Origin of the sequence: Nocardia sp. NBC_01329 (assembly GCF_035956715.1) — a bacterium.
Lineage (GTDB): Bacteria > Actinomycetota > Actinomycetes > Mycobacteriales > Mycobacteriaceae > Nocardia.
The window spans coordinates 5,585,237-5,642,907 of sequence record NZ_CP108381.1 but is presented as its reverse complement, the minus strand read 5'-3'; the positions used below and the strand labels follow the sequence as shown (position 1 = coordinate 5,642,907).

General features: G+C 66.6%; 50 protein-coding genes, 2 tRNA genes and 1 pseudogene (1 of these 53 cut by a window edge). 18 read left to right on the top strand and 35 right to left on the bottom strand.

Going from position 1 to position 57,671, the window contains the following annotated elements; all coding sequences use genetic code 11:
• Window positions 1-78: 78 nt before the first annotated feature.
• Both OG405_RS25630 and OG405_RS25625 read left to right on the top strand, forming a co-directional pair.
• Window positions 79-151, top strand: a tRNA-Ala gene (locus OG405_RS25630).
• 160 nt (window positions 152-311) lie between these two features.
• Window positions 312-518: a helix-turn-helix domain-containing protein gene (locus OG405_RS25625; RefSeq protein WP_327152520.1), complete on the top strand. Its 207-nt coding sequence runs from the start codon at window positions 312-314 to the stop codon at window positions 516-518.
• Here the strand turns inward: OG405_RS25625 and OG405_RS25620 are convergent.
• Window positions 478-873 carry a winged helix-turn-helix transcriptional regulator gene (locus OG405_RS25620; protein ID WP_327148967.1) on the bottom strand — a complete coding sequence of 132 codons (396 nt, stop codon included), beginning with the start codon at window positions 871-873 and terminating at the stop codon, window positions 478-480. The two genes, OG405_RS25625 and OG405_RS25620, sit on opposite strands and share 41 nt — an antisense overlap.
• 138 nt (window positions 874-1,011) lie before the next feature.
• Here OG405_RS25620 and OG405_RS25615 point away from each other — a divergent pair, with 138 nt between their 5' ends.
• Complete coding sequence (locus OG405_RS25615; RefSeq protein WP_327148966.1) at window positions 1,012-1,890, top strand: NAD(P)-dependent oxidoreductase; 879 nt, start codon at window positions 1,012-1,014, stop codon at window positions 1,888-1,890.
• A gap of 33 nt (window positions 1,891-1,923) precedes the next feature.
• On the opposite strand, the gene OG405_RS25610 is transcribed toward OG405_RS25615, so the two are convergent.
• The gene (locus OG405_RS25610) at window positions 1,924-2,451 is read right to left on the bottom strand and encodes a helix-turn-helix domain-containing protein (protein ID WP_327148965.1); all 528 of its coding nucleotides are present in this window, start codon (window positions 2,449-2,451) and stop codon (window positions 1,924-1,926) included.
• Between the two features lie 464 nt (window positions 2,452-2,915).
• Between OG405_RS25610 and OG405_RS25605 the strand changes: the two genes are divergently transcribed.
• The gene (locus OG405_RS25605; protein WP_327148964.1) at window positions 2,916-3,215 is read left to right on the top strand and encodes a cold-shock protein; all 300 of its coding nucleotides are present in this window, start codon (window positions 2,916-2,918) and stop codon (window positions 3,213-3,215) included.
• Here OG405_RS25605 and OG405_RS25600 read toward each other — a convergent pair.
• Together OG405_RS25600 and OG405_RS25595 are read right to left on the bottom strand one after the other, a co-directional pair.
• Window positions 3,212-3,721, bottom strand: a complete 510-nt coding sequence (locus OG405_RS25600) for a thioesterase family protein (RefSeq protein WP_327148963.1) — start codon at window positions 3,719-3,721, stop codon at window positions 3,212-3,214. The two genes, OG405_RS25605 and OG405_RS25600, sit on opposite strands and share 4 nt — an antisense overlap.
• Window positions 3,722-3,803: 82 nt before the next feature.
• Window positions 3,804-4,709 (bottom strand): oxygenase MpaB family protein, encoded by a 906-nt coding sequence (locus OG405_RS25595; protein ID WP_327148962.1) that lies wholly within the window; start codon window positions 4,707-4,709, stop codon window positions 3,804-3,806.
• Window positions 4,710-5,596: 887 nt separating this feature from the next.
• Between OG405_RS25595 and OG405_RS25590 the strand changes: the two are divergent.
• Both OG405_RS25590 and OG405_RS25585 read left to right on the top strand, forming a co-directional pair.
• A pseudogene (locus OG405_RS25590) lies at window positions 5,597-6,556 on the top strand (ATP-binding cassette domain-containing protein); the annotation flags it as partial.
• Window positions 6,557-6,774: 218 nt separating this feature from the next.
• On the top strand, window positions 6,775-7,569 hold the full coding sequence (locus tag OG405_RS25585; RefSeq protein ID WP_327152519.1) for an ABC transporter permease: 795 nt from the start codon (window positions 6,775-6,777) through the stop codon (window positions 7,567-7,569).
• Window positions 7,570-7,575: 6 nt separating this feature from the next.
• Here OG405_RS25585 and OG405_RS25580 read toward each other — a convergent pair whose 3' ends face one another.
• Window positions 7,576-7,782 carry a hypothetical protein gene (locus OG405_RS25580; RefSeq protein ID WP_327148961.1) on the bottom strand — a complete coding sequence of 69 codons (207 nt, stop codon included), beginning with the start codon at window positions 7,780-7,782 and terminating at the stop codon, window positions 7,576-7,578.
• A 190-nt stretch (window positions 7,783-7,972) separates the two neighbouring features.
• Here OG405_RS25580 and OG405_RS25575 point away from each other — a divergent pair, with 190 nt between their 5' ends.
• Complete coding sequence (locus OG405_RS25575; RefSeq protein ID WP_327152518.1) at window positions 7,973-8,845, top strand: rhomboid family intramembrane serine protease; 873 nt, start codon at window positions 7,973-7,975, stop codon at window positions 8,843-8,845.
• 116 nt (window positions 8,846-8,961) lie between these two features.
• On the opposite strand, the gene OG405_RS25570 is transcribed toward OG405_RS25575, so the two are convergent.
• Together OG405_RS25570 and crgA are read right to left on the bottom strand one after the other, a co-directional pair.
• Complete coding sequence (locus OG405_RS25570) at window positions 8,962-9,423, bottom strand: PH domain-containing protein (RefSeq protein ID WP_327148960.1); 462 nt, start codon at window positions 9,421-9,423, stop codon at window positions 8,962-8,964.
• A 92-nt stretch (window positions 9,424-9,515) separates the two neighbouring features.
• Window positions 9,516-9,782, bottom strand: coding sequence for a cell division protein CrgA (crgA, locus tag OG405_RS25565; RefSeq protein WP_063125759.1), 267 nt, complete (start codon window positions 9,780-9,782; stop codon window positions 9,516-9,518).
• Window positions 9,783-10,030: 248 nt separating this feature from the next.
• Between crgA and OG405_RS25560 the strand changes: the two genes are divergently transcribed.
• Window positions 10,031-10,672, top strand: a complete 642-nt coding sequence (locus OG405_RS25560; RefSeq protein WP_327148959.1) for an aminodeoxychorismate/anthranilate synthase component II — start codon at window positions 10,031-10,033, stop codon at window positions 10,670-10,672.
• A gap of 71 nt (window positions 10,673-10,743) precedes the next feature.
• Here the strand turns inward: OG405_RS25560 and pknB are convergent, their stop codons facing one another.
• The 7 genes from pknB to OG405_RS25525 form a co-directional block, all read right to left on the bottom strand.
• A complete protein-coding gene (pknB, locus tag OG405_RS25555; RefSeq protein ID WP_327148958.1) occupies window positions 10,744-12,651 on the bottom strand; it encodes a Stk1 family PASTA domain-containing Ser/Thr kinase in 1,908 nt (635 codons plus the stop codon).
• Window positions 12,648-14,144, bottom strand: a complete 1,497-nt coding sequence (locus tag OG405_RS25550) for a serine/threonine-protein kinase (protein WP_327148957.1) — start codon at window positions 14,142-14,144, stop codon at window positions 12,648-12,650. The genes pknB and OG405_RS25550 overlap by 4 nt, the downstream gene beginning before the upstream one ends.
• Before the next feature lie 37 nt (window positions 14,145-14,181).
• A complete protein-coding gene (locus tag OG405_RS25545) occupies window positions 14,182-15,648 on the bottom strand; it encodes a peptidoglycan D,D-transpeptidase FtsI family protein (RefSeq protein WP_327148956.1) in 1,467 nt (488 codons plus the stop codon).
• The gene (locus OG405_RS25540) at window positions 15,645-17,123 is read right to left on the bottom strand and encodes an FtsW/RodA/SpoVE family cell cycle protein (RefSeq protein WP_327148955.1); all 1,479 of its coding nucleotides are present in this window, start codon (window positions 17,121-17,123) and stop codon (window positions 15,645-15,647) included. The genes OG405_RS25545 and OG405_RS25540 overlap by 4 nt, the downstream gene beginning before the upstream one ends.
• On the bottom strand, window positions 17,123-18,610 hold the full coding sequence (locus tag OG405_RS25535; protein ID WP_327148954.1) for a PP2C family protein-serine/threonine phosphatase: 1,488 nt from the start codon (window positions 18,608-18,610) through the stop codon (window positions 17,123-17,125). The genes OG405_RS25540 and OG405_RS25535 overlap by 1 nt, the downstream gene beginning before the upstream one ends.
• Window positions 18,607-19,074, bottom strand: coding sequence for an FHA domain-containing protein FhaB/FipA (locus OG405_RS25530; protein ID WP_327148953.1), 468 nt, complete (start codon window positions 19,072-19,074; stop codon window positions 18,607-18,609). Before OG405_RS25530 ends, OG405_RS25535 begins: the two co-directional genes overlap by 4 nt.
• Before the next feature lie 202 nt (window positions 19,075-19,276).
• A complete protein-coding gene (locus OG405_RS25525; RefSeq protein WP_327148952.1) occupies window positions 19,277-20,683 on the bottom strand; it encodes an FhaA domain-containing protein in 1,407 nt (468 codons plus the stop codon).
• 249 nt (window positions 20,684-20,932) lie between these two features.
• Here OG405_RS25525 and OG405_RS25520 point away from each other — a divergent pair.
• Both OG405_RS25520 and OG405_RS25515 read left to right on the top strand, forming a co-directional pair.
• Window positions 20,933-21,015, top strand: a tRNA-Leu gene (locus OG405_RS25520).
• Window positions 21,016-21,227: 212 nt separating this feature from the next.
• Window positions 21,228-21,995 (top strand): SDR family NAD(P)-dependent oxidoreductase, encoded by a 768-nt coding sequence (locus tag OG405_RS25515; protein WP_327148951.1) that lies wholly within the window; start codon window positions 21,228-21,230, stop codon window positions 21,993-21,995.
• An 866-nt stretch (window positions 21,996-22,861) separates the two neighbouring features.
• Here the strand turns inward: OG405_RS25515 and OG405_RS25510 are convergent.
• A complete protein-coding gene (locus OG405_RS25510; protein WP_327148950.1) occupies window positions 22,862-23,851 on the bottom strand; it encodes a stage II sporulation protein M in 990 nt (329 codons plus the stop codon).
• A gap of 179 nt (window positions 23,852-24,030) precedes the next feature.
• Between OG405_RS25510 and OG405_RS25505 the strand changes: the two genes are divergently transcribed.
• Window positions 24,031-24,831, top strand: coding sequence for an RDD family protein (locus OG405_RS25505; protein ID WP_327148949.1), 801 nt, complete (start codon window positions 24,031-24,033; stop codon window positions 24,829-24,831).
• A gap of 17 nt (window positions 24,832-24,848) precedes the next feature.
• On the opposite strand, the gene OG405_RS25500 is transcribed toward OG405_RS25505, so the two are convergent.
• From OG405_RS25500 to OG405_RS25480, 5 genes are all read right to left on the bottom strand, one after another.
• On the bottom strand, window positions 24,849-26,144 hold the full coding sequence (locus OG405_RS25500; RefSeq protein WP_327148948.1) for a DUF58 domain-containing protein: 1,296 nt from the start codon (window positions 26,142-26,144) through the stop codon (window positions 24,849-24,851).
• A gap of 3 nt (window positions 26,145-26,147) precedes the next feature.
• Complete coding sequence (locus OG405_RS25495) at window positions 26,148-27,152, bottom strand: AAA family ATPase (protein ID WP_327148947.1); 1,005 nt, start codon at window positions 27,150-27,152, stop codon at window positions 26,148-26,150.
• Window positions 27,149-28,180, bottom strand: coding sequence for a DUF4129 domain-containing protein (locus tag OG405_RS25490; protein WP_327148946.1), 1,032 nt, complete (start codon window positions 28,178-28,180; stop codon window positions 27,149-27,151). Before OG405_RS25490 ends, OG405_RS25495 begins: the two co-directional genes overlap by 4 nt.
• Entirely contained in the window at window positions 28,177-29,091 is a 915-nt protein-coding gene (locus tag OG405_RS25485) for a hypothetical protein (RefSeq protein ID WP_327148945.1), read from the bottom strand. The genes OG405_RS25490 and OG405_RS25485 overlap by 4 nt, the downstream gene beginning before the upstream one ends.
• A gap of 135 nt (window positions 29,092-29,226) precedes the next feature.
• Window positions 29,227-30,900, bottom strand: coding sequence for a DUF4407 domain-containing protein (locus OG405_RS25480; protein WP_327148944.1), 1,674 nt, complete (start codon window positions 30,898-30,900; stop codon window positions 29,227-29,229).
• Between the two features lie 914 nt (window positions 30,901-31,814).
• On the opposite strand from OG405_RS25480, the gene gltB reads away from it, so the two are divergent.
• The 3 genes from gltB to OG405_RS25465 all read left to right on the top strand — a co-directional run bounded on the left by gltB (window position 31,815) and on the right by OG405_RS25465 (window position 39,235).
• A complete protein-coding gene (gene gltB, locus OG405_RS25475; protein ID WP_327148943.1) occupies window positions 31,815-36,467 on the top strand; it encodes a glutamate synthase large subunit in 4,653 nt (1,550 codons plus the stop codon).
• Window positions 36,460-37,929, top strand: coding sequence for a glutamate synthase subunit beta (locus OG405_RS25470; protein ID WP_327148942.1), 1,470 nt, complete (start codon window positions 36,460-36,462; stop codon window positions 37,927-37,929). Before gltB ends, OG405_RS25470 begins: the two co-directional genes overlap by 8 nt.
• Window positions 37,930-38,332: 403 nt before the next feature.
• On the top strand, window positions 38,333-39,235 hold the full coding sequence (locus tag OG405_RS25465) for a cutinase family protein (RefSeq protein WP_327148941.1): 903 nt from the start codon (window positions 38,333-38,335) through the stop codon (window positions 39,233-39,235).
• Here OG405_RS25465 and OG405_RS25460 read toward each other — a convergent pair whose 3' ends face one another.
• The 3 genes from OG405_RS25460 to lysX form a co-directional block, all read right to left on the bottom strand.
• Window positions 39,236-39,847, bottom strand: coding sequence for a histidine phosphatase family protein (locus OG405_RS25460; protein ID WP_327148940.1), 612 nt, complete (start codon window positions 39,845-39,847; stop codon window positions 39,236-39,238).
• A 133-nt stretch (window positions 39,848-39,980) separates the two neighbouring features.
• Complete coding sequence (locus OG405_RS25455) at window positions 39,981-40,445, bottom strand: hypothetical protein (protein WP_327148939.1); 465 nt, start codon at window positions 40,443-40,445, stop codon at window positions 39,981-39,983.
• Between the two features lie 133 nt (window positions 40,446-40,578).
• Window positions 40,579-43,899, bottom strand: a complete 3,321-nt coding sequence (lysX, locus tag OG405_RS25450; protein ID WP_327148938.1) for a bifunctional lysylphosphatidylglycerol synthetase/lysine--tRNA ligase LysX — start codon at window positions 43,897-43,899, stop codon at window positions 40,579-40,581.
• 249 nt (window positions 43,900-44,148) lie between these two features.
• Between lysX and OG405_RS25445 the strand changes: the two genes are divergently transcribed.
• Complete coding sequence (locus tag OG405_RS25445; protein WP_327148937.1) at window positions 44,149-44,370, top strand: RNA-binding S4 domain-containing protein; 222 nt, start codon at window positions 44,149-44,151, stop codon at window positions 44,368-44,370.
• Between the two features lie 37 nt (window positions 44,371-44,407).
• On the opposite strand, the gene rraA is transcribed toward OG405_RS25445, so the two are convergent.
• The 8 genes from rraA to OG405_RS25405 all read right to left on the bottom strand — a co-directional run bounded on the left by rraA (window position 44,408) and on the right by OG405_RS25405 (window position 49,276).
• Window positions 44,408-44,896 (bottom strand): ribonuclease E activity regulator RraA, encoded by a 489-nt coding sequence (gene rraA / locus OG405_RS25440; protein WP_327148936.1) that lies wholly within the window; start codon window positions 44,894-44,896, stop codon window positions 44,408-44,410.
• Window positions 44,897-44,977: 81 nt separating this feature from the next.
• Entirely contained in the window at window positions 44,978-45,340 is a 363-nt protein-coding gene (locus OG405_RS25435) for a DUF5313 family protein (RefSeq protein ID WP_327148935.1), read from the bottom strand.
• 56 nt (window positions 45,341-45,396) lie between these two features.
• Complete coding sequence (locus OG405_RS25430) at window positions 45,397-45,774, bottom strand: DUF5313 family protein (RefSeq protein WP_327148934.1); 378 nt, start codon at window positions 45,772-45,774, stop codon at window positions 45,397-45,399.
• Window positions 45,775-45,783: 9 nt separating this feature from the next.
• Window positions 45,784-46,710: a CopD family protein gene (locus OG405_RS25425; RefSeq protein WP_327148933.1), complete on the bottom strand. Its 927-nt coding sequence runs from the start codon at window positions 46,708-46,710 to the stop codon at window positions 45,784-45,786.
• Complete coding sequence (locus OG405_RS25420) at window positions 46,707-47,258, bottom strand: copper resistance CopC family protein (RefSeq protein ID WP_442790609.1); 552 nt, start codon at window positions 47,256-47,258, stop codon at window positions 46,707-46,709. The genes OG405_RS25425 and OG405_RS25420 overlap by 4 nt, the downstream gene beginning before the upstream one ends.
• Window positions 47,255-47,899 (bottom strand): YcnI family copper-binding membrane protein, encoded by a 645-nt coding sequence (locus OG405_RS25415; protein ID WP_327148932.1) that lies wholly within the window; start codon window positions 47,897-47,899, stop codon window positions 47,255-47,257. The genes OG405_RS25420 and OG405_RS25415 overlap by 4 nt, the downstream gene beginning before the upstream one ends.
• Window positions 47,860-48,489 (bottom strand): hypothetical protein, encoded by a 630-nt coding sequence (locus OG405_RS25410; RefSeq protein ID WP_327148931.1) that lies wholly within the window; start codon window positions 48,487-48,489, stop codon window positions 47,860-47,862. The genes OG405_RS25415 and OG405_RS25410 overlap by 40 nt, the downstream gene beginning before the upstream one ends.
• 148 nt (window positions 48,490-48,637) lie before the next feature.
• A complete protein-coding gene (locus tag OG405_RS25405; RefSeq protein WP_327148930.1) occupies window positions 48,638-49,276 on the bottom strand; it encodes a DUF6474 family protein in 639 nt (212 codons plus the stop codon).
• A 264-nt stretch (window positions 49,277-49,540) separates the two neighbouring features.
• Here OG405_RS25405 and OG405_RS25400 point away from each other — a divergent pair, with 264 nt between their 5' ends.
• The 3 genes from OG405_RS25400 (at window position 49,541) to OG405_RS25390 (ending at window position 54,243) form a co-directional block, all read left to right on the top strand.
• Entirely contained in the window at window positions 49,541-51,253 is a 1,713-nt protein-coding gene (locus OG405_RS25400) for a TM0106 family RecB-like putative nuclease (protein WP_327152516.1), read from the top strand.
• The gene (gene htpG, locus OG405_RS25395; RefSeq protein WP_327148929.1) at window positions 51,246-53,204 is read left to right on the top strand and encodes a molecular chaperone HtpG; all 1,959 of its coding nucleotides are present in this window, start codon (window positions 51,246-51,248) and stop codon (window positions 53,202-53,204) included. Before OG405_RS25400 ends, htpG begins: the two co-directional genes overlap by 8 nt.
• A gap of 313 nt (window positions 53,205-53,517) precedes the next feature.
• Window positions 53,518-54,243 (top strand): hypothetical protein, encoded by a 726-nt coding sequence (locus OG405_RS25390; RefSeq protein WP_327148928.1) that lies wholly within the window; start codon window positions 53,518-53,520, stop codon window positions 54,241-54,243.
• 96 nt (window positions 54,244-54,339) lie between these two features.
• Here OG405_RS25390 and OG405_RS25385 read toward each other — a convergent pair whose 3' ends face one another.
• The 4 genes from OG405_RS25385 to OG405_RS25370 all read right to left on the bottom strand — a co-directional run.
• Window positions 54,340-55,107, bottom strand: coding sequence for an SDR family NAD(P)-dependent oxidoreductase (locus OG405_RS25385; protein ID WP_327148927.1), 768 nt, complete (start codon window positions 55,105-55,107; stop codon window positions 54,340-54,342).
• Between the two features lie 112 nt (window positions 55,108-55,219).
• Complete coding sequence (locus OG405_RS25380) at window positions 55,220-55,960, bottom strand: TMEM165/GDT1 family protein (RefSeq protein ID WP_327148926.1); 741 nt, start codon at window positions 55,958-55,960, stop codon at window positions 55,220-55,222.
• 465 nt (window positions 55,961-56,425) lie between these two features.
• The gene (locus OG405_RS25375; RefSeq protein WP_327148925.1) at window positions 56,426-56,953 is read right to left on the bottom strand and encodes a peptidase; all 528 of its coding nucleotides are present in this window, start codon (window positions 56,951-56,953) and stop codon (window positions 56,426-56,428) included.
• A 185-nt stretch (window positions 56,954-57,138) separates the two neighbouring features.
• Window positions 57,139-57,671: the 3' portion of a superoxide dismutase gene (locus OG405_RS25370; protein WP_327148924.1), read on the bottom strand. 91 nt of this gene lie beyond the right edge of the window; 533 of the gene's 624 nt are visible here — the last part of the coding sequence; its start codon lies off the right edge, out of view — the gene reads right to left on this strand; it ends in the stop codon at window positions 57,139-57,141.

Sequence of the window (57,671 nt, the reverse complement as noted above, 5' to 3'; positions counted from 1 at the left end):
ACGGGTAGTCTTGTTTGACGGTGTACGTGCCGGAACGCTACTGTTTCGCAGGCGACTCGCGGCACGGTCCGCATGTCCGGGGCCTTAGCTCAATTGGCAGAGCACTGCCTTTGCAAGGCAGGGGTTAGGGGTTCGATTCCCCTAGGCTCCACTCCGAACGCCTCCGCCTTGTGCTTACAGGGCGGAGGCGTTCGTTCTTCCTCAGATCAGCGTCAGTGCGGCGACCGAGCCGACCACCACCCCGTAGAGGTCGGAGATCGCCGCCGGCGCGCTGTGGTGCAGGGTGTGTGCCGGGACCCGGCGATTGCCGAATGAGTTCGGAAGCTGGCGGAAAACCCGAGCGGCCAGAGCCAGTTCGCGTCGAGGTCGCCCGAAACCGGCTGGAAAGCCCCGATGACACCCTGGAGCGGGTCGCCGCGAAGAGCGGTTTCAACAGTGTCGACACACTCACTCGTGCTTTCCGCCGGACGCTGCGTATTACGCCGACCGACTACCGGAATCGATTTCGGACTGCTTGATCCGCGTGGTTGCGCAGGCTGCGGCGTCGAGCTGGTCGCGGTTCCGGTCGCCCCATTCTTCCAGTGGCCGCAGTGCGGTGGCCAGGTCTTCACCGAGCGGAGTCAACGAGTACTCCACCCGAGGCGGGATCTCCGGGTATATCTCGCGGCGCACGACGCCACTGGTCTCCAGCTGGCGCAGATTCTCGGTGAGTACCTTCTCGCTGACACCCGTCAACGTTCGGCGGATCTGCCCGAAGCGCTGTGGCCCCTCGCCGAGGACCCACATCAGATGCATCTTCCATTTGCCACCGACTACATCGATGGCCAGAGACATGCCACAGACGTCGTGATCCGTATCACTGGTACTGGTCACTGTGTCCTCCCGACCTCACTACGGACCTCGCGGTAAGCAACCACACCCGCAAGTGCGTTCTTCCCGACTCTACCTGCGCCGACGAGTATCGGTACCGGCGCCGAAACCATCCGAATCATTATCGAAAGGGGCATCGGTATGTCTCAGCAGGGCAGCCGCTCGGTCAGCATCATCGGATTGGGTCCGATGGGTCGGGCGATGGTCCGGGCCTTGTTGGCCGCGGGCACGGAGGTCACCGTATGGAACCGCAGCAGCGAGAAAGCGGACGAAATGGTCGCGCTGGGGGCGAAACGGGCGGCGACGGTCGCTGAGGCGCTCGACGCGAACAAGGTGATCGTGCTGAGTCTGACCCACTATGCCGCGATGTACGAGGTGCTCGGTCAGGCCGTCGACCGGTTGCCGGGAAAGGTGATCGCCAACCTGTCCTCGGATTCGCCGGTCAAGGCACGTGAGGGCGCCGCCTGGGTGCGGTCCCACGGTGCCGAATTCCTCTCCGGCGGCTTCATGTCCGCGGGTGACAACATCACCCATCCGGCCTCGTATGTCTTCTACAGTGGGCCCCGGGCGGTTTTCGAGGAACATGCCGAATTGCTGCGGCCGCTCAGTCCGCAGGAGTATCTCGGCGAGGACGACGGCGTGGCACAGACTTTCTATCAGGCGCTGTTGGTCACCTTCCATCCCTGGATGCTCGCGTTCGACCAGGCGCTGGCGGTGATCGAACGCTCCGGCCACGATATCGACCAGTTCCTGCCGTACGCCCAGCGTTTCGCCGAGGCCTACCCGTTCTTCATGGCCGAATACAGCGCGGCCGCGAAGAGCGGCGGGTGGGGTGATATCGCGGCATTCGCGATGATGGACGCCGGTGCCCAGCACATCATCGATGCCAGCGACGAGGTCGGGGTGGACGCCACCCTTTCCCGTGTCGCGCAGGAGTGGTGGCGCCGGGCTCGCGCAGCCAGCGAAGAGGCCGGCCGTCCGGTTTCGATCTTCGAGCTGATGCGGTCCGGAGCTTCCTGACCGCGCGGCGGTCCGCCGGCGCGGGTACCCGCGCTACGCGCGTCGGCCGGTATCGGGATTCGACAGTCGAGCCCGCCCGGCGATCTCCTCCGCGTACTCCTGGTGGCCGACGCCCGGGAGTTTGTCCAGGGTCAGGCTCTCGATATCCCAGCGGGGCCGGGCGTCGGCGATGAACCGGATGGCATCGCGAACGTTTCGTTCTCCGGCCGGTTTCCCGATATGCGCCGAGGGGGTGTGCAATCGGAGCCAGCCCAGCAGATCGGCAGCGGTGCCCTCGATACAGGTGGCGGTGACGATATCGTCGGCCCCGGTGGAGTCAGGGAGCAGCAGACTGGTCGGGGAGACGCCGAGGGCGACAGCGAGCGCCATCAGATCGTCGATATCGACGCGACGTTCGCCCCGCTCGATCCGCGACAGACCGAGCACCGGGATCGGCCGGCCCAGGGCCTCCAGTCGTCGCGCGAGGTCGGCATAGCCGAGGTTCATCCGGTTGCGATACCGAAGGACATTTGCGCGAACAGTATCGCCGGAGGGGCCCAGCGGGTTCTTCTTGATCACCACCTGAACAGGGTGGACTATCGAAATGATCGCGTCAATTCTCGTTTCGATGCGTGCAGTGGAGGCGTGAATCGCCGGGTCTGGAGCCTCGGTCGATCACCTTGATATCTATCGAATGAATAGTGGAGAACATCATTTTGATAGATAAGTATGGATCTATCAACTCGAGCGCGCCACTGCCACCGTCGCCTAGGACAGATCGATTCCGTGCGCCCGAGTTACGTGCACCCGAGTTCCGTGCGCCGCCAGGAACCCGGCGACGCGGCCCGGTCCGAGCCGATATCGGTGACAATCCCGCTGTCCCCACGGACTCGGCGAACGCGGTGAGTACCGCACGGTCCCAGAACCTGTCACAGCGAGCGCCAGTAGTATCCCGGTACGAAAGCGACGCGACCGTGACGTTCGCGGTGCCGGAGCGTAGCTTTGGTGGTGTCGACCCTGACGGAACGAGCGGAGAAGACCTGGCAATGCCTGCTTCGGAATACGGCGGGCCCGGGATCGACGGATCGGACTGGAGACGCGGGCGAGTTTTCTGGTTCGACTCGGAGAAGGGCTTCGGCTACATCAAACCCGACGACGGAACCGATCAGGTGTTCGTCGAGTACCGGTGCATAGAGACCGACGGTTATCGCACCCTGCACGCGGGCCAGCCGGTGCTGTTCGTCAGCACTTCCCGGCCCCGCGGTCACGAGGCGGTGACGGTTCGCCCCGAGGTGGGTGCCGCGCTACCCGAGACGGCCTCGGACGGCGACCAGGTCAAGCGTTAGCGCCGGATACCCATCGCGCCGCAGACCGGCGCCGGCCAGCTCACGGCCGCAGGCGCCAGTTCGCGATCGATCGCGGCCGCGGTATCGGCGGCGAACGCCGCGGCCCGTCGGCTGCGCAGATCGACGTGGATCGCGGTGACCTCGAGGGTGCAGCTGAGTCGCCTGGTGGTGTCGTTCACCAGTAGTGCCATGATGTGTACGACCTTGTCGGAGCGATCGACTCCGCGTACATACACCGAGATCTCTTCGCCGATCCGGGTTTCGGCGTGGTACCTAATATGGTGTTCACCGGTGAAGAATCCCGCACCCCGGGTGGCTCGGTACTCGTCGGTGATGCCGACCCGGTCGAAAACCCGCGCGGTCGCCGCCACACACAGATCGAAGTAATGCGCGATGTTCATATGGTCGTTCTCGTCGCGGTAGGACTCCGGCACGGTGAGCGGGCCCAGCTCGCGGGACAGCGCCACGACCTCGTCGTAGCTGGGAATCGCAATCGTCCCGGTCATGATCGTCTCCTCTCGGCCCCGCCAGAGTGTATCGACGCACCGAGAGGCACCGGATCTCAGGGATCCGGGGCCGGCCATCTGTTCAGAGCGGTCGCACGTCGATTACCTTGCGCAGCCGGGCCTTGTCGCGTTCCAGCCTGCGAGCCTCGTAGGCGATGGGGAAGTAGCGCACTCGTTCCGGCAGCAGCGGCACCAGGCGTGCGAGGAACCAGCCGAGGGTCCGCAGTTTGCGTTCGTCGGACTCGCTCCAGGTGAGACCCAGCTTCTTTCGCGCGGACTCCGGGGTGGTACCTACGGTGACGAAATACTGCATGCGCCCGAACGGATCGGTCGCGGCCCGCCACACTGGGCGCAGGACTCGCGGCAGCGGAGCGGGCGGGGCGATGGTCCGGATGACCTTCAGGTAGTCCTTCGAGGTCTGCGTGGCCTCCAAGTGGTTCTCCACCTGATCGGCGAAGAACTTCTCGAAGTCGGCGTAGGTGGCCGGCAGTTCCTTGGGCGGCACCGAGAAGTTGCGCATCAGCTGCAGGGCTTCGCGGTAATAGTCCTCTTTCTCGGCGACGGTGAGCGGCCGCTTCGAGAAGTATTCGGCGTTCTCGGAGAACGCGAACGTACCGGTGTGCAGCACCCAGGCCCACGGACCGCTGGAAAGCGCGGTGTGCCGGACGCCTTCGGCGTCGGTGGTGTTGAGGGTGGCGTGCATCTTGCGTAGCCGGTCGGTCTCGCCCAGGGACTCCTCGCCGCCGTAGGTCCACATCATCACCGCCGACAGGCTGCGCACCGCGCGGCCGATCGGGTCGGTGCGGAAGGTGGAGTGGGCGTCGACCACCGCGGAGATGGTGGGTTCCATGGTCTGCAGGAGGAAGGCCGAACCCGCAGTGAGGGAGAAGGTGATGAGGCCGGTTTCTTCCCAGGTCCGGGTGCCGGGACCGAATGGACGACGCTCCGCCGGAGCGTGCGTGTCGATGGCTGCGGCGGACGCGGTCATGCGGATCTCCCTTGATCTACTGCATCGATTTGATGAGACGATGATACTCCTGATCTCTCATCATTGCGTCAAATGGTTCAGTTGGACGGTGTGCATCCATGAGAGGTTGAGCGCGCGCGAGCTGTCGGATCCGGGTAATCGCGGAGCGGAACAGCGGGGTGGATTACGGAGGCGGGGCCGGCTCTGCAGAGGTGGCGGATCCCGGATATGAGAGCGGGCCTCGGCGAAGGGGGGGAGTTAGCCGAGGCCCGCGTAAGGTCGGCCCGGGGGGGGAGGGGCCGACGAAAACGATCCTACGCGATATCGCGAATTTGCGCGCTCGAGGGACCCAAGAGTTTCGAACTTTTTTCGGTGTCGATCACAGTCTCGTGAACGAGCCCGTCAACCGTCTGCGAGTTGATTCAAATATTATGTTGCACAACCGAATTAACAAATCGGACGAGTGTATTCCGCCTAGCGGAACAGGGCTGCGCGCGGGTCCTTCCGAGAGACATTCCGGCGTGCGGACGCCGCCGATATGTCGGACCCCACTGTCACTATGCCGCTGTGCAATGTGAGCGTGCGCACGGCCACCCCGACTGTCGTGTTACAGCGCCGGATCGACTAACGGTGGACACCGAATCGAGTAGTGCGCTAATCGCGATTCGGCGACCGACCACAGTGAATATGGAGGCTGTCGCACCTCGAACCGACTACCCAGAGCACAGTCGATCCAGGGTGCGACCCGCTATCGCGCGGGGAGGTAACCGGATAAATCGGATGAAAACGTCGGAGACCGCGACGATACTGCACAGTGTCGGCTCGGTTGCCGAAGCGCCTGAGGTCGGTGGCCGCTCCGCCGCCGGCGATATACGACTCGTCCTCGCCACACTCGAATCAGGAGAATCATGCCCGACGCAGTAGTCGCCGAGGGTCTCGTCAAGCATTACGGTCGCCGGGTACGTGCACTCGACGGGCTCGACCTGACCGTGCCCGAAGGTACGGTCACCGCTCTGCTGGGACCCAACGGAGCCGGTAAGACCACCACCGTGCGAGTGCTCACCACGCTGCTGGTGCCCGATGCCGGTCGGGCGACCGTCGCAGGGATCGATGTACTCGCCCGCCCGCGCGCGCTGCGGTCCCTGATCGGTACCTCGGGCCAGTACGCAGCGGTCGACGAATATCTGACCGGTTTCGAGAACCTCGAGATGGTCGGGCGGCTCTATCACCTGGGTACTCGGCGAAGCAAGGAACGAGCGCGCGAGCTACTGGACAGGTTCCGCCTCAGCGATGCCGCCGATCGTCCGGTACGCGGTTATTCGGGCGGTATGCGCCGCCGGCTCGACCTGGCCGGGGCGTTGGTGGCCAATCCGCCGGTGCTGTTCCTCGACGAACCCACCACCGGCCTGGATCCTCGGGCCCGGCTCGATCTCTGGGACGTCATCGAAGAACTCGTCGCCGGAGGCACCACCCTGCTGCTGACAACGCAGTACATGGAGGAGGCCGATCGCCTGGCGGATGCCATCGCCGTGATCGACCGGGGACAGGTGATCGCCCGCGGCACCGCCGACGAGCTCAAGAGCACGGTCGGCGGAGACCGGATCGAGTTGACCGTCGATCACATCGACAATCTCGCTGTGGCGCAGCAGGTGCTGGCGCCGCTGGCCGACGGCGATATCCATCTCGAGCCCGGGCTGCGCCGACTGGTGGTCCCGGTGAGCGACGGTTCCCAGGCGCTCGTCGCCGCTATCGGCAAGCTGACCGACGAGGGAGTGAAGATCCAGGACGTAGGGCTGCGCCGCCCCTCGCTCGACGATGTTTTCCTCACTCTCACCGGGCACGAAGCCGAAGAGTCGGCCGACAGCGCCGGTGCGCACGAGGGACACGGACGATCCGGCACCGGCCGGCGAGCCCAGGGCCCGGACGGAGCCGAAACGGGCGACGGAGCCGGTACGACGCGCGCGATGGAGGCAATCGAGGCTGAGGCTGCCCAGGCTGCCCAGGCTATGGAAGGAAAGATCAGATGACCGCGCTGGCAACCGTCGGCGATATCGGGGAGAACCTCACCCTGGGCCGACGACTATCCATGGTGATCAGCGACAGTCTGACCGTCACCAAGCGCAATGTGATCAAGATAAAGCGAGTACCCGATGTGCTGATCTTCAGCACGCTCTCGCCGATCATGTTCGTGCTGTTGTTCGCCTATATCTTCGGTACCGCCATCAAGGTGCCCGGAATGGAGGGCGGTTATCGCGAATTCCTGGTCGCCGGCATCTTCGTGCAAACAGTGGTGTTCGGCTCCACGTTCACCGGGCTCAGCCTGGCCGAGGATATGCAGAAGGGCATCATCGACCGTTTCCGTTCGTTGCCGATGGCCCCGTCCTCGGTGCTGATCGGGCGCACCGTCAGCGATGTGGTGATCAACGTTGTCAGCCTGGTGGTCATGTCGCTGACCGGACTGGTGGTCGGCTGGCGGATCCGCGGGTCGGTACTCGACGCGATCCTCGCCTACATCCTGCTCCTGCTGTTCGCCTACGCGATCTCCTGGATCATGGCGGTGGTCGGACTGATCGTGCGTACCCCCGAGGTGTTCAACAATGCCAGTTTCATGGTGATCTTCCCGCTCACCTTCGTAGCCAACACCTTCGTGCCGATGACCGACCTGCCGACACCGTTGCGTGTGTTCGCGGAATGGAACCCGGTCTCCGCGGTTGCGGAGGCCACTCGTCAGTTGTTCGGGAACACCGGCCCGGTTTCCACCCCATCGAACGCATGGTCGATGCAGCATCCGGTGGCGACCACGCTGGCCTGGGTGGTCGTCATCCTGGCTGTATTCGTACCGCTCGCACTGCGGCAGTACCGCAGAACCGTCAGTCGCTGAGAACGGTCAGTCCTCGGTGGCCGAGGCACCTTCCGGAGCCACCGAGGCACCGTTGCGGGTGTAACCGATGCGGGGCGGTGCGGGGGCCGGCTCGGGCGGCTGCGGACGTTTACTGCGCACCAGCCACGCGGTACCGCCGGCCGCCGCCACGGCAGCGGCGGCCAACAGCCGATAACGCGAACGACCTGATGGACGCAGTGGCCTCGAGCTCATGGCTCAACTCTGGCACAGCCCGGGAGATAACGCAGACCAGCAGGTCAGGAGATCGGCATCGGGCCCGATCCCCTTACCGGCGACCGACGGACCGCGGGGGCGCGTGGCACGATGGGCGGGTGAGTACGACACGCCCGGCCAGGTCGGGAGCGCGCTGCGAGACCGATCCGACGACGAAGCGGAGCCTGCGGTGAACCCCCAGCAGCCACCGGTCCAGGTCTGTGCCCGGCACACCGACCGGCCGACCGGACTGGCCTGCACCCGGTGCGGCCGTCCGGCCTGCCCGGAATGCCTGCGGCCGGCCTCGGTCGGGCAGCATTGTGTCGATTGCCTGCGTGCCGATCAGCGCAGTACCCCGCCGGTGCGGACCGTATCGGGTTCGGTCGCGGCGCGGAGTTCGGCGCCGTTCGTCACCTATACCTTGATCGCGCTCAATATCGTCGTCTACGCCGTTACCGCGGCGCAGTCCCGCAGCCTGATGGGCAACGAACGCGGGTCGGCGCTTTTCGTGGACTGGGTGATGTATCCGCCGGCGGTTGCCGGAGGTGAATGGTTCAGGGTGATCGGCTCGGGATTCTTGCACTACGGGCTGATCCATCTGCTGCTGAACATGTTCGCGCTCTATATCGTCGGTCGCGATATCGAACTGGCACTGGGCCGCGCCCGCTATCTGGCCGTGTATCTGATCTCGCTGCTCGGCGGCTCGGCCGCGGTGATGCTGCTGGCCCAGAACAGTCTCACCGCCGGAGCCTCCGGTGCGGTCTACGGATTGTTCGGCGCGATCACGGTCATCCTGATCCGGCTGCGGCAGAACCCGAACAACATGCTGATCCTGATCGCGATCAATGTCTTTATCAGCTTCTCGTTACCCGGTATCTCGCTGTGGGGTCACCTCGGCGGTCTGGCCGCGGGCACACTGGCGACGCTCGGGATCATGTTCCTGCCCGCCTGGGTGCGAGCCCGGACGCCGGAGCGGGCCCGGCTGGTCGGTGTGGTAGCGCTTGTGGCGTTGACGGTCGCAGCCCTGGTGGTGATAGTGCTGGCGGCAGCCTCGTTGCGCTGAGTGGCAGCGGGGGCCGAGGCCCAAGCTTTCTCGCAACCATTCGCGGTTCAGCCCCACCGGAAACATGTTTTACGTGAAACATGCCGGCGCGGAGCCGGAGCCCGGGCCCGGATCGCTCAGCGCGCGGAGCTTCCGCGCAACCGCAGTTGGGTGCGGAGGGTGTCATAGACGTCTTCGGGGCTCGATCCGAGATCCCAGCGGCCGAAGATCAGCAGTCGTTCGGACCCGAGATGATCCACGTCGATCTCCAGCATCGGCGATTTCCGGCCGAGCCGGCGATAGCCCACCACCCGGGCACGTAGGATCTGATCACGGGTGTACTCGGTGACACCGGTGAGTGTGCGCAGTACCAGCAGCGGGTTCTCGCCGGGCACCACCGACAGCCGCGGGCGCTGCCGCAATCCGAGCGCAGCGAGCCCGACGAGCACCACGGCGGCCACCCCGAGCAGGAATTTACCGGGCACCTCGGTCGTCAGCACCGCCCCTACTGCCAGGACCACACCACCCCCGGCCGCCGCGAGCAACGCGGGTAAGGGGGTTGTCCAGGCAAGACGCGGTTCAGTGCGCTCGGACTGCACGCGGTGTCCTCCCATTCCGTATCGAGAGTTATCCACAGCTTTATCCACAGGTGTGCATTAATTACACCGGTGTAATCCCGGGCGGGATGCTGTCAGCGCCACCGCATGGTCATGATCAAACCGACCACCATCAGCCCGAATCCGATCAGGAAGTTCCAGGCATTGAGGTTGCTCATCCAGCTGATCTGGTCGGCCGCGAGGTAGTAGACCAGCAGCCATACCAGGCCCGCGAGCATGAAGCCGAGCATGATGGTGACGTACCAGACAGGCGATGGACCGACTGCTTTCACCTTCACCGGCGTACGGCTGGCGGGGTTGATCGTGTAGTCGGTCTTCTTCCGGACCTTCGACTTGGGCATGATGTCCTCGTGTTCAGCGTGCAGGTCGTGTTCCAAGGCTATCCCACCAGGTAATCGGACTGCTGCCCAGCGGCCGAACCGCACGGACCGGGCAGGTGGGCGCCCGTATTCGCGCGTGGCGAGCGAGGTGGCGCGACGGGCTCGGCAGATCCGGGCAGAGCTGGAGTACGGGTGCCCGGCTCACCGGACACAGCGCAATCGCAGGCCGGGCCTGGGTGTTCCGGCGGGTGAGCACGTAATCTTTGGGCATGCGTGTACTGGTCGTCGACAACTACGACAGCTTCGTGTTCAACCTGGTCCAATATCTGGGCCAGCTGGGCGTCGAGGCAGTGGTCTGGCGCAACGACGACCAGGAGTTGGCGGACCCCTCGGCAGTGGCGGGCGATTTCGACGGAATCCTGATCAGCCCCGGCCCCGGCACCCCGGAACGGGCGGGCGCCAGTATCGACCTGGTACGCGCCTGCGCCGACCGCACCACTCCGCTGCTGGGCGTATGCCTCGGGCACCAGGCCATCGGCGCGGCCTTCGGCGCCACGGTGACCCGGGCACCGGAGCTCCTACACGGTAAGACCAGCTCGGTGTTCCATATCGGCACCGGAGTACTGGCCGGGCTGCCCGATCCGTTCACTGCGACCCGCTACCACTCGCTGACCGTGGTGGAGAAGACGTTGCCACCCGAATTCGACGTCATCGGTCGCACCGAGAGCGGGATCGTCATGGCTCTGCGCCACCACGAGCTACCCATCCACGGTGTGCAGTTCCATCCGGAATCGGTGCTCACCCAGGGCGGCCACCGGATGCTGGCCAACTGGCTGGAGGTCTGCGGCGAGCGCCCCGAAGAGGGGCTGGTGCAGATGCTGGAGGCAGAGGTCGCGTCCCTGGCCGTCTGATGAAACGAGACCGGGCGGCCGATTCACGGCCGCCCGGTTGTTTCAGCTCGCCGGGCAGACCCGGCGATGGATCAGGGCGGTCCCAGCGGAAGTACGCCGGTATTCACCGTCACTGTCGCCGAAGACGGCACCGTTGTTCCGGCGGAGGGCTGCTGGCTGAGCACCTTGCCGGACTGGTCGGAGTTCAGGGTGATCTGCGTGATCTGCCGGACCTGGTTCGCGCTGCCCTGCCAGCCGCTTTCCCGCAGCTTGTCCACGACCTCGGCGGCAGTCAGGCCCACCAGATTCGGCATCGAGATCCGATCGCTCTGCGCCACCTGGACTGTGACCGTCGACCCCTCATCGGCGGTCGAACCACCGGCGGGGCTGGTGGACAGCACCTCGCCGCGCGGTCGTGCGGACTGAACCTGCTCGACCACGATCTTGAACCCGGCACCTTCGAGATTCGGCTGCGCCACATCGATCAGCTGACCGACCACATCCGAGACCCGGATCTGCTTGGGGCCGGTGCCGATGGTCAGGGTGATCTGGCTGCCGGCGTCCATCTCGATACCGGGCGAAGGGTCCTGGCCGATCACCTTGTCTTTGTCCTGCGTGCTGGACGGCTCCCGTTTGACGGCGGAGTCGACCTGTAGACCGGCGTTGTTGAGTTCCTGTTCGGCGTCCTGCTGGGACAAGCCGGTGAGCCGGGGCACCGGCACCTGCTGCGGTCCGGTGGAGACCTGCACGGTGATGGTGCTGCCCTCGTCGGCCCGCGAGCCGCCCAGCGGCTGGGTGGCGATCACATTGCCGGCACCGATCTTGCCGTCGGGTTTCTCCTGGACGGCGATATCGAAGCCGAGCGAAACGAGCTTCTGCTGGGCTTCGCTCGCGGTGGTGTTCGACAGATCCGGAACTGCCACCTGATCGGGGCGGCTACCCGGGCCGATCAGCATCCAGAAAAGTCCGAATGCCGCCACCACCGCGGTGACCACACCGACCGCAATGTATGCCGTGCGGCGGGAACGACCTTCGGACCCGTCGCCGTAGTCGTAATCGTCGTCTTCTTCGCCGCGGCGATAGCCTCGACCGGCGCCGTCCGCGGGGCCGAGCATGGTGGTGCGGTCCTCATCGGTCATCACCATCGGCGCGCCGGGTTTCTGCCCACCCAGTACCCGGATCAGATCCGCGCGCATTTCCGCGGCGCTCTGATAACGGTTCGCCGGATTCTTGGCCATGGCCTCGAGGACTATCGAATCCAGCTCCCGCGGCACGCCCTCGTAGACGAGCGAAGGTAACCGGGGATCTTCCCGGACGTGCTGATAGGCGACTGCGACAGGCGAATCACCGGTGAACGGGGGCTGCCCGGTGAGGATCTCGAACAGCACGCAGCCGACGGAGTAGACATCGGAGCGGGCGTCCACTGTCTCGCCGCGCGCCTGCTCGGGCGACAGATACTGAGCTGTGCCGATGACGGCCGCGGTGGCCGTCATCGGGTTGGCGGCGTCCGCGATGGCGCGGGCGATACCGAAATCCATCACCTTCACCGCACCGGCACGGTTGATCATGATGTTGGCGGGCTTCATATCGCGGTGCACGATCCCGGCCTTATGGCTGAAATCGAGCGCCGCGCACACATCGGCGACGACCTCCATCGCGCGCCGGGGCGCGATCGGGCCTTCGTTGCGCACGATATCGCGCAGCGTATCGCCCTCCACGTACTCCATCACGATGAAGGGCAGTGGCCCGCCGTCGATCTCGGCCTCACCGGTGTCGTAGACCGCGACGATCGCCGGATGGTTCAGCGCCGCGGCGTTCTGCGCCTCACGCTTGAAGCGCAGATAGAACGTGGGGTCGCGGGCCAGATCGGCGCGCAGCACCTTGATCGCGACATCGCGGTTGAGCCGCAGATCGCGGGCTTTGTGGACTTCGGACATTCCGCCGAACCCGATGATCTCGCCCAGCTCGTAGCGAGAGGAGAGATTCTTCGGGGTTGTCATGGCTGTCCTTGCGGATTATCGGCCGGCTCGATGAGGTGGGTCTGGTTCCCGACTGTCGGGAAGGGAACATCGGGTATAACAACCGGCGGGCGACGACGGGTGGTGGTCTCCTCTTCCTCGTCGCTGGTCTGTTCGCTGGCCGTTGTCTCGGTGGTGCTCGGAGCGGCCGATGTCGTGGTGGGGGGCTGGGTGGTCGTGGTGGTCGCCGGCGGCGGTGTCGTCGTGGTGGTGGCCGGCGGTGGGGTGGTGGTGTTCTCCGGGGTAGGCGTCCACACCGGCGGTTCGGTCACCTCGTAGGTGGTGGTCACCGGCGGCGGAAGCGGACGGGTGGTGGGCGCCGTCGATGAGGTGCCCGGTGGGGTCCCGGCCGGGTCGGTGTCACCACCGAACAGCAGCCACAGCACGGCGCCGCCGAGCAGCAGCGCGCCGACACCCAACGCGATCATCCACTTCTGGTTCTTGTTGAGAATGCCGCCCGTGCCGTCGTGGTACCCGCCGTCACCGGGGTCGTGCGCGCCGCGGTCCATCGCGGTTGCCGGCCCGGTCATCGCGGCGGGCGGGGTGTTGTAGCGCACGGTCGCGGTCTCGTCGTAACCCGGTAGCGGCGCCGCGATCACACCGGTGGGCCCGGCCGCGGCGAGATTGCGGGGCGGGGGTGGCCGGCGGCCGGAGCGCACCGTAGCGACCGCCTCGGCGAATTCGCCACCGTCGGCATACCGCTGGGACGGGTCCTTGGCCAGAGTGATCTCGATCAGTTCCCGCACATTGGACGGAAGATCGGTGGGCATCGGCGGCGGCACGTCGCGGACATGCTTCATCGCCACGGTCAGCGCGCCGTCACCGGTGAACGGGCGCTGGCCCGCGAGGGCCTCGTATCCGACGACACCGAGGGAATACACATCGCTGGCCGCGGTGGCGTCCTCACCGACCGCCTGCTCGGGTGCGATGTACTGCGCCGTGCCCATCACCATGCCGGTTTTGGTGACCGGTGAGGCATCCACGGCCTTGGCGATACCGAAATCGGTGATCTTCACCTGTCCGGTCGGAGTGACCAGGATATTCCCCGGTTTCACATCGCGGTGCACCACACCGGCCAGATGCGCTACCTGTAGTGCGCGAGCGGTCTGTTCCAGCATGTCCAAGCCCTGGGCCACCGACAGGCGGCCGAGCCGGTTCAGCACGGTGTTGAGCGGTTCGCCCTGAACGAGCTCCATCACCAGATAGGCCGTCTCGCCACCCTGGGGGTCATAGGTTTCGCCGTAGTCGTAGATGCCCGCGATACCGGAATGGTTCAGGATCGCGGTGGTCTTGGCTTCGGTGCGGAACCGGTGCCGGAAGGTCGGATCCGCCGAGAACTCGGACTTGAGGACCTTGACCGCCACCCGGCGATCCAGCCGGGTGTCCAGGGCTTCCCAGACCTGACCCATCCCACCGGTGGCGATGAGCCGCTGCAGCCGGTAGCGGTCTGCGATCAAAGCGCCGTTTGTCAGCATCGGGTTCCCCGCAGAATCATTCGCACATCCATCTCGTTCAGCGACCTCGCAGACCTGCGTCCAGCACCGCACGGGCGACCGGCGCGGCGACCGACCCACCTGTTGCCGCCAGCGCCCGGTCACCGCCGTTCTCCACGATGACCGCGATGGCGATCTTCGGGTTTTCGGCGGGGGCGAAGGCTATGTACCAGGCATGCGGTGGTGTGTTCCGCGGATCAGCGCCGTGTTCGGCCGTACCGGTCTTCGACGCGATCCGATAGGACGTTCCGCCGCTGCCCGCGGTGTTCTCCTCCGAGGCGACCATCAGGTCGGTCAGCGTAGAGGCTACCTCCGCGCTCACCGCCTGACCGACCGAGACCGGCTCGGTGGTGGACAGTTCGCTCAAGTCCGGATTCTGTAGCTGGTCGACCAGGTAGGGCTCCATCCGGACACCGCCGTTGGCCACGGTAGCGGCGATAACGGCGTTGTCGAGCGGGGTGAGCGCGACATCACGTTGACCGATGCTGCTCTGCGCGAGTGCGGCGTTGTCCGGGATACTGCCCACGGTGCTCTCGGCGACCGGCATCGGGATACCGCGGTGCGGTCCGATCCCGAACGCGGCGGCCTCGTCTTCCAGCGCGGCCGCTCCGACATCGACCCCGAGCTCCACGAACGCGGTGTTGCACGAACGCCGGAACGCCTCATAGAGGCTGGCGGTGGCGCCGGAGCCGCAGGTGGAGCCGTTGTAGTTCTCCAGGGTCGTGCTGGTGCCCGGCAGGGTGATGTTGGGCGCCGCGGTGAACTGGGACTGCGGATTCGCCTTCCCGTTCGACAGCGCGGCGGCCGTGACGACCACTTTGAATGTGGATCCCGGCGGGTAGGTCTGCGAGATCGCCCGGTTGATCATCGGCTGGTTCTCGTCGGCGCTCAGATCTTCCCAGGCCTGCGTGCCCTGGGCGCCGTCGTGCCCGGACAACAGGTTCGGGTCGTAGCTGGGCGTGGACACCATGGTCAGGATCTTGCCGGTGCTGGGTTCGATCGCCACTACCGAGCCGGTGTAGCCCTTGCTGGTGAGTTCGTTGTAGGCGACCTGCTGCATCGCCGGGTCGATCGTGGTGACGACATTGCCGCCGCGGGGATCGCGACCGGAGACCAGGTCGATCAAACGACTGCCGAACAGCTGCCCATCCGAGCCGTTGAGCACCGGATCCTCGGCCCGTTCCAGTCCGGTGCTGCCGTACTGCATGGAGTAGAACCCGGTCACCGGCGCATAGGCCTGCGGATCGGTGGGGTAGACGCGCAGGTATTTGTAGCGGTCGTCGGTGGACAGGGAACTGGCCAACACGGCGCCGCCGGCGGAGATCTGGCCGCGCTGTCGGGAGTACTCGTCGAGCAACACCCGGGAGTTGCGCGGATCGGCCCGGTAGTCGTCGGCCTTGATGACCTGCACATAGGTGGCGTTGAGCAGCAGTGCGACGATCATCGCCATGACCGCCATGGCCACCCTGCGTAATGGTGTGTTCAACGCGGAAGACCCCCTTGCCGTCGCGACACCATCACTGTCTGGGCTTCGGCCAACGGCGCGGGGGCAGGTTCCCGGCGGCGGGCCGGCGCGGGTTCGCGAGCCGCGTCGGAGATCTTGATGAGCACGGCGATCAGGACATAGTTCGCGAGCAGCGAAGAACCGCCGTAGGAGACGAACGGCGTGGTGAGACCGGTGAGCGGAATCAGTTTCGTCACCCCGCCCACGACCACGAAGACCTGGATGGCGATGGTGAACGACAAACCGGCGGCGAGCAATTTACCGAAACTGTCCCGGATCGCCAGGGCGGTGCGCATTCCGCGCAGCACGAGCACCAGGAACAGGATCAGGATCGCGGTCAGGCCGATGAGACCGAGTTCTTCACCGATTGTCGTCACGATGAAGTCCGTTTTGGCGAACGGCACCTGCGACGGCCGTCCCGCACCCAGACCGGTGCCCGCCAGCCCACCGGTCGCCAGGCCGAACAGCGACTGCACGATCTGGTAGCCGGTGTTGTTGTAGTCGTCGAACGGGTGCAGCCAGGTCTCCACTCGCACGCGCACATGCCCGAACATCTGGTAGGCGAAGACGAAACCGAGGGCGAGCAGCCCGCCGCCGATCAGCAGCCAGCCGACCCGCTCGGTGGCGATGTAGAGCATCACCAGCACCGTGCTGAAGATCAGCAGGGAGGTGCCGAGGTCTTTCTCGAACACCAGGACGCCGATACACACGATCCACACGGCCAGGATCGGACCCATATCGCGGGCGCGCGGGAATTCCATGCCGAGGAAGTGCCGACCGGCCGCGGTGAAAAGCTCACGTTTCGAGACGAGCACCGAGGCGAAGAAGATGATCAGCAGGATCTTCGCGAATTCGCCGGGCTGCAGGCTGAGCCCGGGCAACCGGATCCAGATCTTGGCGCCGTTGACCTCGGAGAGCGAACTGGGCAGGATCGCCGGGATCGCGAGGGCCACCAGCCCGACCAGTCCGAGGGTGTAGGCGTATTTGGCCAAGGTCCGGTAGTCGCGCAGTACGACCAGGATTCCGACGAACAGCACGATACCCAGTGCGGTCCACAGGATCTGCTGGTTCGCATCGGGGGAGGGGATTTCCCACGAGTTGTATGCGGCGGTCTGCTGATCGGCCAGATCGAGCCGGTGGATCAGTACCAGGCCTATTCCGTTGAGCAGCGCCACGATCGGCAGCAGCAGGGGATCGGTGTAGGGCGCGAAGCGGCGCACCGCCAGGTGCGCGACGGCGAAGAGGCCGAGATAGGCCAGACCGAGTTTCGCGATATCCCAGGTCAGCGATTCTTCCTGGCTCGCTTCCACCAGTGCCAGTGCGGCGGTGGTGATCAGTGCCGCGAATCCGAGCAGCACGAGCTCGGTATTGCGCCGGGTCGTCGGCGACGGCGCCGGAGCGAAACCGCCCGGGGGGCTCGGAAAAGCCCCGGCGGACGGTGGTGCCGGTGCGGACATCAGTCCGTCACCCGGCAGTTCTCCCCCGCGATCTGGGGCTGAGCGGTGGTCGTCGGAGCCGGGACGGTGGTGGTCGGTGGTGCGGGCGGCGCCGGGTTCTCACCGGGCGCGGGTGCCTGGGTAGCCGGGGCGGGAGCCGCCTCGGCGGGGGTCGGGACGACCGGGGCCGGAGCGGGAGCCGGTGCGGGAGTGGTGGTGACCACGCCCGGCTGAGCGGCCGAGGCGTTCTTCTTGCACACCGGCAGCAGTTCGCGGTCGGCCAGTACGGCCATCTGTTCGCGGGCCTTGTCCAGGGTGCCGGGCGGTAACCCGCGCTCGACCTGGTCACGCCCGGTCTGTTCCAGATCGCTGACCTTCAGGACTCGGCAGTTCTGCGGCAGTGCGGCGCCGCTGTCGACGAGGCTGAGTTCGCCCTTGGTGGTGACGCAGCCGACGAGGTTCACCTCGTGGATCGAGTAACCGAGGATCGATCCGGGCAGTCCCTGCATGACCACGACGCTGTCGTTGTCCGCGCCGACGTAGTAATTGGTCCGGATCATCTTGTAGCCGACGGCCAGACCGACCACGACCGCGAGGACGAGAGAGACCGCCAGCAGCAGCCAGCGGAGTTTATGGGACTTCTTCGGCTGCGGCTCGGGTTCGGCGGCGCGCCGGGGGGCGGCGGCCGGTGGGCGCATGGCGGCGGCACGGCCCGCAGCGGTGTTCGGTGGCGGATTGTCCTCCGCCTCACCGGATGCGGCGCCCGCGACGATCGGATGGCTCTGTCCGTAATCGAGGTCGATGACGTCGGCGACGACGACGGTCACGTTGTCAGGCCCGCCGCTGCGCAGAGCGAGCTCGATGAGCCGGTCGGCGCATTCGTCGGTGCTGCCCTCGCGCATGGTGTTCGCGATGGTCTCGTCGCTGACGACGTCGGACAGGCCGTCCGAGCACAGCAGATAGCGGTCCCCGGCCCGGGCTTCGCGCATGACCAGTGTCGGCTCGATCTCGTTACCCGTGAGCGCGCGCATGATCAGCGACCGCTGCGGATGCGTATGAGCCTGTTCCGCGGTGATCCGGCCTTCGTCTACCAGCGACTGGACGAACGTGTCGTCGCGGGTGATCTGGGCCAGCTCGGCGTCGCGCAGCATATAGGCGCGCGAGTCGCCGATATGGACCATGCCGAGTTTTTTGCCGGCGAACAGGATGGCGGTGAGCGTGGTGCCCATACCGTCGAGTTCGGGTTCTTCCTCGACCTGTTCGGCGATCGCGGAATTACCGGCGTGGGTGGCCCGGTTCAGTTTGCCGAGTAGATCCTCGCCGGGTTCGTCGTCGTCGAGATGCGCCAAGGCGGCGATCATCAGTTGCGACGCCACTTCGCCGGCCGCGTGGCCGCCCATGCCATCGGCAAGGGCCAGCAGGCGGGCGCCGGCGTAGACGGAATCTTCGTTGTTGGCGCGGACGAGGCCGCGGTCGCTGCGCGCTGCGTAGCGGAGAACAAGTGTCACGATCGGAGCTCGATCACTGTCTTGCCGACCCGGACAGGAGTGCCGAGCGGAACGCGGACTGCGGTGGTGACTTTGGCACGGTCGAGGTAGGTACCGTTGGTCGAGCCGAGGTCTTCGACATACCAGTCGTCACCGCGTAGGGACAGCCGGGCGTGCCGGGTGGAGGCATAGTCATCGGTGAGCACCAGCGTGGAATCGTCCGCACGGCCGATCAGCACCGGTTGGGTACCGAGCGTTATGCGGGTACCGGCGAGAGAACCTTGAGTCACCACAAGATGTTTGGCGCCCTTCTGGCCTCGGCGCATGGACGGCAGCACCGTGGAACCACGCGGTCCCCGGGTCTGAAGTCGTTTGCCGGAAGCCGCGTAGATATCACTGCGGAGGGTACGCAGGATTGCCCAGACGAACAGCCACAGCAGCAGGAGGAACCCGGCACGGGTCAGCTGCAAGATCAATCCCTGCACGGCGCTCCACCTCCTGTTCGACCGTGTGTCGGTGCCGTAGGCGTGGTGCGACCCACCCCACTGCGATGCTCGTCCCGGCGGACCGCTGTGCGGTGCCGCGCGTGTGTTGGCACATCATAGGGCCGTCGGGCGAGACAGATCACGATTAGGCCGCCCCATTATGCGAGAGGCGCCTCGTGATCCGCACGGCGAGCCTACGGCATCAGACAATACGGATGAGGATCTCGGAGTGCCCGGCACGGATCACGTCGCCGTCGGCGAGTTGCCAATCCTGTACGGGGGAGCCGTTCACCAGCGTGCCGTTCGTGGATCCGAGGTCGGACAGCATCGCGGTCTGGCCGTCCCAGCGCACCTCGATATGCCGTCGGGAGACGCCGGTATCGGGCAGCCGGAAATGCGCATCCTGGCCGCGGCCGATGATGTTGCTGCCTTCCCTCAGTTGGTAGGTCCGCCCGCTGCCGTCGTCGAGCGCGAGTGTCGCGGAGAAACCGGGCCCGGCCGCCGGCGCGTATCCGGCAGGTGCGCCGTAGCCCGCCGGCTGGCCGGCCTGCGGCGGATAGCCCTGGCCCTGCTGCTGACCGTAGGCCTGCTGGTCGTACCCCTGGTCGTAACCGGGCTGCTGTGCGTAGCCCTGGTCGTACCCCTGGTCGTAGCCGGGCTGCTGGGCGTACCCCTGCTGGTCGTACCCGGGTTGCTGTGCGTAGCCCTGCTGTTGGTCGTAGCCCTGCTGCTGGTCGTAGCCGGGCTGTTGTGCGTAGCCCTGCTGGTCGTACCCCTGCTGGTCGTAACCGGGTTGCTGTGCGTACCCCTGGTCGTAGCCGGGCTGTTGTGCGTAGCCCTGCTGGTCGTACCCCTGGTCGTAGCCGGGCTGTTGTGCGTAGCCCTGCTGGTCGTACCCGGGCTGCTGACCGTAGGCCTGCTGGTCGTAACCACCCTGCTGGGCGCCGTAGCCCTGCTGGTCGTAGGCCGCGCCGCCCTGCTGGTAGTCGTAGCCGCTCTGGTAGTCCTGGCTGCCGTTGTAGGGCGCGCCGGGACCGTAGTCCTCGGGGTACGCGCCGTTCTGCGGCCCGCGTCCCGCGGGTCCGGGAGCGTACCCGCGATTGCGTGGATCGGACTCCGCGTGCTCACGGCTCGGGTCGTAGCCAGAGTTCTGCGTCATGGGGCCAGCTCCTGGTTGCGGGTTAGCGGGTCGTTGTAGCGGTTCCGGGCGGCGAGCCGGTGCAGCTCCGCGGTTCGCGTCGGGGTCGACGCGACCGCTCGTCCTGAACATTCCGGTGTGCAGCGTAGGGGATGCCTCGAACGCCACGTGCACTTCGCCATAGGTCTGCCAGCCTTGATCACGGATGTAATCCTGCAGATGTTTGGCGAAAGCGCGGGTGGTGACGTCGTGATCGGCGTCCAGCTGCCGGTGGTCCGACGAGTTGATGGTGATCACGTAACTGTTGGGTGCGAGCAGATGCCCGCCGCCGACATCCCGGACGTTGTCGGTGGCCTCACGCTGCAGCGCTGCCTCGACTTCCTGGGGGACGACGTTCCCGCCGAAGACTCTGGCGAAGACGTCACCGACGGCGCCCTGTAGGCGACGCTCGAAACGCGAGACGATCCCCATGTGGGCCCTCCCTTCGGTGAGTCTCTCCTCATTCTTTGCGACGACACGCGAATACGGCGTGTCGCACTACGAGCACGTTCTCTGCATGATATCCACGTTCGGCTATACCTGTAACTACCGGAACCGTGCCGTAGTTCCCTTGGACCGGATATTTTGCTCCCGAGTCCAGGTCAGTAGCGCTTTCCGCAGGGCTGTGACCACGTGATTTCTTCGCCCGGACATCTCCGTGTTAGTGTCTTTCCGTCGCTCGGGCGAGTGGCGGAATGGCAGACGCGCTGGCTTCAGGTGCCAGTGTCCTTCGGGACGTGGGGGTTCAAGTCCCCCTTCGCCCACCGAGAAGAAGCCGTGGATCATTGTGATCCACGGCTTCTTCTGTTTCCCGGGTTCGCGATCGGCCGGCTGGCCGTGAAGGCAACGTTCGGTGTGTCGGTGGTCACGGTGGATTCGTCTCCGCAGGTTTCACACGTAGAACGTGTTACAGAAAGCTGCCGCAAAATCCATCGAACCCGTTGACTCTCTATTCGAACCTGTTCTAATTCATGCCATGCGGAGATATGAAGGCCGTCGAGTGCTGGTGACAGGTGCGGGTTCGGGAATCGGGCAGGGTGTGGCCCTGCGGCTGCTGGACGAGGGTGCCCAGCTCGTCGCCGCCGATATCAATGAATCCGGTCTGGCCGGCACGGTGGACAAAGCTGGTGACGCGGCCGACCGGATCAGCACTGTGGTGGTGAACATCGCCGATATCGAATCCGTGCGCGCGGCTGCCGATACCGCGTTGCGGACGCTGGGCGGGCTGGACGTACTCGTCAACTGCGCGGGGATCCTGAAACCGGCGCGAACACACGAGATGCCGTTGGACGAGTGGAACCGGGTCATCAACGTCAATCTGACGGGTACTTTCCTGATGACCCAGGCGCTGTTGCCCCCACTGCTGGAATCCGGCCGAGGCGTGGTGATCAACCTGTCGTCCACGTCGGCCTTCCAGGCGGCCCCGTATCTGGCCGCCTACGCCGCGTCGAAAGGCGGCGTGGCCTCCTTCACCCATGCGATCGGCCTGGAGTACGCGAAGCAGGGATTGCGGGCGGTCAATATCGTCCCGGCCGGTATCACGAGCGGGATCACCACCGAATCCATCACCGACCAACCCGAGGATGCGGACTGGACCCTGTTCGCCCGGCTGACCGGATGGCTCAACGGCGGCGCGCTGGGGAATCCGGAGGACATAGCCGGGGTGATCGCGATGGTGGGTTCCGACGACGGCCGCTACATCACGGGTACCGAGATCCGGGTCGATGGCGGCGCGCTCATGTGATCCCTGCTCGCTTTTCCGGGGTCGGAACGGTGGTTACGCCAGGCGTGATCGTCATTTCGGCCCCTTTTTCGTGTCATTCGGTGGCCCGGTCGGCGTTCCGGTCGGCTGTGGCCGGGGGATTGTGGCCGGGGGATTGTGGCCGGGCCGGCGTGGAGTTTTTCGCCTGCGCTGCCCGCTGTGAACAGTCGGTCTCCCTTTTGGTATGCCTGAATGAGACCAAGGTCACACAAAAACTTTCCGGTTGCGGCGACGCTGCTGAGGTTTGCCTAAGTCGGCGGCATCGGTGACCCAGTTCACGTCCTGGAACCGCCTTGGTTAACTACCGCGAGGTGTCTGTGGGGCTCCTGTTCGGGGGGTGTGGCGGGTTTGGCCGCGCTAAACAAACCCTGGGTATTTTTCATCCGTGCCGGCCGTTCGGCAACCGTGTTAACGACGCGCGAATGTGCTGGTTGCCGCCGGGTTGGCCGAGTTAACGGCGGTTCGAGCGAGCATCGGGACGGGCCCGAAATCGATTACGCGTAACCATGGTTACGGATATGTCCGTGACCAGTAAAAACCAAATGTACTTGCAAATGAAAGCACCATTGCAAGCCTGCTGGTGCCTGCTGAAAGTTAGCTGGGATAGGTCATCCTGGGGGGTGTCTGGAAGTTTGCCGCACCCCGACGCGTACCTGTGACCTCAGCCGCAACGGGTTGCGTAGGGGTAACGATTGTGTAGAGTAAACGGTAACGCTGGCCGCAGCTAGAGCGGCGACTCGCTGCGGCCAGCGGAATTCAATCGGGGGATTCACACAGGTCATTCGACTCACGTTGCTGCAACCTCACAAATTGAGGTCGAGCGTTGTGTGCTCGGGGTTGTCTATCTGTTATTGCACAAGATGCGAGCCCTCTGCCACTGCTTTTCTCGCACCCGCCGGGCGTGCCGCCCGGCGTCCGGCGGTGAAGATATAAGTGAGGAAGGCTGTTTCGGCGAGCAATCCGATCGCGATCCGGGCGGGGGTGGGCAGGGCGCTCGGGGTCACGAATCCTTCCAACAGCCCCGCTACCAGTAAAGTCGGCACCAGGCCGAGGGCAATCGCCGCGGTGGCGCGTCCTTGCCGGGCCACGGCCTCGGCACGGCTCAGCCGGCCCGGATCGATGAGGGTCCAGCCGAGTTTCAGCCCCGCGCCGCCTGCGATGAAAATGGCTGTCAGCTCCAGCATCCCGTGTGGCAGCAGGAAGCCGAAGAACGAGTCCAGTCGTCCGGCTTCGGCCATCAAACCTGCTGTGACGCCGATATTCAGGGCGTTCATGAAAAGTAGGTAGACCACAGGCACGATGAATACGCCCAGGAAGAGGGCCAGCGCCGCTACCCAGGCATTGTTGGTCCAGACCAATGCGGCGAACGCGTCGTTGGAATGCTCGGTGTAGTAGGTCTCGAAGGCGCCGCCGGGCGCGGTCAGAGCACCGGTGTTTCCTTGAACCCCAAGAGTTTCGCGGGCCGCCGGATTGTCGGTGATCCAGGCCGCGATCCCGGTCGAGACACCCAGGAACGCCACCGCGACGCTCAGCCACCAGCCGAGGGCGCGATACACCGCGCCGGGAAACCCATGCGTGAAGAAACGGACGATCTCGGTCCAGGTGTTCGGCGCGCTGCCCACGATCCTGCCGCGGGCGCGGGCGATCACCGCGCCGAGCCCGGCCACCAATTCGGGCTCGGGACTGTGCGTCTGCAACCGGGCCAGCTGCTGTGAGGTGCGCCGATACAACAACACCAGTTCGTCGGCCTCGGCGCCGGTGAGTGTGCGCTTACGCGACAACACGTCCAATCTGGCCCAGGCGTGCCGGTGCCTCGCGCTGTATGCGTCCACGTCCATGGGCTCGCCTCCCGCTCCCGCCTGTACCGCCGTCGCGTATCGCGGCGTCGGTGCTCGCCGAGCTCTGCCGAGTGCGACAACAGTCGTGGCTCGTGCTCGGCGAGCCGGTGGCGGCCCGGACCCCGCGCCACCGACTACAGGGTCGGAAAACCGGTCGCCGTGGAAGAATGCTATGCGATATGGCCGAATTCACGACGGGCGAAGCTGTAGCGATCGAGCTGCCGGTCGCCCGCATCCCGACCCGCGCGGCAGCGTTCGTGCTCGACCTCATGGTGCAAGCCGTGCTCGGGATCGCGATGTTCGCCGGTGCGCTGCTGCTGGTCAACGGAAACGACTCCAACCCGTGGTTCACCACCCTGATGTTGATTTCGCTGGTTACCGTGCTCGTCGGCTACCCGGTCGCGTTCGAGACACTGCTGCGCGGCGCCACACCGGGCAAACTGGCCCTCGGCTTGCGCGTGGTGCGCGCCGACGGTGGCCCGGTCGATTTCCGGCACGCGCTGACCCGAGGCCTCACCGGTGCGATCGTGGATTTCTGGATGCTCGGGCTCTTCGGCGTGATCGCTGTGGCGAGTTCGATGTGTTCACCACACGCGCGCCGGGTGGGCGATGTACTCGCGGGAACTGTGGTGGTGCATATCCAGCAGCGGCTCTCGGTACCCGCGCTGGCCGTACCGCCGGCCTGGCTGACCGGCTGGTCCGCCGAACTGGATCTCACCGCTTTCCCTGAGGATCTCGCCTTGGCTGTGCGGCAGTATCTGACGCGGATCGACGCGCTGACACCGGGCGCACAGTACGAACTCGGGAATGCGCTCGTCTCCGCGGTGTGCGACCGGTTGCGAATCGCCCCGCCGGCCGGCTATCCACCCGTGCAGATCCTGGGCAGTGTGATCGCCGAGCGTCAGCGGCGCGCACTTCCGCCGCCCGCACCTCCGGGGCCGTTCGCGTTCCCATCTGTCGGGTTCACCGCCCTGTCCTGAGGCGGTCCGCCCGGAGATCAGAGTGCGCCGGACTGTTTGAGTTCCAGGTATTCGTCCGCCAGGGCCGCGGGCAGATCCGCTCCCGCTGCCGCGACCACCGCGATTCCCATCCGGCGCAGCTTTTCCTGCAGCACCGCCTGCTCGGCGATCCTGGACTCGGCGGCAGCGGCCCGGTACAGCCCCCGCAGGTCGCCACGCTCGGTCGCCGAGGCGGCGATATCCGGATCGGTGACCGAGACGATCAGCACGCGGTGACGTTCGGCCAGAACGGGTAGCACCGGCACTAGGTTCTCGGTTACCGCAGCACCGTCCAGGCTGGTGAACCAGACGATCAAACTGCGTCGACGGACGCGCTGGATCGCCGCTCGGACCGATCCCTCGGCATCGGTGTCGACCAATGCGGGCGTGACCCCGGCCAGGGCATGCATGAGTTTGGGCTGGATACCGCGACCGACTCCGATACGGACTTCGGCGCGCACCGCACGATCGTAGGCGAGCAGGCCGACCATATCGCCGCCGGCAGCGGCCAGACTGCCGAGCAGCAGCGCCGCCTCGATCGCCGTTTCCAGCCGGGTCCCCTCGCCGACCCGGCCCGCGCTGATCCGGCCGGTGTCGAGAAGCATCAGTACCTGGCGGTTGCGTTCCGGGCGCCAGGTGCGGACGAGTACATCGTTGGCTCGCGCGGTGGCCCGCCAGTCGATGGTGCGGACGTCGTCACCCGGTACGTACTCGCGAAACGAATCGAATTCGGTTCCCGGACCGCGTCGATCGGCCAGATTGCGGCCCTCCAGATGTTGCAGTCGCTGCACCTTGGCGGCGAGCAGTCGTTCGCTCCGGAAAGGAGGGAGGGCTCGGACCCGGGCGGGGACGGTGCGGCGGAACTGGTGTCCGGCCAGACCCAGCGGTCCGAACAGGCGCAACGTCACGGGGCCGGCAGCGCGGTCGCCGCGATAGCCGGGAGTGAGGGTCGTGTACAGCCGGATCCGGCCGGACACGGGAACGGTGATGCGGTGTTCGCGCTCGGTGGCGTGGGCGCTGGCCGGCCAATCGTCCCAGACCAGACCCCGCAGCGTTCGCGGTCCGGTATTGGTCACCGCCAACTCGACCTCGGTGCCGGCACCGAGGCGCAGCACCGACAACTCCGGCCGGTGCAACGCGACTTGGTCGGCACGGGCGGCCAGCAGCCGGTCGGCGCCGGCGAGCACGAGGATCATCGCGGTGGCCGCCGATACTCCGATCCAGGACGGAACCAGCAGCATCACCACCGTCGCCGCCGCGGCCGCGACAGCGACCAGTCGGCCGGTGACGACCACGGTCTACACCGGGACCGGGATCGAGACCAGCAGCGAAGCCATGACCTGTTCCCCGGTCACCCCGTCCAGTTCTGCTTCTGGACGTAGTCGCAGCCGGTGCCGCAAGGCCGCCACGGCAACCGTTTTCACATCGTCGGGTGTGACGAAACCCCGCCCGTTCAACCAGGCCAGCGCGCGAGACGCGGACATGAGTGCGGTCGCGCCGCGAGTGGACGCGCCGTGTTGGACGGCCGGGACGGTCCGGGTGGCGCGGCACAGATCGACAATGTAGGCCAGCACCTCGGGGCGGATGGTGATTCCGGCTACGGCCGCCCGGGCCGCCGCGATATGCGCCGGGCCGGCGACCGGCCGTAGCCCCGCCGCGGCGAGGTCGCGGGGATCGAAACCTTCGGCATGCCGCTGCAATACGCGGAATTCGTCATCTCGGTCGGGGAGATGGATATCGACCTTGAACAGGAACCGATCCAATTGCGCCTCGGGCAGCGGGTAGGTGCCCTCCTGCTCGATCGGGTTCTGGGTGGCGACCACGACGAACGGGTCGGGCAGGGGCCGGGGGCGACCGTCGACCGAAACCTGCCGCTCTTCCATGGATTCCAACAGCGCCGATTGGGTTTTCGGTGGGGTGCGGTTGATCTCGTCGGCCAGGAGCAGGTTCGTGAACACCGGGCCACTGCGGAAGGTGAACTCGGCCGAATGCGGATCGTAGATCTGCGACCCGGTGACATCGGCCGGCATCAGGTCCGGGGTGAACTGCACCCGGCTGTGCTGTAGATCCAGCGAGGTGGCCAGGGCGCGGACGAGCAGTGTCTTCGCGACGCCCGGAACCCCCTCCAGCAGGACATGTCCGCGGCACAGCAACGCCAGTACGAGATACATGACGGCGTTGTCGTTACCCACCACCGCCTTGCCGATCTCGGCGCGCAGGGCCGCGAACGCGGCGGCCGCCTCGGCCGCGGTGCGAGCCTCGGAATCTCCCGTGTCTGCCTTACCGGTGTCAATGCTGGTCATCCGACCTCCGCTTCGATCCATTCGAGTTGCGCGGCAACGAGTTCCAAGGTTCTCCCGTCGGGCACCGGCCCGTAGAGCGCCGTGCCGACGACGCCCGGGTCGGCACCGATACGGGCGGCGACCGAGGCCGCCAGTTCCTCCGGGGCGGCTCCGGTGCCGAGTGTGCGACGCAGTCTGCGCACGGTCGCGGCACGCAACACACCCGCGATATGCGGGTAATCGCCGGACCGGCGGTAGAGGCCCGCCTGCCCGGACAACAGTTCATCGGCCGCGACCTCCACCGGCCGGGGTTCACCCACCACCGTGCCCCGCCGCCGCGCCCGCCACCACACCAGCAGGGCTCCGGCGATCAGGAACTGCAGACCGCCGAAGGCGAGCCGGTCCGGGGCGCGGTCGAAAACGGAATCGCCACCGGTGGGCCGGGGGAGGTCGGGGTCGTAATCGGGCGGTGGGTTCATCGGGGGCGGATCGATAGGCGGCGCGTCCGGCGGGCGTGGTGCGCTGGGGCCGGTGCAGCCCTGTAGTACCGCATACAGCACCAGCAGGGTCAGGGCCAGCGCGGCGACTCCACCCCAGAACCGGGGGTCGCGCAGGAGCCCGGGCCATTGCCCGGCCCCTCGCCGCGGCCGGGACCCGCGCGAATCGGATTCGATATCCACCGGCTCGGGTGCCGGGGGCGGTGCAGCGGTCGAGTACCGGTCGGCTTGCGTCAGCCGACGGTATTCGTCCTCGCTCGCGCGGCGGCCGCCGTAGACGACTTCGTCGAAAGCGTGAGCGGCGGCGGGGAGTTCGCCGGAATGTTCGATGGGCAGGCTCGACGCTGCCTCGTGCGAGGTCTCCCGGGCGGTCCGCGATCGGCGTACCTCGAGCAGCCCGCGCTGTTCCATGCCCCGCATCACCGCGCGGAAGCGTTCGCGTAGCGCGGTGTCGAAATCGCCCCGCGTGGCAGCGTATTCGGCGGCACTCCCGTGTACAGCTGCCGCATCGAGACCGGGTGGTTCCGGGACGGTCCGGTCGGGATCGGTCATCGGCGGACTCCGGCGGGTGCGGGGATCCGGATATCGATGCCCTCACGGCGGCAGCGCAGATCCAGGTAGCCGACGACTCGGGCGCTGGACTCCACGATTTCGGCGAAAGCGGCCAGCAGAAGCCCGGCGGTGGTGACCAGTACGAGGAATGCCCACCGGTGGGTGCCGGAGATATCACCGACGAACAGTAGAAGGCCCAGCAGCGGTGCCACGAGCAGCGTGAACAGCAGTCGCTGGCAGATCCAGAGCCCGGCTCGCCGGATACGCAGATTCCCGACCAGCAGCCCCGATCGGGCAAACGCCGCAGCGGCACCCGCGTCCTCGGCGAACACCACCGGGACGGCCGCGAGATGACGTGCCCGTAGCCAGGCGAGCCAGAGCAGGCAGCAGGGGTAGGTGATCAGGAACCACAGCAGACCACCGAGAAAAGTGAGCGGGAAGAACAGTCCGCTGATACTCGGCACCGCGATCCCGATCGCGGTGAACTGCAGCTGGGTCAGTAGCAGCGGACCCAGCCGCGCGCTGCTCCGGCGCAGGCTCTCCCGCAGTCCGATCGGCATCTGTCCGGCCCGGGCCAGGCCGACGGCGACCGTGACACCGCGCAGGGTGAGCCGGACGAACCAGGCGGCGGCGAGGGTCGCGAACAGCGCGGCGAGGGCGGTTCCCGCATCCGAACCACCGGTGAGGTGGGAGACCGACCCGATCGAACCGGCGACCACCAGTTCCCCGGCCACCAGCAGGACCGCGGCGCATCCAGCCAGGATGCGGATATCGGCCTGCAACAAGGCGAACGGCGCGTCGAGCAGTTCCCGGAAACTCAGCGGGCGGATCGGAACCGTCGCTGTCTGGGGTCGTTCTTCCGGATATCTTCCCGCCCCGACGGAACCGGCCGTATCAGCGGCAGGCTGCACGCGGCCGAGTCTAATGGGCGCAGGCGGGTGAAGCCCATCGAAGTCAGCGCCCGGCCGGAGCAGTGCGCCGGTGCGTCCGACCGGTGCGGTGGATCGCAGTGGTGCGATGAACAGCCGGGGTCGGTCGCGCGGCGATCAGCTGCCCGGGGGCAGGGCGCGGGGACCGGACTCCGTCCGTGCGCTGCCCGCGGGCAGCGCGGCCGTGGTCGCCGGTTCCAGATGGGTCGTGGCGGAGACGATGGCGTCGGAATCGAGGGTGATTTCGGCGGCCACTGGACCCTCGCGGCCACGAATGGAGGTTTCCCGGACCGTGCGGGGGCCGCCGATATCGCTGTCGACAGTGACCTTTCGTGCCCGGCGCAGCGTGAAGGTGATCTCTTCGGCTTCGGTGAGCACATGGCGTGCGGTGCGCAGCGGCTGGCTCGCGGTATCGATGGCGGTATCGATGGCCGAGCTGATGAAACCCGGGACGAACGGGCGGATCCAGCGCGCAGCGGTATCGGTGAAGGGGACGGTGCCGATGAGTGGAAGCTCCAGACCCGCCGGCTCCCGGACCGCGACCTCTTTGCCGAGGGGCACCGGCATATCGGATTTCCCGGCCCCCGGCGGCAGTGCGTTGTTTCCGGCCGGTGGCAGCAGCGCGGAATCTGGGTCGCGTTCGGTGACTCCGATCTCCAGGCTGCCGAGCGCGGCGATGACCCGGGTGCGCTGCCGCTCCCGGTCGATAGTGGTATCGGCTTCGGCCGCGAGCTTGGCGGCGGTCAGCTGCTGTTCGGCCCGGAGGGCCGCAGTATCGGCCCGGACCGCGGCCTCCTTCTCGGCGATCGCGGCGTCCGCGGCGCGTTCGGCGCGGTCTCGGACGGTTTCGGCGGCCCGGCGCCGCTCCTGTGCTGTTTCACCGCGCCACCGGCGCAGAACCAGCGGCAGCAGTGCCAACAGGGCGAAGACCGCCCAGGTGAGCAGCCGCAAGGCCAGTGCTTCCCAGTGCCCGGTGGTGTAGTCGTGCGCCGCCGACCACCGAGCGCCGAACCCGCGATCGCCGTCTGCGATCGCTGCCCGCGCGTTGTGCAGGGCCAGGCGGGCGTCGGTTACGCGCTGGTCGATCGGGGCGACGCGGTTCTGCGCGGCGCCGAGTGCGGTTCGCGCGTCGTCGAGCATGTCGTTCGCGGTCTGGGCCTCCGGTCCGCGGCCGGGCACTCCGGTGATCTTGGTCTGCGGGCACTGCGGAGACGGGTTGAACTCGCATCGGGCGATGATCAGAGCGGTGTCGATCTCCGTGGTAGCCGCCGCGATGGTCCCGTCCAGTGCGGTGCGGTCGGCAACGGCCCGGTCGAGTTCGTCCTGGGCGGTGCGTACGGCCGGTGTCGTAGCGGCTGCCGCCGCCGCACGATCGTCCAGTAACCGGTCCACGGTGCCGCCGAACAGTACGGTCATCGCCATCTCGGCCAGCACTACGCCGGCGAGGACGGCGATGCCGACCCGGGTGGCGACCGCCGGAAAATTGACGGTTCCGGCCGGCAGATCGGGACGGGCGGTCGGCGCGGCCCCGGCCAGGGCCCGGCCGAGCAGGCCGGCGAGGAGCCCCGCTGTCAGACCGATCGCCGCGACCGCGAGCGGGGGTTGATCGGCGGCACCCATGGTGGTGGCGGCGACCGAGCCGGCGACGAGTGCGAACAACGCCACACCCGTGCCGGTGATCGTGTAGCCGGTTCGCTCGTATCCCTCGGCGGTTTCGGCGGGCTGTCCGCCGCCGAGCCGGATGAACATGCCGGTGACGCTCATGGGGCTCATATCCTCTGCAGCTGTCATCGATTCGTTGTCTCAGCGTGACAGGACACACGCCTGCCGATCGACCCTTGGTGAGTGGGTGTGGGGATCTTCACAAGGGTGCCGATCAGCATTCCACGACCGCCGCGGGACCGTATTCCGACGGCGCGGGTACGGGTGTCGAATCTTGTGCTGCCGCAACGGGAACGGGGCGCGATCGCGCCGGAAAAGTGTGTCGTGAACCACTGGATACAAGGTTTGCTGATCATGTGCTGAGGTGTTGAACCCAAAAACAGTCCGGACGGTCGGATCATGTCCTGTGCTTGTCACGACGCTGTCACGAACATCTCATCGAGGCGCGCGACAGTTAGCCGCACGCTGATGGGTTTGCCGTCCTGCGCGGCCGGGAATTCATCTTCGATGCAGGTGAGCGTGGTTTCGCCGGATGTGGCGTGGCATCGGGAAGGGCTCGCAACCCTTGGATCGCCGCTGCTCGGAGGGGCGATCCGGGATCGATCCGCCCCCGAAAGCTGCTTTACACTAGAAAACGCGCATATGTGGAGGAACGAAATGAAGAAGCCCAGCTAGATCCGATTATTAGGGCAACCTTGGTTGGTTGGACCCCGGACCTGGCTTATCGTTTGCTCTTACGCCGCACATACCGATGTCCGGCCGAGGGCATGCTCGGGCGATCACCGATCAGGCCAGCCTAGCGGGCGAAATCCCGCCCCCAGGTTCCGGACGCGTAAGCGTTTCGTTACCGGCGGGTACCTGCGCACAGCGACAGGTGGAAAAACTTCAGACGTGACTGCACGCCGAACACCATCAGCGCGGCTGGTGTCGGCCACCGTACGAACGCAGTCCAAGCAGGGAGCGTTCGACAGTACCGGCGTTCGACAGGGCGTACTCACCACAGGCCGCACCACGTCGAGGTCGACTTTTTCGAAGGCAGAGGCATGACGCAACTACCTGGCCACAGGTCCCCCGGACCCATCGGGCTCTACGACCCGGCGAACGAACACGACGCCTGCGGTGTCGCGTTCGTCGGTGATATGCACGGTCGCCGCAGCCGTGACATCGTCGACAAGGCTATTACGGCCCTGTTGAATCTGGAGCACCGCGGTGCCGCGGGCGCCGAGCCGAATTCCGGCGACGGCGCGGGCATCCTCATCCAGGTACCCGACCGGTTCTTCCGGGCAGTCGTCGACTTCGACCTGCCCGCGGAGGGCTCCTACGCCACCGGTATCGCCTTCCTGCCCCAGGCCCGGCGCGAGGCCGCTCGCGCCTGCTACGGCGTCGAGAAGATCGTCAAGGAAGAGGGTCTGACGGTACTGGGCTGGCGTGAGGTCCCGATCGACGAATCGTCGCTCGGCGCGCTCTCGCGCGATGCCATGCCACTGTTCCGGCAGCTGTTCATCGCCTCTCCCGCCGATACGGCCGAACAGCTCTCCGGGATGGATCTCGAACGGCGCGCCTATGTCGTCCGCAAACGGGTCGAGCACGAACTCGGCCGCGCGGGTGCGGGCGAGGGGGCGGTCGGCCGGGAGTCGGTCTATTTCCCGAGCCTGTCCGGCCAGACCTTCGTCTACAAGGGCATGTTCACCACCCCGCAGCTGCGGGCCTTCTACCTGGATCTGCAGGACGACCGGGTGGAGAGCGCCCTGGGTATCGTGCACTCCCGGTTCTCCACCAACACCTTCCCGTCCTGGCCGCTGGCCCACCCGTTCCGCCGGGTCGCGCACAACGGTGAGATCAACACCGTCGCCGGTAACGAGAACTGGATGCGCGCGCGTGAGGCGCTGCTGCGTTCGGATATCTTCGGCAAGGATTCGGCCGGCAAGAACCGGCTGGAGAAGATCTTCCCCGTCTGTACCCCCGGGGCCAGCGATACCGCTCGCTTCGACGAGGTCCTGGAACTGCTGCATCTGGGCGGCCGCACCCTGCCGCACGCGGTGCTGATGATGATCCCCGAAGCCTGGGAACGCAACGAGAACATGGACGCCGAACGTCGGGCGTTCTACGAATACCACTCGATGCTGATGGAGCCGTGGGACGGCCCCGCGTCGGTGTGCTTCACCGACGGCACCGTCATCGGCGCCGTGCTGGACCGCAACGGTCTGCGCCCGAGCCGGATCTGGATCACCGACGACGGTCTGGTGGTCATGGCCTCCGAGGTCGGTGTTCTCGATATCGACCAGTCCAAGGTCGTCCGCAAGGTGCGCCTGCAGCCCGGCCGGATGTTCCTGGTGGACACTGCCCAGGGCCGGATCGTCGGCGACGACGAGATCAAGTCCCAGCTGGCCGCCGAGCATCCCTACCGGGAATGGCTCGACGAGGGCATCAAGCACCTCTCCGACCTTCCGGACCGGCCGCATATCCATATGTCGCACGACCGGGTGCTCATCCGGCAGCAGATCTTCGGGTACAGCCTCGAGGAACTGAACCTGCTGATCTCGCCGATGGCCAAGACCGGCGCGGAAGCGCTGGGTTCGATGGGCACCGATACCCCGATCGCGGTGCTGTCATCGCGGCCGCGGTTGCTCTTCGACTACTTCTCCCAGCAGTTCGCGCAGGTCACCAACCCGCCGCTGGACGCCATCCGGGAAGAGGTCGTCACCAGCCTGCGTCGCCATATCGGCCCGGAATCCGATCTGATGCACCCCAGCCCGGACTCCTGTCGTCAGATCGTGATCCAGCAGCCGATCATCGACAACGATGAGCTGGCGAAGCTGGTCCATATCAACGACGACGGCAGCCAGCCCGGTCTGCGCTCGGTGGTCGTGCGCGGCCTGTACGAGGTCGCCGCCGGCGGCGAAGGCCTGCGCCGCGCCCTGAACGCGATCAACACCCAGGTCTCGGCGGCCATCGACGGTGGCGCCCGGATCATCGTGCTGTCCGATCGCGAATCCAACGAGAAGCTCGCGCCGATCCCGTCGCTGCTGCTCACCGCATCGGTGCACCACCACCTGGTCCGGGAACGCACCCGCACCATGGTCGGCCTGGTGGTCGAGGCCGGTGACGCCCGCGAGGTGCACCATATGGCCACGCTGGTCGGTTTCGGTGCCGCGGCCATCAACCCGTACATGGCCTTCGAATCGATCGAGGACATGCTCGACCGGGGTGCCCTGGAGGTGCCCGGCAGCACCGGCGATACGGCCGCCGACTACCGCAAGGCTGTTTCGAACTACAACAAGGCCGCCAGCAAGGGCGTGCTGAAGGTGATGTCCAAGATGGGCATCTCCACCGTCGCCTCCTACAACGGCGCGCAGCTGTTCCAGGTGATCGGCCTGTCGCAGAAGTTGGTGGACGAGTACTTCACCGGCCTGCGCTCGCATCTGGACGGCATCGGACTCGACGAGATCGCCGCCGATGTGGCGACCCGGCACGCCGTCGCGTTCCTGGAGAACCGCAACGAGCGCGCGCACCGTGAGCTCGAGGTGGGCGGTGAGTACCAGTGGCGCCGCGAGGGCGAATACCACCTGTTCAACCCGGACACCGTCTTCAAACTGCAGCACGCCACCCGCAGCGGGCAGTACTCGATCTTCAAGGAGTACACCAAGCTGATCGACGACCAGTCCGAGCGGCTGGCCTCGCTGCGCGGTCTGTTCAAGTTCAAGAAGGGCGCGCGCTCACCGATTCCGATCGAGGATGTCGAGCCCGCCAGCGAGATCGTGAAGCGTTTCTCCACCGGCGCCATGAGCTACGGCTCCATCTCGGCCGAGGCACACGAAACCCTGGCCATCGCGATGAACCGGCTGGGTGGGCGTTCCAACTCCGGTGAGGGCGGCGAATCGCCGGCCCGGTTCGAACCGGAGGAAAACGGTGACTGGCGGCGCAGCGCGATCAAACAGGTGGCCTCGGGGCGCTTCGGCGTGACCGCGCACTACCTGACCAACTGCACCGATATCCAGATCAAGATGGCCCAGGGCGCCAAGCCCGGCGAGGGCGGTCAGCTGCCCGCGCACAAGGTGTACCCGTGGGTCGCCGAGGTCCGCCACTCCACGCCGGGTGTCGGTCTGATCTCGCCGCCGCCGCACCACGACATCTACTCCATCGAGGATCTGGCGCAGCTCATCCACGACCTGAAGAACGCGAATCCGCAGGCGCGGATCCACGTGAAGCTGGTCGCCGAGCCCGGTGTCGGCACGGTCGCGGCAGGTGTGTCCAAGGCGCACGCCGATGTGGTGCTCATCTCCGGCCACGACGGCGGTACCGGTGCCTCGCCGCTCACCTCGCTCAAGCACGCCGGTGGCCCCTGGGAGCTCGGCCTGGCCGAAACCCAGCAGACCCTGCTGCTCAACGGTCTGCGCGACCGGATCGTGGTGCAGGTCGACGGTCAGATGAAGACCGGCCGCGATGTGATGATCGCGGCGCTGCTGGGCGCCGAGGAATACGGTTTCGCGACAGCGCCGCTGGTTGTCTCGGGCTGCATCATGATGCGGGTCTGCCACCTCGACACCTGCCCGGTCGGTGTAGCCACCCAGAATCCGGTGCTCCGTGAACGGTTCACCGGCAAGGCCGAGTTCGTCGTGAACTTCTTCATGTACATCGCCGAGGAAGTCCGGGAACTGCTGGCGGAACTGGGTTTCCGCACGCTCGACGAGGCTGTCGGCCGGGTCGATCTGCTCGACACCGGCAAGGCCAAGCGCCACTGGAAGGCGAGCAAACTGGATCTGTCGCCCATCCTCGACGATGTCGAGACGGCGTTCATGTTCCAGGACCGCCGCCAGACCAAGGAGCAGGACCACGGCCTGGACAAGGCGCTGGACAACGAGCTGATCGCGCAGAGCCGCGACGCGCTCGAATTCGGCAAACCGGTCCGGATCGACACCAAGATCACGAACGTGAACCGGACGGTCGGCACCATGCTGGGCCACGAGGTGACCAAGCTCTACGGTGGCGCGGGGCTGCCCGACGACACGATCGACATCACCCTCACCGGATCGGCCGGAAACAGCTTCGGCGCCTTCGTCCCGGCCGGTATCACCCTGCGGGTGCAGGGCGACGCGAACGACTATGTCGGCAAGGGTCTTTCGGGTGGCCACCTGGTGGTACGCCCGGCGCCCAACGCTCCGGCCGATTTCCGGGCCGAAGAGAACATCATCGCCGGGAACGTCATCCTGTTCGGCGCGACCAGCGGCCAGGCGTTCATCGGCGGTGTGGTCGGCGAACGGTTCGCTGTGCGCAACTCCGGTGCCACCGCGGTGGTCGAGGGCGTCGGTGACCACGCCTGTGAGTACATGACGGGCGGGCGGGTCGTCATCCTGGGCGATACCGGACGCAACTTCGGCGCCGGTATGTCCGGTGGTCTGGCGTTCGTCTACGACCCCGACGCAACCTTCTCCGGTCGGGTCAACCCGGAACAGGCCGAGGCCGTCGAAGCGCTGTCCGGTGACGATTTCACCTGGCTGCGCGACATCATCGGCCAGCACCGCGAGCAGACCGGCTCGGCCGTGGCCGAACGGATCCTGGGCGACTGGTCGCAGCAGGTCAACCATTTTGTAAAGGTCATGCCGCGCGAGTACAAGAAGGTGTTGCTCGCCATCTCCGAGGCCGAGAAGAGCGGTAAAGACGTCGACGAGGCAATTATGGAGGCCGCTCGTGGGTGACACCCAAGGATTTATGAAGCACACGTCCCGGGAGCTACCCGAACGCCGTCCGGTGCCGTTACGGCTGATGGACTGGAAAGAGGTCTACCAGGAGGGTTTCCCGCACCAGACCCTGCAGCGGCAGGCCAGCCGCTGTATGGACTGCGGTATTCCGTTCTGCCACAACGGCTGCCCGCTGGGGAACCTGATCCCCGAATGGAACGACCTGGTCTACCAGGACCGCTGGCGCGAGGGTATCGACCGTCTGCACGCGACCAACAACTTCCCGGAGTTCACCGGGCGGCTGTGCCCGGCGCCGTGCGAGGCCTCCTGCGTGCTCGGGATCAACCAGGATCCGGTCACCATCAAGCAGGTCGAGGTCGAGATCATCGAGAACGCCTTCGACGAAGGCTGGGTCGCCCCGGTCTATCCGACCCGGCTCACCGGTAAGAGGGTCGCGGTCGTCGGATCCGGTCCCGCCGGACTGGCTGCCGCGCAGCAGCTCACCCGGGCCGGTCACACCGTCACCGTGTTCGAGCGGGCCGACCGTATCGGCGGCCTGATGCGGTACGGGATCCCGGAATTCAAGATGGAGAAGCGTTTCATCGATCGCCGGTTGGCGCAGATGGAGGCCGAGGGCACCATCTTCAAGGCCGGCGTGAATGTCGGTGTCGATATCACCGCCGATGAGCTGCGCGAGCGGTTCGACGCGGTGGTCCTCGCCGGTGGTGCCACTCAGGCCCGCGATCTGCCCATCCCGGGCCGCGAGCTCGACGGGATCCACCAGGCCATGGAGTTCCTGCCCTGGGCGAACCGGGTGCAGCAAGGTGACCCGGTAACCGACGACACCGGTCTGCCGCCGATCCATGCGCACGGCAAGAAGGTCATCATCATCGGCGGTGGTGACACCGGCGCCGACTGCCTGGGCACTTCGCACCGGCAGGGCGCGGCCAGTGTCCACCAGTTCGAGATCATGCCGCGTCCGCCGGAAGAGCGCGCCGGATCGACCCCGTGGCCGACCTATCCGCTGATGTACCGGGTGTCATCGGCACACGAAGAGGGTGGCGAGCGGGTGTTCTCGGTGAACACCGAACGCTTCGTCGGTTCGGACGGCAAGGTCACCGGCCTCGACGCACACGAGGTCAAGATGGTCAGCGGCCGGTTCGAGAAGGTCGAGGGCACCGATTTCACCCTGGAGGCGGATCTGGTGCTGCTCGCCATGGGCTTTGTCGGTCCGGACAAGCCGGGTCTGCTCACCGACCTCGGCGTCGGCTACGACCAGCGCGGCAATGTGCAGCGGGACAAGAGCTGGGCAACCAATATCCCCGGTGTCTTCGTCGCCGGCGATATGGGTCGCGGTCAGTCCCTCATCGTCTGGGCCATCGCCGAAGGGCGGGCCGCCGCGTCGGCGGTGGACAAGTATCTGGAGGGTGAGACCGCGCTTCCCGCGCCGATCCCTCCGACCGCTGTAGCCCAGCGCTGAATTCGGGTCGGCGGTGATGAACCGCTGATTCGGAAAGGCTACGGCACAATCGCTACGGCACAATCGAATACGTTGCGGCGCGGTGTTCGGCGGAAAATTTCCGCTGAACACCGCGCCGTTTTCTGCGGGTGCGGGACGGATCGGCGGTCGAGTCCGCCGCCGCATTACCTCCGCCTGATATCTGCGGAGGTCGAAATGGGGGGTTGGGCTGGCCATACCAAGATCGTCGCTCTATTGTTATTTCCGGTGTGTCCCGGTACGAGATCGTGATCCGATCGTGTAATTGTGACGCGTGGTTGTTGTTCACCTGTTACACACGTCGGTGTCATCGACCGGGTTCAGCATCGTGGCGATGACTTAAACGGGAGCGTCCCGATCAGGGGCCAGGGTTGACTGGAGCAGAATGCAGTTGAAAAGGGTTGCCGCGGCGCTGGGTGCCTGTGCGGTGGTTGCGTCGGGATCGGCCTTCGGAGGATCACCGGCGGCCTCGGCCGACCCGGGATGCCCGAGTCTGTACGTGGTGGCGATTCCCGGGACCTGGGAAACCGGCCACGACAAGCGGCCCACGCCGGGCATGCTCGCCAGGGTGACCAACGGCCTACCGTCATCGGCCGAAGTCGACTACGTCACCTATGCGGCCACCGCATTCCCGTGGGAAGGCGATGTCTACGCCGACTCCAAGAACGAGGCCGTATCCAATGCCCGCGGCATGATCACCAATATGGCCGAGCGCTGCGGCGCCACCAAGGTCGCGATCGTGGGATACAGCCAGGGCGCCGACGCCGCCGGTGACCTCGCTGCCGAGATCGGCACCGGTCTGGGCCCGATCCGGCCGGAGCGTATCGCGGGCGTCGGCCTGATCTCCGATCCGCGCCGCGCCCCGGGCGATATCCAGGTCGGCCCGCCCGCACCGGGTGCCGGCGCCGGTGGTCCCCGGGTCGGCGGATTCGGCTGGATCAGCGACCGCACCCGCACTGTGTGCATCCCCGATGATCTCTACTGCGCCACCGCTTCCAACGATTTCATCACCCGGTTCGCTGGTTTCCTCGCACAGAGCTCCGACGCCAACCCCGCCAACATCTGGCGTTACCAGATGGAAGTCGGTGCCATCGTCAGCGATCTGATTGCCAACGGTGGGCTGCCGACGCTGCAGGCTCAGCTGACCGAGGGCGCGAACGAGAAGCGGGTCCAGGATCTCGACACCTTCTACCGGTCCGAGTCGCATGTCTCCTACGGCAGCTACAAAGTCGGTGGCGGTCAGACAGCGTTGTCCTGGATGCACAACTGGGTCTCCGGAATGGCCTGATCAGCCGGAGATATTACGCGGGAGCAACTCCCAGACGTGGCCGTTCTCGTTCACGGTCGCCGCGGTGCGGCGACCGGTACGGGAGAACAGGACCCGGGTGATCGAGCAGTAATCGATCGGGAAGGTCAGCGGCCGAGTCAGGCCGAGGATGTCCTGCAGGGTGACATTGATGACGCCGCCGTGCGCGAATACCACCACGGTATCGGCCGCGGGCGTGGTGGAGGCGATTTCGGTGATCGCGTCGAGAACTCGATGCCGGAAGGCGTCGGGATCGATCTGCAGCGGCAGATGGCCTGCCTTGATCCGGTCGTAGGCATCCCGGAATTCCACCTTGGCGTCCTCGATCGGGATATACGACGGTAGTTCCCGGTCGTATTCGGCCAGATCGTCCATGATGTCCACCTCCAGCCCCAGTTTCGCGGCAGTCGGCGCAGCGGTTTCCCGGGCCCGGCGTTGCGGGCTGCTGATGACCCGGACGATGCGATGGGGTTCCAGGGCGGCCGGTACCCGTTCGGCCTGCTCCACGCCGATCTGTGCCAGCCCGGGGTCGGCCGGCTGCTCGGCATTGTCGACCCGGAGCGGCTGGCCATGGCGAACGAGTATCAATTGCACGGGTCCACTCTGCCGCATCGACCCGGCGGATCTTCAGCCGAGGTCATGGTGCCGAAGCGGACTCGGATGTCCGGTCGAAAAGCAAAAAGCCCGGTTCGCCGATCGGCGAACCGGGCCCTCTGAGCCGGTGGGGTTACTGACCGGAGGGTGGGTACGGCGGCTGACCGCCCTGTGAAGGGTTGGGGTAATTCGGGTCCGATGGGTAACCACCACCCTGTTGGGGATAGCCACCTTGCGGGGGATAACCGCCTTGCTGGGGGTAACCACCTTGCTGCGGGTAACCGCCCTGCTGCGGGTAACCGCCCTGCTGCGGGTAGCCGCTCTGCGGGGGGTAACCGCCCTGCGGTGGCTGGCCGGGCTGGGGGAACTGGCCCTGTGAGTTGTTGTCGCTCTTCTTCTTGCGAGCGAGCAGGATGACGGTGACGATGATGACCACCACGAGCACGCAGCAGATGATGCCGAACAGGCCGAAGCCGCCGCCTTTGCCCTTGCTCTTCTTGCGGGCGGTCAGATCGATGGCGGACGCCAGCGTATCGGTATTCGCCCAGGCCGAATAGTCCACCTGTCCGGCGTGGGTGAGCAGATCCACGTAACTCAATTTCGAACCCCGTTCCGAGAGTCGGCCCCTCCTCCCGGGACCGAAGTCACTACACCGTACTTCCCCGAACTGCGGCTGGGAAACCTTCACAATGCCTCGGCCGGATCGCCGGTGCGGGTTGTGCTCTGGGCGATCATCGCGGCCTGATCAGCGGAAACGGCTGAGTCTCGCGCAGCGCGCGTCCGGTCAGCAACATGATCACCCGATCCACACCGAGACCGAGCCCGCCCGTCGGCGGCATCGCGTGTTCCAGCGCGCACAGGAACTCCTCGTCGAATTCCACCGCCACCTGACCGCCGTCGGCCGCGATCCGGGATTGGGCCGCGAGGCGCCGCCGCTGCTCCACCGGGTCGGTGAGTTCGCTGGACCCGGATGCCAGTTCGATTCCCCAAGCCACCAGATCCCAGCGTTCGGCCAGCGCCGGGTCCCGGCGGTCGGGCCGGGCCAGTGGCGAGACCGAGCTCGGAAAGCCGGAGTAGAAGGTCGGTTCCCGGGTGGTCTCGACCACCAGTCGCTGATAGAGCGCGTACGCGGCCCGGCCCTCGTCCCAGCCGGGCTGGTGGACGATATCGGCCTTCTCGCACAGCTCCCGCAGGTCCGGCAGCGGGGTCTGCGGAGTGATCTCCAACCCGATCTCCTCCGAGAGCGCCCCATACATCGAGCGCACCCGCCATTCCCCGGAAATATCCATCGCCGCCAGCGAGCCGTCCCCGGTCGGGCGCATGGCGATCATCGAATCGTTCGCGCCGAGTGCGGCCTGCTGGACCAGTTGCCTGCACAGGGTCATCATGCGCCGATGGTCGCTGTGCGCTTCATAGGCCTCCAGCAGGGTGAATTCGGGCAGGTGACGCGTATCGGCGCGGGCGTTGCGGAAACCGGGGCCCAGCTCGAACAGTTTCTCGACGCCGCCGACACACAATCGTTTCAGCGACAGCTCTGGCGCGACCCGCAGATGTAGATCGGTGTTGTCGGCATCGATATGGGTGCGCAGGCTCCGAGTGGCCGCGCCACCGGGGCCGTGCTGCAGTACCGGCGTCGTGACCTCCAGGAAACCGTAATCGTGCAGGGTATCGCGTAGGGCGCGCAGTACCGCGCTGCGCCGGGCCAGGAGTTCACGCGCGTCCCGGTCGATCATCAGGTCCAGATAGCCGCGTCGCATCCGGACCTCCGGATCGGTGAGGCCGTGCCATTTGTCGGGCAGCGGATGCAGACATTTGCCGAGCATCCGCCAATCCGCCACCAGCAGGGACAGTTCGCCGCGCCGGCTGTAGCCCAGCTGGCCGCTGACCGATACCAGATCACCCAGATCGACGAGTTCGCCGAATTCGTCGAGGCGTTGCCGGCCCAGCCGGTCGCGGTCGAGTAGCAGCTGGATATCGCTGGTCCAGTCCCGGACCGCCGCGAAGATCACGCCACCGTAGTCACGACGGCGCAACAGCCGCCCGGAGACCCGGACGGTGGTCCCGCGCGGCGTGCGCCTGGCCGCGGCCACGGTGTGCGTCGGTGGAAATGGCAGTGGGTAGGGGTCGATGTGCGCGGCGGCGAGCCGGTCCAGTTTCCCGGTCCGCACTCGCACCTGTTCGGAGCGGTATGTGGGAGCGTGCTCGGGTTCGGACTCTCCGATCGCGATCTTCGCGCCGGGGCGCACGGGGGACGGGTGCTCCGGCGCGGTGCGATGACGGCCGGTGTGGGTGAACGCGGTGGATCGCCGGTCCGGTCCGGGCGCCAGTCCTTCGGCACGCGCCGCGGCAATGGCGATGCGCGCGAGATCGCGTGGGGTATCGCACAGCACATAGCGGGGCACCCAGCGCGGCTGATACCGCATACTCGCCCGGTGCAGCCGGTCCTGCTGCCACCAGCGCGCGAACGCCAGCGGCAGCGTGCGCGCGCTACGTGCGATTCCGGCCGCCCTGCGCAGCGGTGCGGGCGATACCGTCTCCGTGCGGCCCGTCGCTTCGAATACCGACCGGAACAGTGTGAAACTCAGCGATACCTGGTGGATGCCGTGCTGTTCGGCCCGCAGGGCGAATTCGGCGATCAGCAGGTCCGTGGTCTCCGGGGGGCTGCCCGGGGCGTGGCGGAGCAATTCCATGGTCGCGCCGGCCTTGCCCCATGGCACCAGCGACAGCAAACCGAGTACGCGCTCGCCGCTGTCGACTGCTTCGACGAGCAGACAGTCGCCGTCTCGGCGATCGCCGAGACGGCCCAGGGGCAGCGGATACCCGCGTTCGGTTTCGCTGTGCCGCCAATCCTCGGCGCATAACGTGAGGCGCGCGAGCTCGGTGGTCCCGATATCGCGGTGGCGGCGGATCCGTACCGTCACACCCTGTCTGCGGAGCCGGGTGACGGATTGCCGGACCGGTGCGAGTTCCGGTGCGGCGAGAGAGAAACTCCGGGTGTCGAGTACGGCTTCCGCGCCGGCGGTCACCGCGGTGAGTCCGGCACGCTGGTAGACGGGGACGGCGGCGTCGCTCGCCCCGATCACCGCGACCCGCCAGCCGAAACCGTGAGCGTAGCGTTGCCAGGTCTCGACCGCCTGTGGCCAGGAGTCGTGCGCGCCGAGCGGATCGCCGAGAGCCAGACAGACCCCGTACTCCACGCGATAGCCGATGGCGGCTTGGCCGTTCGGTGTGAAGATCAGTTCCCGGTCGCGGCGGGTCGCGAGATAGTCGATCGAACCGGCGGTATCCGAATCCGCCAGTAGATCGCGTAACGCCGACTCGTCGGCGTCGGCGAGCGCGTACTCCGCGCGCCGGGTGCCGTTCAGGACCAGTGCTGTCGCCGTGAACGCCAGCGCGCCGAACAGTCCGACCAGGAACTGGGCCGGAAATGGTGGTGTTCCGATCGCCACCGATGAGCCCGGCACGAGATCCACGGTGAGTTCGGCGATCACCCATCGCGCGCGTTGCGCTGCCGAAGGCAGCGATCCCGGAAACACTTGGACCACACCCCAACCGGCGACAGCCGCGAGCAGCAGGCCCACGGCCAGGGATACGGCGGCGGGGCGGGGTGCGCAGCGCCGGATCCGCGCGCCGAATTCCGAGCGGCTCAGGATCAGCACGACGAGCGCGGCCGTATGCGTCAGCGCGGCGACCACGGCGTGCCGATCGTGTACGCGCACGACATCGGTCAGGTTCACCGGAATCCAGCTCGCCACGTAGAGACTCAGCGCCCACCAGGCAACCCGCTTGCGTCCCGCCAGCCCGATGGCCAGCCAGCCGATCAGACCGGCCCACAGCAGGTTTGTATCGGGTGCGTACAGGTAGTACCGGTCCAGATAGTGGCGGACGCTGCCGAGTACCGCCGACAGCGTCGGCGACAGACTCCAGAGCAGGCAGGCGCCCGCGGCAATGCCCGATACCAGCGCGGCGATACGCGGTATCGTCGCGAACCGCCCGGGCCTGCCGGATCGGCCGGGTCGTTCGAGGTATCGCGGTTCCTGCGTGGGTATCACCGTCCCAGTCTGACGCCAGGAATCACCGAATCATGGCTGTGGCCCAGCGTGTTAATGGTATGTCGGGCCGGAAACGCACGTATTTCCCTGTGCGCGGGCACGGTTGGCCGATATGGGAAGCCGGGTCCCGGGCGTGGCGCGCGAACCTGTCCCGAAATGTCGGAAAAGTCTTGTTGTTACGCGACCGGAGTCATCGGATCGCCGGGGCCGGTCGGTATGCGCCGTGACCGGGGGAGTAAGCATAAACCTATGTCGGATCCAATCGATGTGCCGATCGACGACGACGCCATACGGCTCGGACAGTTCCTGAAACTGGCCAATCTGATCGAATCCGGGTCGGAGGCCAAGACAGTTATCGCCGCCGGGCTGGTCCGCGTGAACGACGAGGTCGAATTGCGCCGCGGCCGGCAGTTGCAGGTCGGCGATGTCGTCGCCATCGCGGGTCATACCGCCAGGGTGGGCACCGGTTAACTCAGAGCCCGCCGGGTAGCGGGGCGGCGGTCGCGGGTCAGGATTCGGCGCGCACCACGATGCCGTCGTGGTCGCTGTAGAGCACCTCGCCCGGGTTGAAGGTCACGCCGCCGAACTCCACCGGTACGTTCTTCTCGCCACTGCCGGTCTGGGTGCTCTTGCGGGGATTGGTCCCCAGAGCCTTCACACCGATCTCGAGGGTCCGCAGGATCGCCGAATCGCGCACCGCGCCGTTCACCACGACCCCGGCCCAGCCGTTGTCGACTCCGCGGCCGGCGATGATGTCGCCCACCAGGGCGGTGTGCACACTCGCCCCGCCGTCGACCACCAGTACCCGACCGGCACCGGGTTCGCCGAGCATCTGCTTGACCAGCAGGTTGTCCTGGAAACAGCGGATCGTGACGATCCGGCCGGCGAACACCTGGCGGCCGCCGAACTGGATGAACTGGGTGTCACAACTCCGGATATCGGGCCCGATCTCGTCGGCGAGATCCGCGGTGGCCACCTGCTGCTCTGATTCGGTCATGTTTGTCGATTGTGCCGGGTGGATCGCCGCAGTGGGCATCACCCCCCGTCGCCGGACACTCCGTAGACCGGACGCGGGCGACTAATGGCGGTAGCGAAGGTTGTACAGCTCACGATCGAGTCGGGAGAACTTCTGTTCGTCGACCAGGTTCGGATCCAGTCCGTGCTGTACGAAGCGGAACCGGCGCCACACGTAACTCAGGGAGATCCCGAAGATGATCAGCGGCACGATCATCATCACGATAATCCCGAGCTTGAGTGTCATAGGTCCCGGATACAGCAGGATCAGCACGAGGAAGGGGATGATCGGCACGAGGAAGCGGATCATATAGCGCTTCATGGCCCCGCGGCCGATGAGGTCCTGAACTACCCACTCATGCAACTCCGGGGGCAGTTCGAAGCCCAGATCGTAGATCATCCGTTGCTTGAAAGTCGGCTTGTTCATAGCTCCAGGCTATGCCCGTGTGATATCGCTCACCAGGGGTAATTCCCGGCCCGGGTTCAGGCGCGACCGTGCCGCCGCTCGTAGGCGGCCCGTTCGACGGACGCGCGGCGGCGGACGTCGGCGACGGCCAGCTCCGGGTCCAGTCCGTGCTTCACCAGCCGATTGCGTCGGAAGACGTAGGTGAGCGCCACGGTGAAGAAGATCAGCGGGATCAGCAGCAGCGCCATCATCGATGCTCCGATCCACAGCGGCCCCGGTACCAGCAGGAACAGCAGCAGTACCAGGACGAGCGGCACCAGCATCCGGACCAGATAGCGGCGGGTCGCACCCGGCCCCGTCAGATCGTTCAGTACCCAGTCCGCGTACTCGGCGGGCAGCGTCCGGCCACAGACGTACCCGATCCGCTGGAGGAGACTCGGAGTTCGGGCAGGCATGAACCCAGCCTATCCGGTGATGGCCAGCGAGGCCGCCAGCCCGAACACCACCGCCATCACCGCGACCTCCAGCACCGCGCGACGCAGCGACGCCGCCGCGGAGATCCGGTGCGCGGCCGCCGCCGCCACCCAGCTCCGGCGCCACCACCAGCCCAGCACCAGCAGTATCGCGAGCAGGATCGATTTGGCCAGCATGATCCGCCCATAACCAGTGGTGAAGAACGCCGCGAACCCACCCAGGCGCACCAGGCCGTTGAGTACCCCGGTCAGCGCCACCGCCGCGATCATCGGCAGTGCCACCGCCGAATACCCGGGCAACGCCTCGGCCCAGCCGCGACGCCCGCGGACCACCAGGCCCAGCGCCAGCAGCAGGCCCAGCCAGGTCGACGCCGCCAGGGCATGCACCGCGGCCAGCACCGAACCGGCCGGCTGCTGCGACATATGGCCGGTGATCGGGCGCAGGGTCACGCATACCGCCGCGAAGACGAGGACCAGATCGGCCGAACGCTGACCGGGCCGCCGGAACGCGACGGCGGCGTACAGCGCGATCCCGGCAGTGGCAGCCAAGATGACCAGGCCGATCTGGCCGGCGCTGATCCGCAGCAGGTAGGTGCCGAAATCGGCCGGACTCAGCGCCGTCACCCCCGAACCGACCACCTCGCCCGCGGCGAAGATCGATGTCGCGAATTCGAGGCAGCACCAGAGCCCTGCCAGCCCTGCCAGCATCCGCCAGGGCACCTCGATCCGGTCGGCCAGCCGCGGTGCGAGGGTGAGGCCGAGTACGGCCGCGCCTGCGATATCGGCGCAGAACCGTACAGTCGAAGCCGCCGGGACACCGCCGAGCGCCCAGGCCAGCAGTACCCCGAGCAGGCCCGCCGGGATCACGAGTCCGAGCGCGATCCGTTCGTCGGTCCCGCTCGGGACGCCGTTTCTCACCGCTGTTTCTCACCCTTGCCCAGGCTCGATCCGAACAGCGCGAACGCGAGACCGCCGCCGAACAGCACGATCGCCCCGACGATGTACACCCACACCGGAATGCCGCCTGATCCGCCGTTCCCGCCCTGCGCGTTCGCCGCCGGGCCCGGAGTGCCGTTACCGGCCGTGCTCAGCGTGAAGCTGCGCTCACCGTTGACGACGTGGCCGTCGGCCGAGGTCACACGGTAGGCGATCCGGTAAACGCCGGCCGGGCCGAGTTCACCTACCTCGACACCGAGGTTGCGGCCGTCGACGACCGGATCGCCCTTGGACCAGAGGTTCCCGTCCGGCCCCACCACGGTCATGGCCGGGAAGTTCGGTTGCAGGGGTTCGTTGAAGGTGATGGTGGCGCGCTGCGGACCGACCTCGACGGTCGCGCCGTCGGCGGGTTCGCTGCCCACGACCGCGGAGTGGGCGGTGGCCGGTCCGGTCGCAGCGCCGAGGGCAACCATGATCAGGGTGGCCACCAGTGCGAAGCGTCGGCCCCACCGGGTCGTCCGGTCGGTCATCGCCGGCTCCGGACCACGGCGCCGACTCCCGCGCCCAAGGCCAGTGCACCGAGCGCCAGACCGAGACCACCGAGCCAGCGGGCGGTGGTGTCGCTGCTGTCCTCGGCGGGCGCCGCGACCGCATGATCTCCGTGGCCGGCTTCCTCTCCGGCCAGCGTGACCACCGGCGAGGGATGTTCGACCGAATCGTGGTCACCGGTCTCGTTCCAGCGCACGACGGTGCCGTCGCTGTAGGTCTGTTCGGCCGGGAACGCGACCGAATCGGATTCCGGGAACGGCCCGAGCGAGACCGTGAAACGCTGGAACTCGCCCGGCCGGATACCCGGGCTGCCCGGATTCGCGGTCCAGGTGACAGCGGTGACCTGATCCTTGTCGTCGCGGTCGATCTTCGCAGTCCAGCCGGGGACCGGCTCGGTGCGGGCGGTGGAGAATCCCGGCACGGTGACCCGTACCGAGGTGGTGGCGGCGGTATCCGATTCGGTCGGCACGCTGAAGGTGGCTACAGCGCCGTGCCCGGGTTCGGCGTCCGGTGCGGAAACGCTTACGTGGGCGGCCGCGGTACCGGCTCCGGCGAGTACGAAACCCGCGGCGAAGGTCGCGGTCAGACCCTGGCGCAGGACGGGGGAGATCCCGTGGGACATGTGTTGGAAGCTTTCTCTCCGAGGGAAACAAGGGTGCGGGGGCTGGTGCGCGCAGGTGGCGCGCGTGGACCCGACGCTCCGTTCGGAGAGCGATGCGCCGCGACCGCGGTGGTCGCGGCGATACGGACCCGGGGCGTACCCGGGGCGGGGCGTGGTGGATCGAGCAACGTACGCACCACCGAGGACGCCGACCGGTAGAGCCGCTCGGCCGCGGTGATCATCAGCGCACAGACCGTGAGCGCGACCAGATGGGCGGTGGTCATCGCCCCGGCGGACAGCACATCCGCGGTCGGTTCACCGGTGGTGTCGTGATGACCGGTGAGCCCGGTCAGCGCCCAGTGTCCGGCGAACTGCCCGGCCGCGAGAGGGACCAGGATGGCGCGGCCCGATGCCGCCCACCGGCCGGTTTCGCCGATGATCGATCCGGAAGCCGCCCCGGCCAGCAGTGCCGTGAGCAACAGCAGCGCCGCTCCGGCGGAGGTGGGGTAGCCGCCACCCGCCGCGCCGTGCGCGGCGATGGCCAGCGCTCCGGTCGTCGCGCCCACCACGCAGCCCCGCAGCAGTGCGGGAGTCGGGTACGTGCTGGGCATCGCGGGCTTTCGGATTCGCCGACCTGACCGGGCCCGGCTGGTCGGGGAGTGGGCAGGGCAGTGTCCATAGTCGCCGACCCGGCCGTTGCCCGCGCACTCGGGCCGGGTATCCGGCGAGGCAGCGGGGCCGATCGGTGCCGGGTCGCGGTCAGGCGACGCCGAGGCGGGCGAGTACGTCCGCTTCGATCCGGGACAGTTCCGTGGTGATGGACGTGTACACCGACCGCCGCCGGGCCGCGGGCATCTGGTCGGCGGTGCGTACGGCCGCGGTGAGGGCCTCGAGCCGGTTCCGGGAATCGGCGACGAACTGCTGGGTGTCCTTGTCGGCCTTCCCGGCCGCGATCTTGTTCAGGGCGGCCTCGGTATTGCCGATACGGGCCTGCAACCGGCCACCGTGCCCGGTGTAGTCGCCGAGCTGATCCACTCCGACACCGAGCCGCGCGGCCCGCCGGGCATCGAGCTGCCCGCGCACGTAGGTCGCGCCGCGGTAGGCCAGCGGGGCGAGCACCGGAACCAGCACCCGCGCCACCCCGAGGTACTTCTTGATCTGGCCGGGGCTGAACGGATCCCGTTCGGCCCGCGCGGCCGTTTTGAGGGCGGCCTTCTCCTCGGCCTGCAGGGCGGCGATCTGCGCCTCGGCGACCTTGCGCTGCGAACGGGCTTCCGCGCGTTGCCGTTTCCGATCGTTCTTCGCGCCGAGCTTGGCCTCCATGGCGGCCTTGTGTTTGAGAGCCTTGGCTTCGGCCCGCCGACTCGGCCGCCGTTTGCGCTTGGTGAACAACCCCATCGAAGGCCCTCCGTAATGCTTGTTCGCTACGGCGATACGACACGGAAACCGCACCGTCCACCCGTGTCACACGGTTCGCCGACACCCTATCGGGTTCCCGGCCGAACCGGCGAGAGACTCTGCCCGTACCGGTGCGGCGACGTCGCTCCGAGATGCTCGATTGGGTGGAGTGTCGGGGGCAGGGACCATACTGCTTGCGTGCAACCGGGCAGTGTCGACAGCGAAGACCCCTCCGACGCCGAGAGCGAGCGGCGGGAGTCTCCCGTGCCGTCCGGGCGGACCACCGCCGGGGCGGACCGGCCCGCGTTCCTCGATGCCCGGGGCCTGATCGGTTGTCGCCATCGGCTCGGACTGGATGCCGCGCATCCTGAACAGCTCACCGAGGTACGCGAGGACGCGGGGGTTCAGCAGCGACGGGCAGCAGCCCAGGCCCACCGCGATCGGGTGCGCGACACCCTCACCGCGGCCGATCCCGCCGGCTGGGTGGTCATCGACCCGGCACTGCCCGCGAGCGCCCGTGCCGCGGCCACTCTGCGTGCCTGTGCGTCCGGGGCCGCCCGGATCTGGGGTGGGCTGCTGCCGTTGGACCCCGATACCGGTCGTCGCGGTGGCGCCGAGATCCTGCTGCGCGATATCCGCAACGGCGGCTATATCCCGGTCCTCGTCGTCAATCACAAGGTGACCGACCCCCGTCGGCCCGAACCGGCCGAATTCCATCCGCTGACCTCTGATCTGTTCGATTGGCACCCCGTTCCCGACCGTGCTCGCAAACTCCGCCAGCAGCCGCGCGACCAGCAGCGGCTGGCCCATGTGTACCGGATGCTGGAGCGTCACGGACTGGCAACGGCCACGGCGATCGGCGGCGTCATCGGGTTTCATTTCGACCGGATCCTGGTCCATGATCTGACCACGGTCCTTCCCGACTACGACAGCCGTTTCGCCGACCGGATCGCGGTGGTGCGCGGGCAGGTGGAAACCGTGCCCTCGAAGGTCCCCGAATGCCGTCAGTGCATCTGGTGGAACCGGGGCGCGGAAGGCGGTTGCCAGGCCTGGCTGAACGACCACCGCGATGTGAGTGTGGTGGCGCCGGGTTCGCGCGCCGAGGTGCTGCGCGGGCACGGGGTCACGACCATCGACGAACTCGCCGCCTGGTCGGGTCCCGAACCCGACGACTGGCAGCACGGCCCGTTCGAGGAAACCGTGGTCACCGCACGGGCGTGGCTGGTCCAGGCACCGCTGGTACGTCGGTTCGACCGGGTCTGGGTGCGTCGCGCCGATGTCGAGGTGGATGTCGATCTGGAGAGCTATCAGGAAGACGGCGCCTATCTGTGGGGCACCCTGCTCGACGGGCGATATCGGGCATTCGTCACCTGGGATCCGCTGCCCACCGAGGACGAGGGCCGGTCCTTCGGCGAATTCTGGACCTGGTTGATGGAGATCAGGGCGCAGGCCACGGCGGCCGGGAAAACCTTCGCCGCCTACTGCTATTCGCGTAGCGCCGAGGACAAATGGCTCTACGAGTCGGCGCGGCGGTTCGCCGGGCGCCCCGGAGTACCGACGGAGAAGCAGGTCACCGAGTTCGTCGATTCCATCCAGTGGGTCGATATGTTCCAAGCGGTCACCGATCAGTTCATCTGCCCGAGCGGTAAAGGGCTCAAGAAGATCGCACCCGTGGCGGGTTTCGCCTGGCGTGACCCCGAGGCCGGAGGCGAGGCTTCGATGAGCTGGTACCGGCGGGCAGTCGGCTACGATGCCGATCCCGACCTCACTCAGCGCACACGGCTGCTGGAGTACAACGAGGACGATGTCCGGGCTACCGCTGTGCTGCGCGAATGGATGAATCCACGGGTGCCCCGGGAGCACAGCGCCGATCGTGAGGTTCCCGCACTGAGCGATTTCGCGGCGGCACCCGGAACACAGCCCGACCTGTGGACGAGCTCCGCACCGGGCTTGATTAATATTGGCGAGCGTGACTGAGCACGTCGAACAACTCGAGTTCCAGGCCGAGACCCATCAGCTGCTCGAGCTGATGATCCACTCGGTCTACTCCAACAAAGACACGTTCCTGCGTGAGCTGATCTCGAACGCTTCCGATGCGCTGGACAAGCTGCGGCTGGAGTCCTATCAGGACAAGGATCTACACGTCGATACCGACGACCTGCACATCGAGCTGGAGGTCGACAAGGATCAGCGGATCCTCACCGTCCGGGACAACGGCATAGGTATGTCTCGTGCGGAGGTGGTGGACCTGATCGGAACTCTCGCCAAATCGGGGACGGCCGAACTACGCCGGAAACTGAACGAGGCGAAATCCGACGCCGCGGCCGAGGAACTGATCGGCCAGTTCGGTATCGGTTTCTATTCGACTTTCATGGTGGCCGACAAGGTCGAGCTCACCACCCGGCGGGCCGGTGAGACCACCGGCACCCGCTGGGAGTCGGCGGCGGGTTCGGGGACCTACACCATCGAAAGCCTCGACGAGGCCCCGCAGGGCTCGGCTGTCACGCTCCATCTGAAACCGGCCGACGCCGAGGACCACCTCTTCGACTACACCCAGGAGCACAAGCTCCGCGAAATCGTGAAGAAGTACTCCGACTTCATCGCCTGGCCGATCCGCATGCAGGTCGAGCGTACGGTCACCGAGGGCGAGGGCGAGGAGAAGGAAGAGAAGACCATTGTCGAGGAGCAGACGCTCAACTCGATGAAGGCTCTCTGGACCCGCCCGCGCAGCGAGGTGTCCGACGAGGAATACCAGGAGTTCTACAAGCACGTCAGCCACGCCTGGGACGAACCGCTCGAGATCATCCCGCTCAAGGCAGAGGGGACCTTCGAGTACCAGGCGCTGCTGTTCCTGCCTTCGCAGGCGCCGTTCGATCTGTTCACCCGCGAGCACAAGCGCGGAGTCCAGCTCTACGTGAAACGCGTGTTCATCATGGACAACTGCGAAGAGCTGATGCCGGAGTATCTGCGTTTCGTCAAGGGCGTGGTGGACGCGCAGGATCTCTCGCTCAACGTTTCCCGCGAGATCCTGCAGCAGGACCGGCAGATCCAGATGATCCGCAAACGCCTGGTGAAAAAGGTGCTGAGCAGCGTCAAGGATTTGCAGGGTGCCGAAGACCAGGCGAAATATCGTACTTTCTGGCAGGAATTCGGCCGGGTCCTGAAGGAGGGTCTGCTCTCCGATTTCGACAACCAGAAGACCCTTCTGGAGGTGTCGTCCTTCGCCTCCACCCACTCCGAAACCGAGGCGACCACGCTGGCGCAGTACGTGGAGCGGATGCCCGAAGGCCAGGACGGCATCTACTACATGACCGGGGAATCCCGGGATCAGGTCGAGAGGTCGCCGCATCTGGAGGCATTCCGCGCCAAGGGCCGCGAGGTACTGATCCTCACCGACCCGGTCGACGAGATGTGGGTCGGCTCGGTATCGGAGTTCGACGGCAAACCGTTCCAGTCGATCGCCAAGGGTGAGGTCGATCTGGAAACCGAGGAGGAGAAGAAGGAATCCGAAGCCCTGCGCGAACAGCAGGACAAGGATTTCGCCGAGGTACTGACCTGGCTGGGTGAAACCCTGGCGGACAGTGTCAAAGAGGTCCGGCTCAGCTCGCGGTTGACCAGCTCGCCGGTATGTCTGGTGGGCGACGTCTTCGATATGACGCCGATGCTGGAACGGATGTACCGGGCCTCGGGCCAGGAATTGCCGCAGTTCAAGCGGATCCTGGAACTCAACCCCACCCATCCGCTGGTGACGGGTCTACGCGATGCCTACGACACCCGCAAGGACGACGCCGACGCGGGCAAGGTTCCCGAGCTCACCGAAACGGCCGAACTCCTTTACGGTACGGCGGTTCTGGCCGAGGGCGGCGAATTGAAGGATCCGGCCAAATTCGCCCAGGTCCTCGCGGACCGGTTGACACGCACGCTCTGACCGGAAGGCGGCGGGGCTGTCGTGGATTCCGTGGCCCCGCCGCCTCTGAGCGACGACAATCGAAGAGAACGGGCAATCTGACCCGGCCGAGTAACCGGGCGGTAGCCCGCAGGGCCGGCCCCGGGTACGCACGTTCGGGGAGCGACCCGGGGCCGCCGAGTCGCGCGTCTCGAATTGCCCGGGGCGGCGGTGGTTCCACCATCGAGATCCGGACCGGGCGTTGGTGGCGCACCAGCGATTTGTAAAACATCAGGGGGTTTCGTCGATAGGTTGCCCGGAATGCGAGGATCGCGTTCCGGACAGGAGATCGATCATGCCGACCACTGCCGTGGCCAGCCGTGGTGTGCGCCGGGCGACGCTTCGGATAGCGTTGCTGGGCGCACTGATACTCGCCCCCACCTTGACGTCGGCACCCGCGTTCGCGGAGCCCGGCGCGGCGCCTACCACTACGCGACCCGTGCCCCCGGGAGCCGGAGTCGACGGTCCGGAGCCTGCAGTGCCCACGGTGCCTGCCGCTCCGGGCACCACGCCGCCGAGTGCCCCTGATGCCCCGGCGCCCGGCGTTCCCGATACTTCGGCGCCCCCCGCGCCCGCTGAACTCCCCGATCCGCCGCGTACATGCCCCGGTGGCGCCGTGGTAGTTCCGGGCGCCCCTTGCCCTGGGCTACCACAGGGTCCGTTGGGTCCCGATGGTTATGACAACTTCGGCTACGACTCTTCCGGTTTCGACCGCGCCGGTTTCGACCGCGCCGGTTTCGACCGTTTCGGTTATGACCGTTTCGGTTATGACCGCGACGGTTATGACCGCGCCGGTTTCGACTCTTCCGGTTTCGACCGTTTCGGTTATGACCACGCCGGTTTCGACTTGTGGGGCCGTGACCGTTCGGGGTTCGACCGTTTCGGGTTCGACCGGTGGGGTCGTGACAGTGAGGGTTACACCCGTGCGGGTTGTCGTGCCGACGGTAATGACCGGGAGTGGGCCGATCGCGCGGCGTGCGACGAATGGCGGCGGCGTCCGGCGACCGGTAGCGCCGGCTGATCCGGGCTCGGCGGATCACGCCGCGCCTTTTGTCGATGCGAACGCCCGCCGCCCGGGTATGACTGCCGGGCGGCGGGCGTCGTCGTGCGAGAGCGTCTAGCGCGGCGCCATGCGCAGCGCGCCGTCCATACGGATGGTCTCGCCGTTGAGGTAGTCGTGTTCGACGATGTACTGCGAGAGCTGCGCGTACTCGTCGGGCCGGCCGAGCCGGGACGGGAACGGTACACCGGCCTCGAGGCCCTGACGGTATTCCTCGGTGACACCGGCCAGCATCGGGGTATCGATGATGCCGGGGGCGATGGTGTTGACGCGGATACCGAACTGTGCGAGGTCGCGCGCGGCCGGAACGGTCATCCCGTGCACGCCGCCCTTGGAGGCCGAGTACGCGATCTGGCCGATCTGGCCCTCGAACGCCGCCACCGAGGCGGTGTTGATGACGACACCGCGCTGACCGGCGTCGTCGACGGTATCGGTTTTGGCGATGGCATCGGCGGCCAGGCGCATCACGTTGAAGGAACCGAGCAGGTTGACGGTGATCACCGTGCGGAACAGCTCCAGGTCGTGCGGGCCGTTCTTGGACAGGATGCGCCCGGCCCAGCCGACACCGGCGCAGTTGACCACGATACGCAGCGGGGTGCCCGATTCGACCACCTTGGCGACGGCGGCGGCGACCTCTTCGTGACTGGTGACATCAGCGGCGAGCAGAGTGACCCCATCGGGCACATTGTCGCCGGCGCGCTCGATCGACTGCGGTACGTCGAGCCCGAAGACGGTGGCGCCCAGATCAGCGAAACGCTTGGCGGTGGCGGCGCCCAGACCGGACGCGCCCCCGGTGACGATGGCGGCGGAACCCGAAATCTCCACGATGGTCCTCTCGTTCGTGACAAGCCAGTTGGCCTAACGTCAATTGCACCCTAACCGGTGGGTAGGGCGGGGGTCGTGGACGGTCCCCTTGCGCTGATCGGCGAAATGGTACTCAGTGCAGGCCCTCGGCTCGCCGCTCCGGGATCTCGGTAGCAGCCGCCCCGGTCGCGGGCCGATTCGCCGTTGCGCGGCGCTTCTGCAGCAGCCGGAGTGCGAGAGCTGCCACAGCCGGTACCAGCAGGGCGATACCGGCCGCGCCGGCGAGTCCGAGCGTCGGAAACGCGGTATCGATGCCGGTGAGGGCGCCGATGAACAGGAACAGCAGTCCGGACCCGAAGCCGATAGCGCGTTCGGGCAGATGTTTGCCCACCAGAATGCCCGCGCCGATGGCGAGGGCATCGGCGGCGACCATTCCGATCGTCGACCCCAGCCAGACCGCCGCCCAGTTGTTGTCGGTGGCGAGAGCCGCGGTGGCGAACATGGTGCGATCACCGAGTTCGGCCAGGAGGAACGCGGAGAGTACAACGAAGAAGGGCGCTGTAGTGGCGAAACGCGACGGTGCCGGTCGCGCGTCGTCATCCGCGTCGGTGAGCAGTTCGCGCAGTGTCCACAGGCCCACAACGAGGAAGGTCAGTGATGCCACCGCGGCGATGGCGGTGGTAGGTAGGGCCGCGCCCAGGAAATGGCCGATCGCGACCGAGATGACGTGGACTGCGGCCGTGGCGGTCGCGATCCCGCCGAGCACCACCCACCAGCGGTAGCGCAGGGCGAATGTGAGGGCCATGAGTTGGGACTTGTCACCCAATTCGGCCAGGAAAACTATGCCGATGGCGAGCCCGACGGTGGCGATCATCTGACGAGTGCTCCCGATCCTCCGGTTCGCCGGCCGGATTCGGATTCACCTCCGGCCGACAACGAAATTGCTGTTCGGCCGAAGGTCTCGCCCACCGGCGAACCGGTTCACGCGACCGGAGCCACCGACGAGCGGTGGGTCAGTATGTCGACCGCGTGATTGGGGGCTACTCCCCTTCGTTGCTGGCAACTTTACCGCAGCTGACCGATAGCGGCAACAATTATGTTCCGAAAAACGTTTCAGGCCAGCAAGTTTGGTGCCGCTGCCAAGATATTGAGGGTAGCCTGAAAACTCTTCCGGGGCAGGCCGGAACGAACTGTTGGCATCTGTCCGGCAAATATTATGGACGTCGGAAACATCCCGCTGTAGACAGGTCGCCACCGCGGGCCGGATCGACGACGCGGGCCGATGATCGGTGCGGAGCCTCGCTCGGTCGATGTCCTCGGGCCGACGCGCGCGCCGATATCAAGCGGCCAGCAACATAGCCAGTACGGCGGTATCGGGATCGCTGATCGGATCGAGCCCGACCCTGCTGACCAGCGAAGTCACGGTACCGTCGGCTTCCGCCTCGGCCCACGCCGCGCGATGTTCGAGTCCCAGATGCGGGATCCCCGGTAGCAGGATGCACCCGGAAGCGGCGCCGGTGCACTCCGGTAGGGAGGGGTTGGTCTCCGCGGGTGGATGGAGCATGAACAGGGCCGGCGGGATGTGCTCGGCGAATCGGCCGGGGCGCACGCCGTCCTCACCGAGTACCGGCCCCTCGGCTATCACCAGGCCGACCGTATCCGGTTCCGGCTGGTCGGGAAGTTCTTCACGGACTCCGAATACGGTGGAGGTGGTCAGCAGGCCGGGCATGGACGCCACCCGGACGGCCAGCACCAATAGCTGCGTCCATTCCTTGGTGGTATCGGGCCAGCGCCCGGAGATGACGAACCCGCGCAGCGTGCCACCGGCATGGAACGGTGTGACGCCGATCGGACTGTTGCTGCGCATGATGCCTCCCGTGCGTGACCGGGGGCGGCTTTGCCCGTCCTCGAAACTCTTGTGAAAGATGAGGATCGCGCACAAGTTGTCTGGCACACAAGTACCAGAGAGTGCCAATTCGGGCAGAAAAGACGAAAGACCCGCGGACGTAGGGTCCGCGGGTCCGTCGCGAAACTCGATCGCGCAGGCGGCGCTCAGCCGAAGATGAGGCCCTTCGCCTGGCTGGTCGCCTTGGTGAAACGCTCCTGGACGTCGGCCCAGTTGACGACGTTCCAAAACGCCTTCACATAGTCGGCCTTGACGTTCTTGTACTGCAGGTAGAAGGCGTGCTCCCACATATCGACCTGCAGCAGCGGAATAATGCCGAGCGGCACATTGGCCTGCTGGTCGTAGAGCTGGAAGGTCAGCAGCTTCTGGCCCAGGGTGTCGTAACCGAGCACTGCCCAGCCCGAGCCCTGCAGTCCATTGGCGGCAGCGGTGAACTGCGCCCGGAACTTGTCGAAGGAGCCGAACTGATCGTCGATGGCGGCGGCCAGTTCGCCGGTCGGCTTGTCGCCGCCGTTGGGGGAGAGGTTCTTCCACCAGATGGAGTGGTTGACATGGCCACCGAGGTGGAAAGCGAGGTTCTTCTCGTTCAAGAAGATGGCGGCGTGATCACCGGCTTCGCGTGCCGCTTCGAGCTTCTCCACCGCGGTGTTCACCCCCGCCACGTAAGTGGCGTGGTGCT

Excerpts from the sequence above, each read along its gene's own strand:
- OG405_RS25625 (WP_327152520.1), top strand. The coding sequence starts at position 312 with ATGAGTTCGGAAGCTGGCGGAAAACCCGAGCGGCCAGAGCCAGTTCGC.
- OG405_RS25615 (WP_327148966.1), top strand. The coding sequence starts at position 1,012 with ATGTCTCAGCAGGGCAGCCGCTCGGTCAGCATCATCGGATTGGGTCCG.
- OG405_RS25605 (WP_327148964.1), top strand. The coding sequence starts at position 2,916 with ATGCCTGCTTCGGAATACGGCGGGCCCGGGATCGACGGATCGGACTGG.
- OG405_RS25600 (WP_327148963.1), bottom strand. The coding sequence starts at position 3,721 with ATGACCGGGACGATTGCGATTCCCAGCTACGACGAGGTCGTGGCGCTG.
- OG405_RS25595 (WP_327148962.1), bottom strand. The coding sequence starts at position 4,709 with ATGACCGCGTCCGCCGCAGCCATCGACACGCACGCTCCGGCGGAGCGT.
- OG405_RS25585 (WP_327152519.1), top strand. The coding sequence starts at position 6,775 with ATGGTGATCAGCGACAGTCTGACCGTCACCAAGCGCAATGTGATCAAG.
- OG405_RS25580 (WP_327148961.1), bottom strand. The coding sequence starts at position 7,782 with ATGAGCTCGAGGCCACTGCGTCCATCAGGTCGTTCGCGTTATCGGCTG.
- crgA (WP_063125759.1), bottom strand. The coding sequence starts at position 9,782 with ATGCCCAAGTCGAAGGTCCGGAAGAAGACCGACTACACGATCAACCCC.
- OG405_RS25560 (WP_327148959.1), top strand. The coding sequence starts at position 10,031 with ATGCGTGTACTGGTCGTCGACAACTACGACAGCTTCGTGTTCAACCTG.
- pknB (WP_327148958.1), bottom strand. The coding sequence starts at position 12,651 with ATGACAACCCCGAAGAATCTCTCCTCTCGCTACGAGCTGGGCGAGATC.
- OG405_RS25550 (WP_327148957.1), bottom strand. The coding sequence starts at position 14,144 with ATGCTGACAAACGGCGCTTTGATCGCAGACCGCTACCGGCTGCAGCGG.
- OG405_RS25540 (WP_327148955.1), bottom strand. The coding sequence starts at position 17,123 with ATGTCCGCACCGGCACCACCGTCCGCCGGGGCTTTTCCGAGCCCCCCG.
- OG405_RS25525 (WP_327148952.1), bottom strand. The coding sequence starts at position 20,683 with ATGGGGATCGTCTCGCGTTTCGAGCGTCGCCTACAGGGCGCCGTCGGT.
- OG405_RS25515 (WP_327148951.1), top strand. The coding sequence starts at position 21,228 with ATGCGGAGATATGAAGGCCGTCGAGTGCTGGTGACAGGTGCGGGTTCG.
- OG405_RS25510 (WP_327148950.1), bottom strand. The coding sequence starts at position 23,851 with ATGGACGTGGACGCATACAGCGCGAGGCACCGGCACGCCTGGGCCAGA.
- OG405_RS25505 (WP_327148949.1), top strand. The coding sequence starts at position 24,031 with ATGGCCGAATTCACGACGGGCGAAGCTGTAGCGATCGAGCTGCCGGTC.
- OG405_RS25495 (WP_327148947.1), bottom strand. The coding sequence starts at position 27,152 with ATGACCAGCATTGACACCGGTAAGGCAGACACGGGAGATTCCGAGGCT.
- OG405_RS25490 (WP_327148946.1), bottom strand. The coding sequence starts at position 28,180 with ATGACCGATCCCGACCGGACCGTCCCGGAACCACCCGGTCTCGATGCG.
- OG405_RS25480 (WP_327148944.1), bottom strand. The coding sequence starts at position 30,900 with ATGACAGCTGCAGAGGATATGAGCCCCATGAGCGTCACCGGCATGTTC.
- gltB (WP_327148943.1), top strand. The coding sequence starts at position 31,815 with ATGACGCAACTACCTGGCCACAGGTCCCCCGGACCCATCGGGCTCTAC.
- OG405_RS25465 (WP_327148941.1), top strand. The coding sequence starts at position 38,333 with ATGCAGTTGAAAAGGGTTGCCGCGGCGCTGGGTGCCTGTGCGGTGGTT.
- OG405_RS25445 (WP_327148937.1), top strand. The coding sequence starts at position 44,149 with ATGTCGGATCCAATCGATGTGCCGATCGACGACGACGCCATACGGCTC.
- rraA (WP_327148936.1), bottom strand. The coding sequence starts at position 44,896 with ATGACCGAATCAGAGCAGCAGGTGGCCACCGCGGATCTCGCCGACGAG.
- OG405_RS25435 (WP_327148935.1), bottom strand. The coding sequence starts at position 45,340 with ATGAACAAGCCGACTTTCAAGCAACGGATGATCTACGATCTGGGCTTC.
- OG405_RS25430 (WP_327148934.1), bottom strand. The coding sequence starts at position 45,774 with ATGCCTGCCCGAACTCCGAGTCTCCTCCAGCGGATCGGGTACGTCTGT.
- OG405_RS25420 (WP_442790609.1), bottom strand. The coding sequence starts at position 47,258 with ATGACCGACCGGACGACCCGGTGGGGCCGACGCTTCGCACTGGTGGCC.
- OG405_RS25415 (WP_327148932.1), bottom strand. The coding sequence starts at position 47,899 with ATGTCCCACGGGATCTCCCCCGTCCTGCGCCAGGGTCTGACCGCGACC.
- OG405_RS25410 (WP_327148931.1), bottom strand. The coding sequence starts at position 48,489 with ATGCCCAGCACGTACCCGACTCCCGCACTGCTGCGGGGCTGCGTGGTG.
- OG405_RS25405 (WP_327148930.1), bottom strand. The coding sequence starts at position 49,276 with ATGGGGTTGTTCACCAAGCGCAAACGGCGGCCGAGTCGGCGGGCCGAA.
- OG405_RS25390 (WP_327148928.1), top strand. The coding sequence starts at position 53,518 with ATGCCGACCACTGCCGTGGCCAGCCGTGGTGTGCGCCGGGCGACGCTT.
- OG405_RS25380 (WP_327148926.1), bottom strand. The coding sequence starts at position 55,960 with ATGATCGCCACCGTCGGGCTCGCCATCGGCATAGTTTTCCTGGCCGAA.
- OG405_RS25375 (WP_327148925.1), bottom strand. The coding sequence starts at position 56,953 with ATGCGCAGCAACAGTCCGATCGGCGTCACACCGTTCCATGCCGGTGGC.